Raw genomic sequence first — 53,396 nt, forward strand, 5'->3', positions numbered from 1 at the left:
TAACAACAAGGGCAAATCCAAAACAAAGAACTGGAAGAAGCCAGCGCTGCTGATCTCGTTGACCGTGCTTATTCTTATCGCCATGGTTGGAGTTGTGTGGTACGTGAAAGGTATGCTTGTTGTGCCTGACGTGACTGTACCCAATGTGATTGGCCAAACCGAGGAAAAGGCTCGTCAAATGTTGCAGGATAACGGGCTTGTTGTCAGTGATAATGTCATACGGGAGTACAAGGAAGGCGTTGATCCGGGTATTGTATTTGAACAGACCCGAAATGAAGGCGATGTGGTCAAGGAAGGCTCCGAGGTCCAGTTGAGTGTTGGGGCGGAAAAAGAACTGACCAAAATGATCAGCGTCGAAGGCAATACCTATGATGAGGCTGTCAAGAAGTTGATCGCTCTTGGCATCAACGGGGATCAGATCAAACGCAAGGATGATTTCTCGAATGACATTGCATCCGGGAATGTGATCTCCCAGACCCCTGGAGTCAATGAAGAATTTGATCCTGAAGCGACAGAAATTGTTCTAACCGTTAGCAAAGGCTCCGAAACGATAAAAATGCCGGATTTGAAAAACCATACTCGAAGTGAGGCGGAGAGTATGCTCAAATCCGCTGGGTTAATCCTTGCTCAAGTTCAGGAAGAGTCGAGCTACACTATAGATAAAGGCAAAGTGACACAGCAATGGCCTGTGGAAGCCGGTGCAGACGTGAACCCTGGTGACAAAATTACCATTTTCATTAGTACTGGATATCCGCCAGAGGCATTGAACTACGCCTATAACATTAACGTTTCGCCAAAAGAAATAGGAAAGAGCAGCAAAATTCGAATTACTTTCGAAGATGCTCGTGGCAAAAGTCAAGAATGGGGGACCCGGACAATCAAGTCTGCTCAAACGCTGACAATTCCGCTTATTCTGGCTCCTAACGTCGACGGTGTTGTCTCTGTCTACCGGGATGGCCAATTCTTGGATACGTATCTGGTGTCCTATAGTGATGCCAAAAACGGAACGGTAGTTATGCCTACCATTGAGCCTGAGAAGGGTGCAGACCCCCCTCCAACAACGGAGGAGCCTGAACAAGGCGGTGGTGGTGATGATGAAGGCACCGTGGATACGAATCAGGAAGGTGAACCGGATACACCTGTTGAGGGTGAAGGGGAAAATGGCGAGGCAGATACTTCTGCGATGAAGAACGGAAATGGTCTCGCCAAGGGAAAAGATAAGAAAAAGGAAGTCGTTAACGCATCAAGCCGTCCATAAGGGCGGCTTATTGCCGACGTTCAGGGTAAATGTACTGTAAATTAAAGGAGGGCGACGGAGCTATGCCAGAAGGTATCATCGTTAAAGCGCTAAGCGGTTACTATTATGTCATGCCACTGGAAGACAGCGGGGTGCCTTCGGTTGAAGGCTCCGCCGTTCAATGCCGGGCCAGAGGTATCTTCAGAAAACGGGGTACTTCACCACTTGTGGGTGACCGAGTCAGCTATATGCTGACAGAGAACGGAGAAGGAACAGTAGATGAGATTCGCAAACGTGAAACGGAGTTAATTCGTCCACCTGTTGCCAATGTAAGTCTGGCTGTTCTGTTATTTTCCGTTAAGGAACCGGACATGAATCTCAATCTGTTGGACAAATTCCTGGTACATATCGAACAAGCTGGACTGGATGCACTGATTGTGCTCACGAAGCAGGACCTGGCTGATCCAGAAAACGATGCCCGTGATACAGTAGCAGAAGTAAAAGCTATGTACGAGCAAATTGGATATGAAGTTATCTCTACCAGTTCACGAACCGGTGAAGGCAATGAACTGCTCAAGGAGCGTCTTGCCGGCAAGATTAGCGTATTCTCCGGGCAATCCGGTGTAGGTAAATCTTCGATGCTGAATGCCTTGATGCCAGGTCTAACCCTGGAGACCAGTGCAATCAGCATGCGCCTTGGCCGAGGGAAACACACCACCAGGCACGTGGAGCTCATACCTCTGGATAATGGTGGCTTTGTCGCGGATACGCCGGGATTCAGCCAACTGGACTTCCTGGAGATTGGTGTGGAGGAGTTATCCACTTGCTTCCGGGAGTTTGCTCAATATGCCGATCAGTGTAAGTTCCGAGGCTGCACCCATACGCACGAACCAGGTTGCCGGGTGCTTGCAGCCAAGGCGGAGGGAATGATTTCCGAAAGCCGTTATAAGCATTACGAACAATTCCTTACAGAAATGAAAGACAAAAAGCGGAGGTATTAATATGATTAAAATTGCCCCATCTATTTTATCTGCGGATTTTGCCCGTCTCGGCGCGGAAGTGGCGGAAGCCCAAGCTGCTGGCGGAGACTGGATTCATGTTGATGTCATGGACGGTCATTTCGTCCCTAATATTACGCTTGGACCTGCGATTGTAAAAGCGATCGCTCCACATACAAGCTTGCCGCTTGATGTGCATTTGATGATTGAGAACCCAGAGCGTTATGTTGAGGAATTTGCAAAAGCTGGCGCGGCTGTCATTACGGTTCATGCTGAGGCTTGTGTGCATCTGCACCGGGTTATTCATCTGATTAAGGAACAGGGAGTTAAAGCAGGGGTTGCCCTTAATCCGGGAACTCCGGCGAGTGCTATTCAGGAAGTGCTGGACGATGTGGATATGGTGCTTGTCATGACCGTAAATCCCGGTTTTGGTGGACAGGCTTTCATCTCTGGCACCATGAACAAAATCAAGCAAATTCGTAGCTGGTTGAACGAAAAAGGACGTCATGACGTGCATATTGAAGTGGATGGCGGTATTGCTGCCGACACGGCTCCGCTTGTGGTTGAAGCTGGAGCGGATGTGCTCGTTGCGGGAAGTGCTGTATTTGGACGTGAAGATCGCGCTGCCGCGATTGCCGAAATTCGCAGTAGTTACGGAGGCTGAGCATGAACCTCAAGGAGACGCTGTGGACCATGGCTGCGAGTCTCGTTACGGGACTGGTGCTTGCTATGTTTGCGGTTATTCAATCCCCATACAATGCGATTACGTCATTGATCGGGGTTGGTGTTGTCATTATGTACTTCCGCAAATTTGACCGTACAGGACTTCGGGTTACTTTTGTGATTTTCAGCATACTGTATTACTTATTGAGTGTATTCATGATCGCTGCTTATCAATATATCCCTACTCAAACCTAAATGACCTGATAACCAGGCTCGTCATTGTGGAATAGGGACAAAGGGTTCCGCATAAATATGGTTACATGAGCAGGTTTCTCATGTAGCCTTTTTTGTCGTGTTTAAGGCAAAGAAGGCCTGGAGCATAGGATACGGCGGATGCATGAGCATGATGGGGAGGGTGAAGTATGAAATTTTACACATTCAAACTGCCGAAGTTTTTGGGAGGGTTTGTAAAGGCGATTCTTAATACGTTTCAAAAGAACTGACATGATTAAAAGGTTCCATTGGCGAATACCGCCGCTTTGGCTTCAGGATCATCTGGAATTCGGACCTGCGAAGCGCCATGCGGCGGACATTCACATGCTGATGTGTGTATTCATGATTTTATTTCTGAATACCAAAAAAGCACCTGCAAGGAACAAGGTGCTTTTTGCTTACCCGATTTATAGTAGCTTTGCGTGATTATACGCGAGTCACTTTACCGGCTTTCAGTGCACGGGTGCTTACGTATACACGTTTTGGTTTACCGTTCACGAGAATGCGGACCTTCTGAACGTTTACGCCCCAAGAACGACGGTTACGGTTGTTAGCGTGGGATACGTGGTTACCGGTGCCCGGTTTCTTACCTGTCACATAACATTTGCGAGACATAGATTACACCTCCTATCCTAAAATAACCAGTTGCCCTAAGGAGACACGAATGCCATTCCAGACGGGCTAAATTGTTCTTCCTGACCACAATGGTCAGGTTCCAGTAGCTAATGGCGTTGTTCAAGCCGGCATAGCCGGATCATTTCCATTACTAAACCTGCATAAAACAATACTTGAATATAATATCATATTGAAAAAAGCTTCGTCAACTGATCCAAAAACTTTATTTATTTCTCCTGTCTAATATAGTACAATGTTGAATAGTCCATAATACAGCGTTGAACAGGCTGTTGCCGCGGGGGAGCCGGAGAAAAAACCGGCCTTAAAGGGTCGGTGGTCTGCTTTTTTGGCAACGCTGTGAGCTGCGGCATTCCATCATTGGCACCAGTCTCCATGCGGCATTCATGCCGGCTCTTGATACCGGTGCATATCCGTATGCCCCGAATTAGGGGTAACAGAGCAATTGCAGGATATCGGTTGCCCGGCCGCCCAGACCGTTAATCCGGCTGACATTATGTATTATTATGCCTGTGCCGGACAAGGTATGGACGAAGAATAACGCGATAAGCGTTTGCGCATGAACAGACCAGATAACATCTTGGTGCAAGATGTTCGTGTATCAAGCTAGGAAGGGGAATTCTCACTTGAGTATACGTTCTTTAAATGGAACAGATTTCACCGCAATGGTACTTGCCGGAGCGGAACAACTTGGACAGCATGCAGAGCACGTCAATTCCCTGAATGTTTTCCCTGTGCCGGATGGTGACACGGGAACGAACATGAATTTGACAATGAGTGCAGGAGTCGCAGAGATTAAACGCAAGAGTTCTGCCTCCATCGGAGAAGCTGCCGGTATTTTATCAAAAGGCCTGCTTATGGGCGCACGGGGGAATTCCGGAGTAATATTATCGCAATTGTTCCGCGGATTCAGTCGTTCAGCTGCTCCTTATGAGGAACTGAATACACTCCAGTTCGCCGCAGCCCTGCAGAACGGTGTGGACGCAGCTTATAAAGCCGTAGTGAAACCCGTTGAAGGGACCATTCTTACCGTAGCCAAGGAAGCGGCGAAACATGCCAGCTACTACGCAAGACGGACGAATGATATAACTGAATTAATGAATGAAGTATTGTTAAAAGCAAAAGAAGCACTGGCAATGACTCCGGAATTGCTGCCTGTATTGAAACAGGTTGGTGTTGTGGATTCAGGCGGCCAGGGGCTTGTATATATTTACGAAGGCTTTATGGACGTTCTGTTGCAAACGGACGGGGCAAGTCGTACATCCTTCCAGAGAGACGTACAACCAACCGTAGCGGCATCTGCATTGAAACCGGCTGCACCGTCAGAAGTGGTTTCTGCGAAGCCTGCACAGCAGGTAATCGTGCCAGAGATGCCAATGTCTGCCCAGGCGCGACTGGAAACGGAAGATATTGAGTTCCTGTATGACATGGAGTTCTTTATAAACCGCGAGCTTGGAGAGAACGCAGGTGTTGCATTTGATGACGAAGCATTCCGGAAAGCGTTGTCAGTTAACGGGGATTCCATCATTATTATTGCTGACGATGAAGTGATTAAGGTTCACGTGCATTCCAAGACACCTGGGGATGTATTAAACCTGGCTCTCCGTTATGGCGAAATCACACAAATTCACATTCTCAATATGCGTGAGCAGCATCGTGATCTGCTGACTGCAGGCATGGACATTGCGCCTTCGCCTGAGCTGTTCGCAGAGATTCCGCCTGAAGCGGCGCGTAGCGTGGAAAAAGCCGTGCTCCCAGCAGATGAGATGGCACCATATGGTTTCATCGCAGTATCTTCCGGTGACGGCATTGCGGAGATTTTCCAGAGTCTTGGCGTGGATGTTGTTCTGTCTGGTGGACAGACGATGAATCCGAGCACTGAAGATTTTGTGAAAGCGGTGCGTTCGATCGCGGCAGAACAGGTATTTATTTTGCCGAACAACTCCAATATTGTACTTGCTGCCGAGCAGGCTAGGGAGTTGCTTGAAGATGAGCGTCGAATTATTGTGATTCCGAGCAAGACGATCCCTCAGGGTATGGCAGCGGCTTTTGCTTTCCAGGAGGATGAGTCTGCAGAAACCAACCGTGACCATATGCTTGAGGCGATTAGCCGGGTACAGTCCGGTCAAGTGACTCATGCGGTCAGAGATACACAATATGATGAGCTTGATATCAAAGCGGGACACTACATCGGTATCCATAATTCCAAGATCGTTGCAACGGACGAAAGCATGCTGCACGCATGTGAAGGTCTGCTGCAACAGATGATGGAGAGCGGAGATGAAGTGGTGACCATCCTTGAAGGGGACGAGGCTACCCCTGAGATTACCGCTGCGCTTGTCACATGGCTTGAAGAACAATATCCTGATGCTGAGGTAGAGGTGCATCTTGGAGGACAGCCGGTTTATTATTATTTGTTCTCTGTAGAGTCCTGAAGCACTTAAGCAAAGAGGAGGGGATCTGATGAGCCACAAGGTTGCGATCGTAACCGATAGCACGGCAGATATACCGGAAGAACTGATCCGTAAATACGGGATTCATGTTGTTCCGCTGCGTGTTTTGTTCGGGGAAGAAGCTTATGCAGACGGCGTTGATCTGACTTCGGAACAGTTCTATGCAAAATTGGAGAAGGTATCTGTGCTGCCTACAACCTCACAGCCTTCTCCCACCGATTTTATGAATATCTATAACACGCTGTTGGATGAGAACCCGGAACGGCCCATTGTATCGATTCATTTGTCTTCCGGCATGAGTGGTACCTATCAATCGGCACTGCTCGGCAAATCGTTGCTGGAACGTGAGGGCGATATAACGGTACTGGATTCGAAGTCTGCATCCTATGGATATGGTTTATTGGTCGTACAGGCTGCCGAGCTTGCCGAACAAGGCAAATCCGCTGCGGAGATCACTGCGGCTGTAGCAGCCATGCAGAAGAGCCGCAAGCTGTTCTTTCTCGTAGATACATTGGAGTATTTGCAGAAAGGCGGCCGGATTGGCAAAGCTGCGGCCATCTTGGGAACATTGCTGAATATTAAACCGATCTTGTCCATTGATGAGGAAGGCGTTATTTACGCAGTGGAGAAAGTCAGAGGTCACAAAAAAGCCATGGCACGCATTATTGAGCTGTTTCAGCAGGATCTGGCGGGTCAACGTGTTAATCTGGCGGTAGGTCATACCGCAGACCCCGGATCAGCGATCGCTTGTGCAGAGCAATTACGTGGACATTTTACACTGAATGAAGTGGTGTATACCAATATTGGAGCTGTCGTTGGCAGCCATGTTGGGCCTGGCGTAATTGCCATCTTTATGTGGCCTGTTCCGGAATGAGGGATTAGACATGAAATGGGAAGAAATATCGGTAAAACAAATTAGCGGCGTGAGTGCTCTCAAAGAGGGAGAGCTTCACGCCTTTGGCATCTCTACTGTAAAAGACTTGCTTGAATATTATCCGTTCCGTTATGAGGATTATCGGCTGCGTTCGCTCAGTGAGGTGAAGGACGGGGACAAAATTACGGTACAGGGTAAAGTGATGGGCATCCCGGTGTTGCAGCGTTATGGCAAAAAGTCACGCCTTACCTGTAAGGTGATGACGGAAGAATGGATGATTTCAGCCACCTGGTTCAATCGGCATTTTCTGAAAGAACAGCTTACGCCCAATCGCGAGATTGTTATTACGGGGAAATGGGAACAGAAACGTATGCAGATGACCGTAACGGACTCGGAATTCCCGGATAAAGGGGAAGGACGATCGGGCACGCTGCAGCCTGTGTATTCGGTAACCGGCAAGCTAACGCAGTCATGGATGCGCAAAACGATTAATCAGGGGTTAGTCCAATTCGGGGAAATGATCCCCGAAATTCTGCCTCAATCACTCATGAACAAATATGGATTCATGCCTCGCAAACAGGCGATTGCCGGGATTCACCGTCCGCAGGATAACCGGGAAGGCCAGCAGGCCAGACAGCGGATGGTGTATGAGGAGCTATTTTTGTTTCAACTCAAGATGCAGGCGTATCGTGCATTGAACCGGGATCGTATGGATGGTGTAGTGCACACAACGGATAATACGACGATTCGGGAGTTTGTTCGCAGTTTGCCATTTGAACTGACGGATGCACAGAAGAAAGTAGAGCTTGAAATTCTGCATGATATGCGTTCGCCGTATTCGATGAATCGATTGCTGCAGGGAGATGTAGGCTCAGGTAAAACGGTTATTGCGGCGATTGCGTTGTATACGACCGTTCGTTCCGGTTTTCAGGGGGCTCTGATGGTCCCTACGGAGATTTTGGCAGAACAGCATATGCGCTCACTGCAAAAGCTTTTTGAACCTTTTGGCGTAACTGTGGGGCTGTTAACGGGCAGTGTGAATGGACGGAAGCGCAAAGATCTGATTGCATCCTTGCAGATGGGTATGATCGATATCGTTGTGGGTACACACGCTTTGATTCAGGAGGATGTATTTTTCCGTGACTTGGGTCTTGTTGTTACAGATGAACAGCATCGCTTCGGTGTGAACCAGCGCAGCATTTTGCGGCGTAAAGGCTATAACCCGGATGTGTTAACGATGACGGCGACGCCGATACCGCGAACGCTTGCCATTACAGCTTTTGGTGATATTGAAGTATCGACCATCTCGGAACGTCCAAAGGGGCGGATTCCTATCTCGACGTACTGGGTCAAGCATGACATGATGGACCGGGTTCTTGGTTTTATTTCGCGAGAAGTGGACCAGGGACGTCAGGCCTATCTGATCTGCCCGCTCATTGAAGAGTCGGAGAAGCTAGATGTACAGAATGCCATTGACCTGCATATCCAGATGCAGCAGAACTTTCCGAAGTACCTTGTAGGTCTGCTGCATGGACGGATGACGGCTGGCGAGAAGGAAGAGATGATGCGTGACTTTTACAGCAACGAAATTCAGCTTCTGGTCTCCACAACAGTTGTGGAGGTCGGGGTCGATGTGCCTAACGCAACGCTGATGGTCATTATGGATGCGGACCGCTTCGGTCTATCGCAGCTGCATCAGCTTCGTGGTCGGGTCGGTCGGGGCGCTCATGCATCCTATTGTGTACTCATTGCAGACCCCAAGACAGAGGTGGGGCAGGAGCGCATGAAGGTCATGACGGAAACCGAAGATGGATTCGAGGTATCCCGTCGAGATCTGGATCTGCGGGGACCGGGCGATTTCTTTGGCACCAAGCAAAGTGGATTACCGGAGTTCCGTCTTGCCGACATGGTTGCAGATTTTGAGGTATTGGAGCAGGCGCGAGATGACGTCTCCAGCCTGATTGCGGATGCGAGCTTCTGGACGTCTGTTGACTACGCTCCTTTACGTGACTTTTTACAGCAGCAGCAAGTATTCCAGGGTGATCTGATCGATTGATCGGGCTATGAATGTGTGGTTTTCCACATTTTCCGTGGGAAAATGTCAAGTGTACAGGCCCTCCTGTCATATGAATAAGAAGTGAGTTCATTATTCAGGAGGTGCTGTTCGTTTTGGGTTACCAACAATATGGAATTAGTCCGCAGCTGGTGGAGCGGATCAAAACAAAGATGAAAAATCCCGCTGTCAAAGAGCGTATCAAAAAGTTGATAGATGGGGTCACCAAGTCCGATTTGCAGGATAAGGCCAAGGTAAGAAGGCTGGTCAAGTCGTCAGCGGTCATTTTGAACGAGAATTTTTCTGCGACTCAGGAGGAACAATTTGTTGCTTTTGTTCTTGCGCAGAAGATCGATCCGAACAATACGTTTCATTTGATTAAGTTGTGGGGCATGTTTAGGTAGGGATTCGATGGAATGTTGGGTGGTATAAAATGAACTACAGGGTGTTACACGTGGCCACTCCGAGTGCAGTACCATCTTCCGATCGCTGTTATCCCCGGATTTTTTTGAATTACCCTTTGAAAGGGTAAAATCCGGTGATAAAGGCGCAGCGTATGCTTCCGATGCAGCTTTCTTTCAGAAAGCTTTTAGCTTCGCTTCTCCAGATTGGTTCTGCACTCTCCGTTACAGTGTAACTGGAAGTTCATTTTATAAAAACCAAATTACATCGAATGTGTATGAAGTAATTTTAATGGATGGGGCGGTTTTATAAGTCAGCAAGATGACTTATGAACCGCCCTTTTGATTGTTTTAGTCAAGAACATGTGTTACTTGATACAAAATACTATTGGATTAAATCTCCTTTAAATTTTCAAGTTGGGATTTAATCTATGTTTTCAATACCCCAGTCACCTTTTTCGTTTTTAGTAAAGAAGTAGGTAATGCCTTGATTCTCAATACTACCGTCTGAGGACTTTCTAACAAAGCGCACACCTACTCTAATTTGTTCTGGATGATCGAGTTTTTCTAAAAGATCCAACTCATAGAACATGAATTGATCGGCTGTGTTTTTGTAATAAAAGCCTTCTCTAATGGATTCCAAAGACTTGTTATTCAGATTCTGCTTAAACTTTTTTTCGTTGTTCTCTACAATCGATTCCAGATTGTTCCTTAACTTAGAGATAATCTTTTCGTCAAAGAAGCTGCTTTTATATTTGTCGAAATCAATGTAGACGCCCTTCTTAAATTCGGCCGCTGTGATGTCCTTAATTTCTTCAATCTCCGCTGGCTCAATCAGACTTTCAAAGTTTTTTGGTGTAATGTTGGTTGAAGGGGCTCCGCTTGTTGTGTTGCTAGGTTTTTCGCTATTGGAAAGGGGGTAATTGTCGTCCGCTTTTCCGCATGCAGAAAGAAGTAAGGCTCCAATTATACATAGAGATAAAATACCACAAGAGAGATTTTTCATTAAGGAAACTCCTCCTTGGAATGCGAGATAAACGAAGCATGTTGATTATAATCCAGTTCTAATAGGAGAGAGACAGGAAACTGGTGTCATCCCATCACTCTTTATTCTTAACAAAATAAGGGCTAGTGGCTATTAAAGATGCAATAAATACTAAAATTAAAATGGCATTAGAAGGTACTGTTTCGTATATGTAGTTTTCAACTATTAGTACGAGGATCGATATACTTAAAATCACTCTCAGCACATGAGCAGACGAGCGATTAGGGTTTTGGGTACGTTTCGAGATAAAGTAAATGATGTACCACAAACCACTAAAAAGCAGGAGTGAGCCTATCAGTAGCATTACAAACATTTAAATACACCTTTCTTAAATAAATTACATTGAATCAATTAGCATAATGTTCCAATTAATTATAACACAGTGGATTTCTGGAAGTGGAGTTTTATGTGTAGGTAAGTGAAGCTTTGTTGGTAGGGAAGAGAATGGTTTGGAGCAAAATGAATTCCGTATCGTCTGTTCAATAGGTTAGCGACTTTCGACTACTTCCATTTTCACAGGATCGACTTTGCTTTCCTCCTATTGGAGCGGTAAACTGGTGCATACGAGCATACATGGATTTCAAAGTGAGGAAAACGCTGCTGCGATTAAGGGCGTTTATTTTTGACGGATGTGGAGGAAGTCAGATTGACGGAGATGTTTACGATGCTGCTGGGGCTGTTTGAACGGGCGGCACTGCTGATTATATTTTTATTCTTTCTGTCGAGGATACCGCGATTTAGACAGATTTTGCAAAAGGGAAAATTGAGATGGCAGGAGTACATTGCGGTTACGTTGTTATTCTGTGCATTTGCTATCTTCGGTACCTATACCGGTATTAATGTGGAAGGTTCGCTGGTGAATGTGCGCATTATTGCTGTTATGTCTGGCGGTATTCTGTTCGGGGGGCCTGTGGGCATCATTACCGGGATTGTGTCCGGGGTGCATCGATATTTAATCGATATGGATGGAGTTACGGCGATCCCGTGCCTGATCACGAGTATCCTTGCAGGTCTGGTCTCCGGGTATATACATAAGTATACGCCTAAGTCGAAGCGCTGGATGATCGGTATTGCGGCCGGAATGATCTGTGAGGCGCTTACGATGCTGCTCATCCTGCTGTATTCCTATCCCGATCCACTGGGGGCCGACATTGTCTCGAAGATTGCGCTGCCGATGATATTAGGTGAGGTGAATATTGGGCTAATCGTACTGCTGGTGCAGAGTGTGGAAGGGGAAAAGGAAATGATTGCAGCTCGTCAGGCCAAGCTGGCGCTGGAGATTGCGAACAAAACCTTGCCGTACTTCCGTTCCATTGATGAAGACTCCCTGCGTACGATCTGCCGGATTATTCAGGAGGATATTCAGGCTGATGCGGTTGCGATTACGGATACCCGAAATGTACTGGCTTATGTGGGATTTGGTGAGGAACGATATCACATCGGTAATGAAATTATTAGTGAGATGACGAAGAAGACGATCTCCAGCGGAGAGATTACGATCAGCAATGATGTCATTGACGAAAAAACGCCGGATATCCACTCCCTCCTCATCATTCCACTCAAAGAGCGGGGCGAAGTAACGGGTGCCTTGAAAATCTATTACCGCAAAGCTTACAAGATTACGTATCCGTTGCAAACGATGGCTGTGGGCCTGTCCCAGATTATTTCCACCCAGATGGAAGTATCACGTGTGGAGGAGATCAAGGCTGCGGCCAATAAAGCGGAGCTGCGTGCATTGCAGACCACAATTCATCCTCATTTTCTATTCAATGCGCTGAACGCCATTGCCTCATCCATTCGCACCAAGCCGGATCGGGCACGCGAATTGATTGTGAATCTGTCTGGATATATGCGCTATAACCTGGAGCTATCGGATGAGCTTATCGATATTCACAAGGAGTTGGAGCAGGTCCGCAATTATGTGGAGATCGAGAAGGCGCGCTTCGGCAGCAGGCTTAACGTCATCTATGATATTGATGAGGTGGCTGTGCATATTCCAAGTCTGGTCATCCAGCCACTTGTGGAAAATGCCATTATCCACGGTATTCTCAAGGTAAAAGGACCCGGGACCGTACGGATTCGGGTACAGGATTATCCTGACTTTGTGCGAATTGGGGTCAGTGACACAGGAGCAGGCATTGGAGCCGACATTATTGAGCGTGTTTACCATGACCGGATGCCAGCCAACCAGATCGGGTTGTACAACGTGCATCGTCGGGTGAAGCTCATTTATGGACAAGGGTTAACAATTACACGGCTGGAGCATGGAACCGATATTTTATTTGATGTACCCAAAGGAGATGTAGTAACAAGGTGATGAACTGTCGATGAGAGCCCTTATTGTTGAAGATGAAATTCCGGCAAGTGAGGAACTGAATTACTTGATACAGGAACATAGCCAAATTGAAGTGGTAGATTGTCTGGAAGATGGACTGGATGTGCTGAAGTTTCTGCAGGAGCAGGAAGTCGACGTTATTTTTCTTGATATAAATATCCCTTCGCTGGACGGCATGATGCTGGCACATCATATTGGAAAGTTTGCGAGCAAGCCATATATCGTATTCACAACGGCTTATAAGGAGCATGCGGCTGAAGCGTTTGAGCTGGAGGCGTTTGACTATATTCTGAAGCCCTATGATGAGAAACGAATTGCCGCGATGCTGAATAAACTCGAAACGGCGTTCAAACGGGATCATGAGCAGGAGAAACGTGAACACAGCAGTGACGATGGGCAGGCTCACAATGCGGCTCAAGCCAACGATGAATGGTCTGCATCAAATATGCAGGCACGGGAATCCAATATCCAGACGGAACGACGCATTAACCTGCTGCGCAATGACAATATTATTGTGACAGACACCGCCGATATTTATTATGCAGAAGCACAAGAGAAAGTAACGAAGGTGTATACCAAAAACGGTGAGTTTACGATGCCGGTCAGTATTTCGGATTTTCACGGTCGATTACCGCTGGAAACCTTTTTCCGCTGCCATCGTTCTTACGTCGTGAATTTGTCTCAAATTCGTGAAATTGTGCCTTGGTTTAACAATACGTACCTGCTTCGTTTGCGTGATCTGGAGGCTGAAGTACCGGTTAGCCGGGGCAAAGTCAAAGAATTCAGGCAGCTCATGCGCATCTAGAGGCATTTCATTCCGCATCTGATGCAACTCATGCTCAAATCGGTGTAATGAATCCCCTTTCATGTATGATTAGCTTGTGAACGCATTCATATATATGACATCGGCAAAGGGGAGATCACGATGAAAGCAGCTATTTCATCCGCACCTAATTCAGCATCTACAACTATGAAAATGAACCGCTGGCTTATTGTACTGGGAACCATCATTGTACAAATGGGTCTCGGAACCATCTACACCTGGAGTTTATTTAATCAACCGTTGTCTGATCGTTTCGGATGGGACGTCAGCTCGGTCGCGATAACATTTTCGATTACCAGCTTTGCTTTGGCATTTGCCACACTATTTGCCGGCCGACTGCAAGAACGATGGGGGCTTCGTCGCCTGATTCGGGTAGCCGGAGTTGTGCTTGGTCTGGGACTCGTGCTCAGTTCTCAAGTGAGTTCGTTGACACTGCTCTACATCCTGGCCGGATTTGTGGTTGGATTCGCGGATGGTACGGCGTACATTACTTCCCTGTCCAACCTGATCAAGTGGTTTCCTGAGCGAAAAGGTCTGATCTCAGGTATTTCGGTCGGGGCCTTTGGTACAGGCAGTCTGTTGTTCAAATACGTGAACTCGGCATTAATTGGTGCTGTTGGTCCTGCTCAAGCTTTTATGTACTGGGGCATTATTGTATTGGTATTGATCGTGGGCGGCTCGTTCCTGATCCGTGAAGCGGTTGTTCGTGAACAAGCTCCAGCAAGTAGCACGGACGGTGCGAAGCAACCAGAAACACGTCATGATTATACGGTCAAAGAAATGCTGCGCACGAAAGAAGCGTATATGCTGTTCGTTATTTTCTTCACGGCCTGTATGAGTGGACTGTATCTGATCGGTATTGTGAAAGACATCGGTGTGCAGTTGGCAGGTCTTAATGTGGCTACGGCGGCCAATGCGGTGGCGATGGTTGCGATCTTTAACACTGCTGGACGTATCATTCTGGGGGCGTTGTCGGATAAAGTAGGACGGATGAAAGTTATTGCCGGAGCACTGCTGGTTACGGCTGTTGCCGTAATGACGCTGAGCCTGGTACCGCTGAGCTTTGGCATCTTCTTCGCCTGTGTAGCCGCTATCGCATTCTGTTTCGGTGGCAATATCACGGTCTTCCCGGCGATTGTGGCAGATTACTTTGGACTGAAAAATCAGAGCAAAAACTACGGCGTCATCTATCAGGGATTTGGATTTGGTGCCTTGGCTGGATCGTTTATCAGCGCCATGCTGGGCGGATTCCATCTTACCTTTATTGTGATCGCTGTACTGTGTGCCGTCTCGCTCTTGCTGGCGTTGATGATTACGCCTCCGGGTCAAGGACGTCGTACACGTCAACGTGAACAGCAGATGAATCTTAACCCTTCATCCCGGGCAAGCTGATCGTAGTGGGGACGAAGTTCTATTTTATAAAAAGCAAGCTGGGCGGTCTCCTACGGAGGCCGCTTTTTTGGTACCTGCTGGACCCGATAGGAATGAGAATTCTGTACATGAAGTGGTTGTGTGCAATGCATACTTGGCTTCTGGTATACTCTAGGTGAAATAAAAAGAGCAAGTCCTTGTTAGCCATTTGGAGGAGGTATATTCGTCATGAATTTCTTGAAATATGCACCATCTGATTTTGCTGATTATTATGCTCTTGTGTCCAATATTGAAGTCATGCAACAGATTACCGAACGTGCTCTGCCTGAGCATGAAGCTACTGCGGAATTTGAATCCATGCTGAATTATAATCTCGGCAACAATTGTGGCTATTATCGGATATCTGGTGAAGATGGGGTAGGAATGGCCTACGCCAAACTGATCCCGGATGAATCCGATCCGTCCCGGGCGGAAATGGGTTACATGATTCTGCCGGAGCATTGGGGGAGAGGACACGGGACTTCCATCGCAGCTCGGCTGATTATCCAGGCACAGGCGGCGGGAATTGGTGTACTTTATGCGGTTATCGATCCGTCCAATGCGGCATCACGTCGAATATTGCTCAGACAGAACTTTGTATCCACATGGGTTGGAGATTATCATGGGTTACCCGGCGAGATTCTGGAGCTGAATCTTCAGGTGAAGCGGTAAGGGATCAGGCTTGCGGGTAATACATACTATATCGGGCATTTTGCATCACTTCGATGGGAACTCGTCATCCGGAGGCATGCGAAATGCTCATACAGAGATTTGGAGGAGATGGAGATGAGCAATGCTGCAATGGAACGTCTGAACCAGTTGTTGCCGGAATGGCTGGAGACCAGCCGTCTGCACACCGGACAGGGGAAAGTAGCCTCTTATATTCCCGAGTTATTCAAGGCCTCACAGGACGAACTGGGTATACATATCATGAACGCCGAAGGCAATCATGTGTCAGCCGGCGATTGTGGTGTCCCGTTTACGATGCAAAGTATCTCCAAGGTATTTACACTCATTCTGGCCCTGATGGATCATGGGGAGGAAGCGGTCTTTTTTAATGTAGGAAAAGAACCTACCGGCGATGATTATGATTCCATGATCAAGCTTGAACTGGTCGAACCGGGCATTCCGTTTAATCCATTGATCAATGCGGGCGCGATCACGGTATCGTCCCTCATTGCCGGGGATTGTAAAGAGGAGAAGTCACGGCGCATTTTGGAATTTTTCCGCAAGCTCGCGAATAATGATCGGCTGGACTATAACGAGGCGGTATATCGGTCCGAATCGGAGACAGGCCATCTGAACCGCTCGCTTGGTTATTTTCTGAAGCACAATGGTGTGCTCAAGGATGACGTCGAAGATGTGCTTGCCGTCTATTTCCGCCATTGCTCCATCGAGGTGACTTGTGCAGACCTGGCCCGTATGTCACTGGTGCTTGCTTATGACGGGACAGATCCGATCACCGGGATTGAGCTTATTCCTCGTCGTTATGTGCAGATCGCCAAAACGTTCATGACTACCTGCGGTATGTATAATGCATCAGGCGAATTCGCGATTCAGGTCGGGTTGCCTGCCAAGAGTGGAGTGTCGGGTGGAATTCTGACTCTGGTTCCAGGCCAGTTTGGCATCGGTCTTGTAGGTCCGGCTCTGAATCGGAAAGGAAACAGCATTGCAGGCGTGCATCTGCTTGAGCGTCTTTCCAGAGAATTTGACTGGAGTTTGTTCTAACGAAGTCATCCCCTTACCCTCCTGAGTAGTCGATGAATCACCAATTCGTCCTTTTGCTTCTTTGGAACGAAATATTCCGATAGGAATGTGGCTTGTTGGCTGCTTCAGTCTTGGTTCAGATCCCGTAGGAAAAGGGTCCTGCATAGCAATGGCCGTGCTGCATCTATTCCGGTACACCCGCAACGCTGGGGTGAATTCGGGATGCTCCCTTTATATCAAGTTCATTCGCCTCGGGAGCGAAATATGGTGAACCAAAAAAAAGCTTCACTCCTTAAGATATGGTTCATATTGACGAGTCAAACACCCAGAAAAGTAAGGCTGTCTGACGTCTGGGTCTTTGGCGCGCATCATTCATTCGCGAGTACCACATTCGTAATAAGATTCATCTGAATGTCCCGAGTCCCACTCTCCATCAGCAGCTTAAGGGTACGGGCAGGGGAGTCCAATCGGAGCACCTGTCCGGTAAAGCGGATATCATCATGTTCATGGAACAGGGTGATGGTGACTGTATCCCCGAGCAGCATGGAGTTACTAAGCAAACGTGACATTTCTTCCGCTGCCTGTGCATCCAAAGATGGACGGGTACGGGGAGCAAGTTGTTCCTGATGAATGATGTAGGCTTCCCGGTGTTCGGGAAGCATCATGCGCGACGACTCAAAAATCCCGTTTTGCTGTAATTTTTTACTCATTTATAGTGACCTCCAATTTTATGAGAACGGTCCTGTGCCTGTGCGGAGGAGCAGAGCGAGGAGGCTCGCATTATCGCGGTTTCTCCAAACTTGCGCTTGATGTCATCCGTGGCACGTTCCAGTTCTCTTTTGCGTTCACGGTCATCGAACCAGGACAGCTGTACTTCGGAATCGGGCACGAGTCCGGTCAATGACACGCTGATGCGGCGAATGGGTAATCCGTCCCAATGGCGCAGAAACAAAGCTGCTGCCGCATCGTATACTTCATCGGTGATGTTGGTAGGTTCATTCACCTTCATCTGGCGGGAGAAGCCGGTTGGACGATCGTAATCCTGCCCCCGACATCCTACAGAGACGACATTGCCCATGAGCGATTTGTCCCGGGAACGCCGGCTGACCAGCTCCGCCAGTTCGAGCAGCACCACTTTGATGTCTTCCCACGATTCATAGTCCCGAGGCAATGTCATTTGATGTCCAATGCCCTGCTGCTGGTGAGCATATGTCCCGGGTTTTACCGGAGAATCATCGATCCCGCGGGCAATACGCCACAGTACCTCACCATTTACACCCCAACGCTCTCTCAGCCGGGACAATGGAGTCTGCGCTAGATCCCCAATCGTATGAATCCCCATTTTATAGAGATGCTGTCCCATCCGGGAACCGACCATAAACATGTCTCGAACTGGCTTTTTCCACAATGTTGTCTGCACGTCCTTGCGGGGCAATGTATAGATGCCTCCGGGGACTTTTTTGGCATACAGGTCACAGGCCATCTTGCTGACAACCTTGGTATCGCTGATGCCGACGCGGATATAGACGCCAGTCTCTTCCATAACCCTGTCCTGAATGCTGCGGGCAATCGTTTCGGGACTGCCGAACAGATCTAAACTTCCGGTGACATCGAGAAACTGTTCGTCAATGCTGTACGGTTCAACCAGATCGGTATAGGACTGAAGGATACGGGTAATGTGTAGGGAAACACGAATATATTCGGCCATCCGGGGACGAATGACGACAACATCGGGGCATTTGGCAAGAGCCTCACCCAGCCTTTCTGCTGTAGTAATCCCATAGGACTTAGCGAGTGGACAGGCTGCCAGAATAATGCCTGAACGGCGTGCAGGATCTCCCGCAACAACAAGCGGACGGTCTCTGTATTCAGGATGTGCAGACTTCTCCACACTGGCATAAAATGACTGGCAATCGGCCAGCATAATGACACGTCCGTCTTTGCGGGGCATAGTACTTCTCTCCTTTTATTCATGATTCGGCTGCTTCTGTACAGCGATGGGGTTCATTCAGCCAACGTTATTTTACAGTTTATTTACAGTATGGAACAAGTGTTCTTGTTTTATAAGCATATCCGACAATGCCAGATGCGGCAACCGGAATTATTTTGCAAATTGGACACAATTATTGGATGGACCTATTAGAGTCAAAATTTAGGAAAAAAGATGTATTTTTTTACATTTCGTGTAAGAGATCCGTGACTTCCGGGTGATGACCGGGTGTTCATTGGGCTTTATGTAAAAGTAATATAAATGGGCACAGTCCTATAGGGGGGGACTGATGTCCTTTTTTCATTTTCTGCACTTTTCAGAAAACCTTGATAGGACGCGGGTTTTCAAGGATACGTTATCGGACTATAGTATCAATTTTGTAATCTTTATGGTTAATACTGTAAAAATGTCCGCAACTTTAAAATATCATTAGCGTTTAATGGGGTAAGCGTTCAAGCGGAAACAGATCTCGCAATCCGCGTTGCATATAACAATAACGGGTAGAGATGTGCAAGCCTGGAAGAACCTCAAACGGACGGTTAAAGTGGCATATATTCGTGTCCATGGGACATAAGAGCAAGAAGGGCTCATGGATGCTAGTTGATGGCGCATTTTACGAATTATGGGCAGAATGTTGCAGTTCACGTTTGCTTCCAACAGCCTAGTTACAAATGCAGAGTCTTAGAGCTATAGTGAGAACTACACCGCTGACATCTCTACCCAAAGCGGACATCCGATGCGGGATTTCCCGCAGACCTTCATGTCATTTAAGATCCGCAGATGAAGCAGGATGCATACTAGAGAGGTGAGCAATCAAGAGCCATGAGCAGACGAAGACGAAGACGCTGGTTGCTAACGATGCTGACAGGAGCGGCCGTAGTGACAGGCGGAATATTTGCCGGCTGGCACTATATGCAACCCCAGCTCGTTACGTACACAGCTGATAATGGCACGGAGATGAAATTCAAGACCGATGGAGACCGGTTCATGGAATATGGACCCGATGGCGCATGGCGGGAGATGTTCGTGAAAGGTGTGAACCTGGGTGCTACATCACCAGGACATTACCCGGGCGAATTTCCGTTGACCAAAGAGGATTACTTGAAGTGGTTCCAGCAGATTGAGGATCTGGGGGCCAATGTAATCCGGGTGTACACGGTACATGAGCCGATTTTTTATACCGCATTGGTTGAGTATAACCGTGGCCGGGAGCAACCGTTATATTTTATACAGGGCATATGGTCGCCGGAAGAAGAGTTGATCGAAAAGCAGGATGCCTATGCTGACCATATTGAGCAGACGTTCAAGCAGGAGATTGAAAAGGCGGTATCGGCTGTATATGGGGATGCGGACATTCCCGATAAACCGGGAGAGTCAAGCGGCAAATACAAGACGAATGCCGGGAAATATCTGATGGCTTGGCATGTGGGGACCGAGTGGGACCCTTCGATGGTGAACAACACGAATGAGAGCCATCCTGACGTGCCACAGTACAAAGGCGTTCATTTTTCCGGGACGCAGGATGCATCACCGTTCGAAAATTGGCTGGCTGAGCTGCTGGACTATACCGCCGTATTGGAGAAGAAATACGGGTGGGAGCATCCAATGACCTTCACGAACTGGGTAACAACCGACGTGTTGGATCATCCGGGCGAGCCGCTGTTCGAAGAGGATTTGGTGAGTGTGGATGCGCGACATATTCAACCGGAAGAGTGGCAGGGCGGATATTTTGCAGCATACCATGTGTACCCTTATTACCCGGACTTGTTCCATACGGACCAGACACTCCAGACGATTAAGGATGAGAACGGCGAGTACAACACGTACAAAAGTTATCTGCGCAAGCTCAAAGCCGAGTTTTCCGATATGCCTGTAATGATTACAGAGTACGGTGTACCGTCTTCGCTTGGAATCTCCCATCTCGGTATGGGAGGTCGGGATCAGGGCGGACATAACGAGGTCGAGCAGGGCGAGATCGACGCATCGCTGACTCAGGATATTTATGATGAAGGGTATGCGGGAGCGATTTTGTTCATGTGGCAGGATGAGTGGTTCAAAAAAACCTGGAACACGATGCCGCTTGAAATTCCAGCTGATCGGCGCGCCTACTGGCTGAACGTGCTGACGAATGAGAAGATGTTCGGTCTGCTCGCCATGGACCCCGGTAAGCAGGAACAGCTGACCATCGACGGGAAACTGGATGACTGGAATACGCTGAAGAAGGAAGAGGTCACCGTCTGGCAAGGCAAGGTAGATGGCATCAAGGAAATGAAAATGACCCATGATGAAGCCTACCTGTACATTGGCATGACGCTGGATCAACCTTTTGACCCAGACCAGACCTTGCTGCGCATCGGAACGGATACGCTGGATGGCGGCAATCAGCCGGGTACGAGACTTCCGGATCGAACGCTGAGTGACGGACTCGAAACAGTGATTACATTGGGACAGAATGATGAATCACAAGTGGAGATCGCCAAGGACTATGACTTTAACCAGCGCCTCTATGGCAAGGACGGTTACGGGATGCTGCCCGAGGAGCAAGAGAAAGCGGCAGATCCATTCCATCCATGGAACCTGGCGGTCAGCCTGCGGATGACCCCACCGGATACCCGTTCCGCCCAACCGTTCATGAATGAGAAGGTCGGTACGTTGAAACGGGGAACGACAGCTCCGGATCAGTCCGATACCGATTCGTTAACCGCCTGGCAATATAACGGTAATCAGATCGAGATGCGTATACCATGGATGCTGCTTGGATTCGGTGACCCAAGTTCACTGCAAGCGATCAAGTATGGAGCGCTGAAAGGTGGACGGGAATTCGAAACTGTCGCAGTCAAGGGTGTGACCCTGGTTCCGTGGCTAATGGATCGTTCTACTGGAAGTATCTCTTGGCCTGGTGGTGACCAGAAGACACTGGATGTGAAAACATTGCCTATATACAGCTGGCAGCCCTGGGAGCAGGTACAGTACAGTGAACGACTGAAACTGAGCTACGAGGAAATGAAGAAACGGTATGAACAAATTCCAAGTTTTCAGACCGAATAAATGAGTATAAAGGAGGACCTTTTCACATGTTTCCGAATTTGGCTTTGGCTTATCTATTTCTATACATCTGTACGGCGCTCGTCGCTGTGGGTGTAATCCTGCTGTTTGCCATGAAAATGTCCCACAACGGCAAACGGCGCAAGATTGAGTTTTATAAATTAAAGCAGCGTGACTACTTTACGTATCTGCAGACGGCGCTGACAGAGGACAGTCCCCTGAGATTGCCACCTGGGAAGTTGGCCCCGCTTGAGCGTCGGGTCATCCAGAGCAAACTTATTGAATGGATTGATCAGTTCAAGGGCGAGTATCGCAACAAATTGATTGTACTCTGCCGTGAAGCCGGATTTGTAGAGCATGATCTGAAGGAACTGAGTCGTATTCGTTACGGACGCCAGATTGATGCAGCGTATCGATTGGGCGGCATGCGTTGTCCAGAGGCCGTTCCAGGCTTGATGGAATTGCTTAAGGAAGAAAAACCTGGTCCGATGGCAATTATGATTGGTCGTTCGATCGCAAGATGTACCATCCGTCAGGGTGAACTGAAAGATATGCTCGCGTTGCTGTTAACCAAAGGAAAATCGATTCATCATCTGGCAGCAGATATTTTGCTCGAAACCAGTCTGGATACAAGCAGAATTCTGATTGAGTTGCTGGAAGATCGCAATCCTGACTTTGTCAAAGTGGGATTGGTTGCGATGTGGGGACAAGCTGTACCCGAAGTGATGCCTGCACTCGACAGACTTGTTGGCGCAGAACATCAGGATGTACGGGCAGAAGCGGTGAAGCTATATCTTAGCGCAAGTCCGGCACTTCAGGACGAGACCATTCTGAAGCTCATGCAGGATTCGGACCCGGAGGTGCGTGCCGAAGTGGTGCAGGCGCTCGGTTCGAAACATGCGGCAGGCAGCATTCCACTGCTGCGCAAAGCGCTGCGTGATGAAGATTGGGGAGTACGCTATAACAGTGCGGAGAGCCTTGGCAAGCTGGGTGAACCGGGATTTGAAGCCTTGTGTCAGGCGGCTGTGGAGGGCACAGGTGCTGAACGGGAAATTGCAATGCAGCAGATTGAGAGTACGATGCAGCACTCAGGAACAGACCACAAAGCCGTTGACCAGATGATTGCACATAACAAAAAAAGGCTGCTGTATGATCGGTACTTCGGTCCCGTACGTGGGAACCGGATAACAAGCAAGAAACGTACAGGTGTGGCTGCGGTAGGAGGGGATTACACTGCTTAGAGATCTACTATTAATCTACGGCATGGTTGCAATCTATTATGTCGTTGCCGTAAATACGCTTTACTTTTCCATTCTGGCCTTATCATTCCGTAACATTTGGACGATCTTCAGGCGATCGCATTATTCCAAATACAATACGTTGTCAGGCTCGGAGCTGGTACCATCGGTTTCCTTGCTGGTGCCCGCATATAACGAGGAACTGACGATTATTGAAAATGTGAACTGCCTGATGACGCTGAATTATCCAACGTATGAAGTCATCGTGGTGAATGATGGTTCAAGCGATACCACCCTGAAGGTGTTGCTGGAAGAATATCGTCTGAAGCCGGTACCCAACACGATGATTAGGGGCAAGATTTCCTGTCAGAAAATTCGCGGGATCTACCACAATCCGGAATTCCCCGACCTGTATGTCATTGACAAGGAAAACGGCGGGAAGGCCGATTCCCTCAATGCCGGAATCAACCTGTCTCATTATCCATTGATTTCTTCCATTGATGCTGACTCTTTGCTGGAGAAGGATGCCCTGATTCGTATGGCTCGCATGTATATGGAGAATCCGGAAGAGACGGTGGCTATTGGCGGGGATGTACGGATAGCCAACGGCTGCAAAATCGAGAATGGGGCAGTGCAGGACGTTTCACTGCCTCGCAAGATTTGGCCGATGTTCCAGTCCATCGAGTATCTCAAAGCCTTTCTCGGCGGACGGATCGGTTGGAGTCACATGAATGGTCTGATCATCGTCTCAGGTGCCTTTGGCATGTTCCGCAAGGATGCGGTTATTGCGGTTGGGGGATACCGGGACGGTTATCCGGGTGAAGACATGAACATTATCATCAAACTTCACCGTTATATGTTGGAGAATAAATTGAAATACCGCGTAGCCTTCTGCCCTGAAGCCGTGTGCTGGACACAGGCGCCGGATTCCTACCGGATCTTGTCCAGTCAGCGCAAACGCTGGGGACGTGGAAATCTGAAGAACATGATCGAGAATCGCGGCATGTTGTTCAACCCGAAATATAAAGTCATGGGCATGCTGACCATGCCGTACAACATCCTCTTTGAAGCGTTGAATCCGTATTTCCGAATTACCGGACTTCTCGCTCTCACGGGATATGTACTGATGGATATGACCCAGTGGCCGATACTTGTGCTCTTTGGATCGCTCAACATTGTGAGTGGTTATCTGCTCAGTGTGGGAGCCCTTGTGCTTGAGGAAATTGCATTCAAACGGTATAACAAGCTGTCCGATCTGGTCAAAATGCTGTTCTACTCCGCTCTGAAATTCGTCGGCTATCATCAGCTCGGCGTGCTGTGGAGATTGCAGGGGCATATCCAGTTCATGCAAAACAACAACTCATGGGGTACCATGACACGCCAGAGCTGGTCCGAGGAAGAGAAGACAAGCGAGGCGGCTTAAGCTAAGCACAGGCAATACAGCAGAAACAATATAGATAACCGAGGGAGAAGGGTGGAAAAGAACATGCCAAATACGGCGACATTGCAGCGTGAGGCTGCCGTTAATGTGTACCGCAGTGTAGAACAGGGATTGAAAGAAACGGGTGCCGAAACATGCGGCTTAATGTTCATCCATTGTGCAGGGCAGTCTCAGCCGGAGCAGCAGGTCAGGACACATCTGGAGCAGACCAGTGAGTCTGCCTACCAGGTCTGGCAGGATGGAGCCACACAGGCACTTGCTGTCCTGCTGCCAGGGTTGACACTGGATGAGGTTCATTATGAGGGGCTTCGCATCAAGCATGAATTGCAGGAGACGGTACCTGGTGCCGATCCGCAAATCACGCTGGCAAGTTTCCCGGCAGGTGAGCGTCCTTCAAAGGCAACCATTCAACATATGGCTGAGTCCGCCAAGCTGGTAGATCCGTCGGAGATTCATATCTACACGCTGGACAAGACGGCAGACGAGCCGGAACGAATTTTGATTGTGGATAACGATCCGACGGTACGCGAGTTTCTGCAATTGCGTCTGAAGATGCAGGGGTATGAAACCTATGAAGCGGTGGATGGACTGGCTGCACTGGAACTGATTGAGAAAATCACGCCTGATCTGGTGCTGACCGAATTGAACCTGTATGGCATTGATGGCCTGCCGTTCATTCAACATATCCAGAACCTGGATGTGGCTCAGCCGCCCAAAATCGTCGTATTAACGGAACAGCGTGTGGAACAAACGATCAGTCAATGCTTCCGCAGCGGAGTCGATGATTATATGACCAAACCGTTCTCACCTGTGGAGCTGGATGCCCGAATCAGGCGTTGCCTGCATTAAAAGCACCACAAGTAAAGCCAAGAGAAACAAATAGCCTTCATTAATTTTTATCAGACAAATAAGTACATCTACAGACAAACATCTATCAAATGGATTCGTCAATCAACCAAACAAATACACTGCCCGGAGGGAATATCATGGAGAATCAACAATTCCACACATTACTGAATGCGATCGAAAATAAAGAAGCGGTGCTCGGCGTGGTCGGGCTCGGTTACGTAGGATTACCACTTGCGGTGGAAATGGTCAATCAGGGTTTCACGGTAATCGGGATTGATCTGGATGCATCCAAAGTGGAGAGCATCTATCAGGGAGATTCCTATATTCACGATATTTCGTCCGAGGAATTGAAAAAAGTGATGCAAAGCGGCCGCTTCCAGCCTACAACGGATTACAGCATGCTGCGCGTGATCGATGCGTTGAGCATCTGCGTACCTACACCGCTCAGTGAAAATCAGGACCCGGATACGTCTTATATCGAGACGGTTGTGGATCAGATTAAACTGCATATGAAACCAGGCATGCTGATTACGCTGGAAAGCACGACTTATCCGGGTACTACCGAAGAACTGATCCAGGATGAGCTGGACAAAATCGGACATGAAGCAGGCAAAGACTACTTCCTGTGCTTCTCGCCTGAACGTGTGGACCCGTCCAACGGACGATTCACTACTTTTAATACACCGAAAGTAATCGGGGGCACAACTGAAGCTTGCCTCAAACTGGGAACAGCGTTGTATAGCAAATACGTTGAAACGGTTGTACCTGTATCTTCACCAAAAGTGGCTGAAATGTCCAAACTGTTGGAAAATACATTCCGCAGCGTAAACATTGCCTTTGTTAATGAAATGGCAATGATGTGTGACCGTATGGGCATCGATATCTGGGAAGTTATCGACGCAGCTGCGACGAAGCCGTTTGGATTCATGCCTTTCTATCCGGGCCCTGGCATCGGCGGTCACTGCATCCCGCTTGATCCGATGTACCTGTCCTGGAAGGCTAAAGGATTCCGTTTCTACAGCAAGTTCATTGAGCTGGCGCAATCCACCAATGACAATATGCCATATTATGTACTGAACAAAACATCAACCATTCTGAATGAGTACGCGAAATCGGTACGTAAATCCAACATTCTGTTGCTTGGTATGTCGTACAAACCGAATATTGCCGATTTGCGTGAATCTCCAGGACTGGAAATCTATGAACAGTTCAAGGAAGGTGGAGCCAATGTCAGCTATTATGATCCACATGCTGAATCGTTCCTGGACAAGCATGGCGAGACGGTATATAGCGAAGTGTTCAACTTGGAACAGTTCAAGAAGTACGACTGCATCGTGCTGATCACCAACCACAGCGATTTGCCTTACTTTGATATTGCCGAGATGGGCGTGCCGATTCTGGATACACGTAATGCGTTCAAAACGTATCCACATCCGCACATTTACAAGATTGGTCATTCGGTACAGCACCCTGTGCTTGAGCCAAGTGAAGCGTTGCTCGTCTGAGGAATATAACGAACAAGTGGGGCAAACTGTCGGTGAAGGCAAAATGGGCCATCTTGGCCCTGCTGTTCTGCCTGCTTCTTCTGCCCTGGCTACTCAAATGGTTTTCACATGAGGAACACAAAGCGACCTGGCTGTGGGACGCTTCCATTATTGCAGAGCAGACGCCTGAAATTATCTCCTTCTCCAAGGCGCAGGGCGTGAATACCATTTTCCTGCAAATTCAGGATGAGGTACCCGATGCGACATACCGCAAATTCATCGCGGCTGCGAGGCAGGCTGAGATCGAAGTACATGCCCTTAACGGTCATGCAGACTGGGCCTATACGGAGAAGCGGGAAGAGGGACTTGCGTTTATTGAAAAAGTACGGGCATATAATGCAGCTTCGGCCAAAAATGAACGCTTTGAGGGAATTCAGCTGGATGTTGAGCCTTATCAGCTAAAACGCTGGGAGAACGAGCAGAATAGCGTTATTGCGGAGTGGAGCGACAACATGAAGGCCTGGACCAAAGCTGGTAATGATGCCGGACTCTACATGAGTGCCGCAATCCCTTTCTGGCTGGATGCTCGCGAGTCGGCAGAAGGCGGAGGTACATTCAGCCGCTGGGTGATTGATCACTTTGATGCGGTAGCCATCATGGCCTATCGGGATCGTGGTCAGCAGATGTATGATCTGTCCAAGGAAGAGCTGGATGAAGCGGATGAGCTTGGCAAGAAGGTATGGGTTGGAGCCGAACTGGCTGATACGCATGAGGGCGATCATCTAACCTTTTTCAGCAAATCTATCACCAATATGGATGAAGAAATGAAGAAAGTGTTTGATCTCGGCGCTTCTCATTCATCTTTTGCAGGTGTTGCGGTGCATCATTATGAAGCATGGTATGCAAAGGAAAACGGAATTCCGCTGGCTCGAAAGAGCGAGGAGAAGAAGTAGCGGGTGTATATAATAGGTATATGCAGTTTAAGAAAGAGCACTGTAATATGTAATGAGGAAAAGGCAAGTCTCCGATCAAGGAGGCTTGCCTTTTTTTGCTATTCGTTAGCATGCGGATGGCGACAAATCAGCTTTTATTGTTCTCGGCCGTTCGATATCGGTTGGGTGGCAGACCCACCTGCTTTTTGAACGCTTTGGAGAAAGAAAACAGATCAGGGTAACCCACCGAATGCGCTACTTCAGTTAACGTTAACGGGGTCTGAACAAGCAACCGTTTGGCCTGATTCATTTTGAGACGTTGAATATACTGGACAGGAGACAGGCCGTAGGCTTTACGGAATTGTTTGGCAAAATGGGTCCGATCCACGCCAGCGTGAGAAGATACACCTTCCACGGTAATGCCGCCGGCAAAGTGAATATCCATGTACTCCTTGCCCTTTTGCAGCCAGGGTGTGGCAGAGTCTGGTTGAAGCACTCGGGTAGCAGGGGATTTGGCAATCCGGTCAAACAATCCGAGAAAACGGGTAAGTCGTCCCAGGTCGCTTGCGCCTCCCTGAGGTTTGCGAACCTCTTCCATAAAAGCACGCATGCCACTTGCCGTCTCCGGCGTGAGTACGCCTGAACGATGCGGCGCGTCTGGAGTAAGCCCGATTCGTGCCAAAAGTTCAGCTGCATGTTTTCCATCAAAGGCAATGAAAATTTTGTGCAAAGATTCCTTTGGGTCGGACCAGTACTCATGGGTAACCTGTGGATACAGGCAGAATGCGTCGCGGGCACGCAGGGAATAACGATGTCCGTTCTGTATGAAAGTTCCCTCGCCTTCCAGAACAAAAATTAAATAATGAAAAGGCGTCGTTCGAGGGCCGATATGATAGTTGCTCTTGGCTATATTACGACCGATTCGAATCGGCCATGCTCCACCGGCTTTCTCGAATTCAGACGGAGTAAAAAAAATAATATCCAAAAACTCGTGGTGGTCCTCCTTCATGCTCTCGATCATCAGGAACACCTCTTTAATATAAGTATAGTTTGTAATCTCTGAAAGTTTCTCTTATAACCTATTATACAGGTGGGTTTTGTAAATATTCAAGATCGAGAAGACCTATTCCTGTGAATTCACCACAAAATGACAAAATAAAATGGCCGCGAAATGACATTGATCACAGACAAATCAATTGTTATGATGTCCATACCTATTAAACCAAGTTAATTAATCGGCATTTGGAAGTGTACGTACTTATAAATTCAACTTTAAGAATTACACGGCAACGTAGGGGACAGAAAAGACCTGAAGAAGCGAAGCGTGCGCCTTTGTCACCGGATTTTCCCTTGAAAAGGGAATTAAAAGAAATCTGGGGACAAGAGTGATCGAAAGGTTTTCTGTAACCGAAGTGCTGAGTGAAACTATTCATTAGATCAATTTATGACCAGAAGGGATTGACTTGCGTGAGCGAACAGGAAGAGATGAAGTTTGGTTGGTTTTTGCCTACAGCAGGAGACGGAAAATATGTAGGAGTTGCCCCGGAGCGGGAACCGAGCCTGGATTATTTGGTTCAAGTAGCGCAGACAGCGGAGACGGCAGGTTTTGAATTTGTATTGATTCCGACAGGGGGAGCCTGTCTGGATGCGTGGGTTGTGGGTTCGGCTGTCATGAGTCACACGAAAACACTGCGTCCGCTTGTGGCCATTCGACCGGGTCTGGTCACCCCTGTATTGGCGGCGCGAATGGGAGCGGCACTGGATCAACTGTCTGACGGTCGTGCCATGATCAATGTGGTGACAGGCAGTTCGGTTCGGGATTTGGAGGAACTGGGAGATCCACTGGCTCATGCCCATGATGAACGTTATGAACGGGCGAGCGAGTACATGGAAGTGATGAAGCGTTCATGGACACAATCGGCCGGGCTCAATCTGACCGAGTTTACTGGAAGTGGTACTCAGTCGAATCAGGAAGCATCCGAAGACAATTCGGAGTTTAACGGTAAGTATTATAATTTCAAAGGTCCGGTAGGCATGCCTGAAACGGTGCAAAATCCGTATCCGCCGTTCTACTTGGGTGGAAGTTCACCGATTGCAAAGCGGGTCGCTGTTGAACACGCAGATACATTCCTCATGTGGGGCGAGCCGCATGACTGGATTCAGGAGCAGATCGAAGAAATTGAAGTCATTCGCGAACAGATCAAAGAGGAAACCGGACAAGATCGTCAGCTCCGTTACGGTATGCGGGCACAGGTACTCATTCGGGATACGGAAGAAGAAGCATGGGCGGCGGCTTGGGAGATTATTAGCAAAGTACCACCAGAGGCCATCGAAAAAGCCAAAGCAGCCTTCGCAGAGACGGATGCAACCAACCAACGCAGACAGAATGAGCTGCGGGAACTGTCCGAGAAGCAGCAGTTTGTCGTAGGTCCCAACCTGTGGACAGGTTTGTCAGTTGTACGTTCCGGCGGAGCAATCCTCATTGTGGGTACAGCAGAACAGGTCGCAGAACGATTGATGGAATATGGAGATCTGGGCGTGACAACATTTATATTATCCGGGTACCCACATTTGGAAGAAGCCGAAATTTTCGGCCGGACTGTGATGCCCATTATTCGTGAGAAGTGGAAAATAAGACAGAAGAAGCATTCAGTTACTACCAACTAAATAAGTGAAACCTTTTTTACACGGTGACGAAGAGGACAGAAAAAATCTGGAGAAGCGTAGCGTTCGCCTTTATCCCCGGATTTCCACCTTTAATTAAGTGATTTTAAAAAAATCTGGGGATAACAGCGATTGGAAGATGGTTCTGACCGCGTAGTGGTTCAGTGTAAAATCATTGTTTAACTTATATAACATCCTTCAGGAGGTCTTCTTTCATGAGAAAAAAACAAAAATATATCCTGCCCCTTGTCAGTATGCTGGTAATGTCCATCCTGCTGTCTGCCTGCGGCGGCGGGGATAACGCGGTATCAGGAGGGAACGATTCCTCCGGTTCGGGCAAAGTAACAATCAGCTTCATGCACTGGCGTGGAGAGGATGTGGAAGCATTGAACAAGACGATTGATGCGTTTGAAAAGGAAAATCCGAACATCCATGTGGAAATGCAGACTCTTCCTTCAGATCAATATCAATCTACTGTACAATCCAAAATCAGTGATGGTTCAGTTGGGGATGTATTTGCTTCCTTCCCTGGTGCACAGTTCGAGGCCTTCACCAAAGCCGGATTGTTCACTGATCTGACTGGATCGTCGTTTCTGTCTGCATACAATCCTAAGCTAATTGAAGCAGGCCAGCACGATGGCAAGCAATATGCAATTCCTTATCAACTCGTATATAACGATCCAATCTACAATGTGAAGTTGTTCGAAAAATATGGATTGACCCCGCCAACGGATTGGGAAGGCTTCCTGGCACTATGCCAGACGCTGAAAGACAACGGCATCATTCCGATTGCATTTGCTGGAGCGGATATTGGTCCAGGCCAATTCATGAATACGATGGTGATGAACAATGCACCGAGTGACGACATTTTTACCAAAGTGGAAGCCGGAGAGGCCAAACTGACGGATGAGTTTTGGGTGAAAACCTTAACTCAGATCAAAGAACTGAACGACAAAGGATACTTCCAGCAGGACGCACTGGGAACGAAAGACCCGGCAGCGGGAGCACTCTTTATCCAGGAGAAAGCAGCCATGCTGGCGAGCGGATCGTATCAGTTGGCACAGAACAAGCTTCAAAATCCGAATCTGGAGCAGAAGCTGCTTGCACCGATTACGGTGAGTGCCGATCAGGCGAAGTATGAAGGCGTTCATACGACGACATTTATGCTTGCGGTGAACAGCAAGTCCAAACACCCCGAAGAAGCGAAGAAGTTCATCGAATTCCTGAGCAATCCGGAAGTGGCTGGCGAATATGCCAACCAGACGGGACAGAATGTAACGGTGAATGATGTGAAGTACGATACACCTGAGCTCCAGGTTGCCGGAGATTGGGCGAGCAAAAAAACCGTGTTCCAGCCACGGTTCACTATCCTGAACGGAGATAATCAGAAAGCAGTAACCAACTCCATTCAGGCTGTACTGAGCGGAACTTCTCCTGAAGAAGCAGCGCAGCAGGCACAGGCGATCATTGATCAGCATATCGGGAAATAAACGATGAAGAACCGTATTCAGCTATCCCTGTTTTTGTTACCCGGGTTGCTGCTGTACGTTGCACTGTTCGTATTTCCTACATTGACGGGGCTGTTCTACTCCTTTACGGATTGGGACGGGGTATCCCCGTCGTATGCATTTGTAGGGCTGGATAATTACAAGGACAGTCTCAGCAGCATCGTATTTCGCAAAGCCTTTGGCAACAACGTCGAGTTCATGTTAACGGTTGTCATTGCGCAAACCTTTATTTCACTTGTTCTGGCGCTGCTTTTGGTACGTAACACCAAGACACGCATCGCGCTCCGGGCGCTCTATTTTCTGCCTGCGATTCTGTCCTCTGTATCGGTGGGTCTGATCTGGGCTTTTATGTACGATCCTTCGATCGGGCTGATTAACTATGGATTGAACGAGGCAGGTATGGGGAGCATGGCCCACAACTGGATTGGTGATCCGAAGATCGCCATCTACTCGATTGCAGCTGTACAAGTCTGGGCGCATGCCGGGCAGATGATGATCGTGTTTATCGCAGGTCTGCAAGGTATTCCGGCGGAGCTGTATGAAGCAGCACGTATGGATGGCGGCAGCAAATGGCAGGTGTTCCGTACCGTGACCTGGCCGCTGCTGGCACCTTCGGCAACGATTGTTGTGGCCTATACGACGATTCAATCGTTCAAGGCGTTTGACCTCATTTTCACCATGACGGACGGAGGCCCGAACTATGCTACTGAAATTTTGACAACTTATATCTATCACACCGCCTTTGGCAGCTACTCATTTGGCCTCGCTTCTGCGGGTTCGATGATCTTCCTGGTTCTGCTCGCTTTGCTGACGTTATTGCAGTTCAAGGCGCTGCGTGCCGACCGGGTAAGCTATTAACGATTGGACGGATTGATATGTTCGTGAATAGGTGAGTCGTGAGTATTCTAATTGTTAAACGAATTATTGAACGAGTTCTGGATTTCATTACGTTGAAATGACTTTAGGGCAGAAAACTTGAATGAGAACGATGGCTGAGCAGACCTAAAAGACTTAAAGAAGAAGGGAGGGGGTTCCTATGGTTTTAAAATGGTTCAATCGACTGATCCTATTGGTGTACGCCCTGTTAATTCTTGTGCCGCTGTACTTTGTATTTGTGTCATCGTTCAAAACGAGCAGCAACTTCTTCATCAGTCCATTTAGCTGGCCGGACCCGTTTACATGGGACAATCTCACTGGCATGTTCCGCAACCAGCCGATGTGGCAGTATTTCGGGAACAGTCTGGTCGTAACGCTGGGTACCGTTGCGATTGAGTTGTTGCTCAGCAGCATGATTGCTTATGCCATTGTTCGCTGGGGTGGCAGTGTGGGCAAAATTGTGTTTGCTTTGTTCGTTGCAGGTCTGATCGTTCCTTCCCAAGTGAGCATGCTGCCGATCTATTCCCTGACACGTACGCTCGGATGGTCGGACAGTCTGACAGGACTCATTGTAGTTTCAGCCGCGATGCTGATGCCGGTCTCCGTATTTATGCTGACGGGCTTCATGCGTATGCTGAATGCGGAAATACTGGAAGCGGGCAGTATGGATGGAGCAAGCGAGTGGAGGCTCTATACACGGATTGCCCTACCACTCGCCGCACCTTCTCTGGCAGCTACAGCCACGTTCCTGCTCGTTATGGTGTGGAATGATCTGCTCATTCCGATGCTGATGCTCAGCAGTAAGTCCAAGCTGACGTTACCACTCGCACTCATGCAGTTCCGCGGGGAATACGTGACCAACTATCCGATGATGCTCACCGGTGTACTGGTAACAGCCATTCCGATGATCGTGCTGTTCATTCTGCTCCAGCGTTATTTTGTAGCAGGTCTGACAGCGGGTTCACTCAAGGGGTAAGGTATAGGAAGAAGATCAACGGATATGCGTATTTTACATTGATTTCTGGATCATTCTGCATAATAATGGTTTAGTGTCAGAATGACTACATAGAGATCAAGGGAGCTATAAGACATGAGCAAACTGGAAGTATTGCGGAATCCCAAGCAGCGCAAGCTGCTGTTCAGTGCCGGCATGAGCTGGCTGTTTGATGCAATGGAAGTCGGCATGATTTCCTTCATCGTGGCTGCACTCGCCAAGGAATGGAGTCTCAGCCCTGGACAAGTCGGGGTGCTTACGAGTATCAACTCCATCGGTATGGCGCTCGGTGCATTGCTTGCGGGGGCACTTGCGGACCGTTTCGGCCGAAAGGCCATTTTGATGTGGACCCTACTGATCTTTACGATCGCGAGCGGCCTGTCAGCATTGGCGACCGGATTCGCCGTATTGTGTGTACTGCGTCTGATTGCAGGTATCGGCCTCGGCGGGGAACTGCCCGTTGCATCTACGTTGGTATCGGAGTCGATGCCTACGGCAGAACGTGGACGTGCAGTTGTATTGCTGGAGAGTTTCTGGGCAGGTGGCTGGATTGTATCGGCACTCATTGCCAACTTTGTTATCCCGGAATATGGCTGGAGAATTGCTTTTGCCATTGGCGCCGTTCCGGCGTTCTACGCGCTGTATCTGCGCCGTGCCATTCAGGACCCGCCTCGTTACAAGAACAATACCAAGATTAAGAAAATCACGTTCCGCGAGAAGGTTGCGACGGTATGGTCAGCACCTCATCGCCGTACAACGTTGATGCTCTGGATCTTGTGGTTTACCGTCATTTTCTCCTATTATGGAATGTTCCTGTGGCTGCCGTCGGTTGTTATGGCAAAAGGTTTTACGCTGGTCAAAAGCTTCCAGTACGTGCTGATTATGACGATCGCGCAGCTGCCAGGTTACTTTACGGCGGCGTATTTCATTGAGCGGTTTGGACGCAAATTTGTACTTGTCGTTTATCTTACATTGACAGCAGTAAGTGCGATTGCTTTTGGACTGGCAACAACGGAAGCGACGATTCTGACCGCAGGGATCTGTCTATCCTTCTTCAATCTGGGGGCTTGGGGCGGTCTGTATGCGTATAGTCCGGAATTGTACCCCACTTCCGTTCGTTCAACAGGTGTGGGTCTTGCTACATCGGTAGGCCGGATTGGGGGCGTGCTTGCTCCATTGATGGTTGGTATGCTGGTTCAGCGTGAGGTCGCAATCAGCCTAATTTTCACGATTTTCTTCGTGACCATCCTCATTGGCGCTGCGGCTGTGCTGTTCCTGGGCCGGGAAACCAAGGGTCTGGAACTGGCCGAATAAATGTCAATAAATACAACGCAACTTTTGTGCGGGTCTGCCTGCCTACGACTATAACGGGGTGGATAAGCGGCAGAAGGTTGATACAAGAAGAGGCATGACTATGGCGTGACCATGGGCTCATGCCTCTTTTTGATGTGTTTGGAGTGGATATTCGCCTGCGCCATCGGTCCGATAGACGTCACTTTTTCTATATCCTATAATGACACTCGGGATGTAGGGCCGTGAGGATTCAGGGGGAAGAAGTGGGATCTGGATTCAGAAAAGTGGAGGTTAATGGAATGATGAAGAACAATATTGAAATGGATCAAACGTGTGAAATGATTGAAAAGAATATGATGAATGAGAAGAATAAAATGAATGAAAAGCAAATGATGAGTGGACAGAATAGCGTGTGTGAACTGATACGTGTGATTGAGAATGTCGGTATGAATGTGATATACAGCTATAATGGAAACGATAGGATGAGTGAGATAAAAGGGAGATATGATGTGATTGATCTTACTCCTGTTAAAGAGATGAAAGAAATGAAACAGATGAAAATGACGAGCTATATCTACAGCCTAGATGAAGAGTCTAGATTAGATAACGGGGATGAGAGGCTTGATCTGCATGATTTGCACACAAGCACTGAACACATGGAACCTATTACCATTAGCCGGAAAATCACCCATCGCAGGGGGAGAAAGGCTGGCAAAAGAGCAGGACGAGTCAGTGTGCTTCTCGGTGCCTTCGCAATGGCTCTCGGTCTCACGATGGCAGCTCCGCCTGCCGGAGCACAGAAACTGGAGCAGGGCGTTCGCGGTGAACATGTACTGCAATTGCAGGAGCAACTAAGCGAACTGGGGTATTTTAAAGCTGGATTGACCGGATATTACGGTTCTATTACCAAAGGGGCTGTCCGTAAGTTTCAGCAGGCTCAAGGGTTGAGTGCGGATGGAATTGCAGGCCCGGCAACACTGAACAGACTGAACAAGAAGGCAGCAGCCCAAGGTAATACGCTGCGCCAGCTCGCGAAGCTGATCCATGGGGAAGCACGCGGAGAATCCTTTGAAGGACAGGTTGCTGTTGGCGCGGTCGTATTGAATCGAGTGCATTCGAATGTATTCCCGTCATCAATTCCGAAAGTAATTTTCCAAAAAGGGCAGTTCACGGCCATAGACGATGGACAGTTTAATACAAAACCAACCCAGACTTCCTATCAGGCAGCTCGTAAAGCCTTGAATGGCACCGACCCGACACACGGAGCGCTCTATTATTATAATCCGAAAATTGCCACTTCGTTGTGGAGTAAGAGCAGACCAACGTTGCTGACGATTGGGCAGCATGATTTTACAAGGTGAGTTAGGTTAAGAGATATTAGTAATAATTAAAATAATGGTGAACCCCGGTTGTGCGCTGCTGAATGCAGACGTGCTGCCGGGGTTCTGTTGGTTCTTAGGGGAGTAACAGGGATTACCTCCTTACCTTTAAGTCGCTCTCTAATTGACAATGATTATCGTTATCGAATATAGTCAAAGTTAATTATAAAGGGATTTCTTACTGAATATTAGGTTCAGTATGTGGTCAAACGGGGGAGAAAAATAGTGAACTGGGAAGAGTATATTCAAATGTGGGACAATTCATCGATTCAGCTGGTGGATATTCGCCAAATTGTAATAAGTAGCGGGGGGAAGCAGCAGTACCGTCTCCCAGTCAGTGGTTTTATATATATCGTGCAAGGACAAGGCTCCATTTCATTAGATGAAGATATACATATATTTAAACGGTTTTATCTACTACATGCAGGAAAAGGAAGCAGAATCAGGATCGAGGCCGGGCAAGATGAGGTCACGTACTATTACATTTTATATAGAGGTAGTATGTCACCCAAAGCTAGCAAAGAAATTCAGAACAACTATGACATGAACAACCCTTTTCAGCTACCGTATGCCTACCAGCCTCTTGCTCCGATTAATCTATATCGCCATGTGGTATCAATGTATGAGGAATGGAGCCGAAGACAGGTATTTGAACGTTTTCATGTGAAAATCTTTTTTTACCAGTTCGTATATACACTAGTCCAGCAACTGAAGCTTCAAGGAGTTACTTCAAAGGAAAAGGATATGGTAGAAGAGATCATCCAGTACATTCACGAACATTTTAATGAATCTATTTCTCTTGAGTCCTTGGCTGAACAATGGAATTATAGCATTCAATATTTATCGAAACAGTTTAAACTTCGTACGGGCAGAAGTCCTATCGAATACGTGATTCAGGCGCGGATGGCTAAAGCAAAAGAATTAATGATTCGGACAGATGCCACTGCACAGGAGATTGCTTCAAGTGTAGGTTATAGTGATGTTTTTTATTTCACACGTCTGTTCAAGAAGCAGGTCGGGATGACGCCAGGGCAATATAAAAAGAAAATGAAGGAGAGCTTAGGTGATTCAGATAGTCCATGGGAAGGGTTCGTATCCTCTATGGGCAAACATTCTTCTACTTGTTATGTTATTGATGATAATCATTATCAATACAAAACAGAAGGGGATAGACAGATGTATAGAGGTACAAGATCGAAGATGGTATTAACACTCATGTTATGTTTTACATTGATGCTTGCAGCATGCACGAATGGGAACTCCAGTCAAAATAATAGCCAGGGGTCAGCAGGCGGAAATTCAAATCAGAGTGCAGAGTCTAGTCAAAATATGCCTACCAATGAGGCCAAAGAAGATACGAGCATGCGGAAAGTATCAACGGTCATGGGAGAAGTTAGTGTTCCGGCACATCCCAAACGTGTTGTTGTGGACTGGGATTTAGGGCCCGTCTTGGCTGTAGGGGTAACGCCTGTTGGAGCGTCCAGTACACAAATGAACTTTGCCAAGTTTCTAAAACCTTATTTACCTGACACGGTTCAAGATATTGGTTTGGAGGGAAGTATCTCTTTAGAGAAGGTATTGGATTTGACTCCAGATATCATCATTACTTGGAATACCGCGGCCTATGAAAGTTACTCCAAAATTGCACCGACCATTGTATTTGAGACAAGCAAGTACTCAACGATTCAGGAAGAAATCACAGCCATGGGCGATATCCTGGGTCGACAAGAAGAAGCTAAAAAGTGGAATGAAGATTTTGAAAAACGTACGGAAGCTGCCCGCAATAAAATCAGAAATGTAATTCCTGAAGATGCAACGATCTCCATTGTGGATTATATAACTGTAGACAAATTTTTGATGGTGATTGGCAATGCAGGCGAGCGTGGAGGAAGAGCTACATACGATATTTTGGGACTAAACCCGACGCCTAAAGTAAAAAGTGAAATCATCGACAAAAAAGAAGACCGTATTGAAGTGTCATGGGAGACTGTAAACGATTATGTAGGCGACTATGTCATTGTGCTTAGTGTTGAAGGCAAAGAGCCACCCAAGCTCCCGGGGACGTGGACATCCTTAGATGCGGTCAAAAATCATCATGTGATTGAGATTGAAATGGAAAAATATTTTGCGGCGGATTCATTCTCATCCCTTTTACAAGCAGAAGATATTGCCGACAAGATCACGAAAATGGCTGCCAGTTCTAAATGATTAAAGGCTCCAATTGGATTTAGGCTTTCAATGGCAAACTTGAAACAACGCACACCGATTGAACATCAATGCCTATCATAGCTTAACTATTTTAGTTAGAGGGTACCATCAAAGTCGCCTACATGGCGGCTTTTTTGGCAACCTATTCAAATGTACAATAGTAGAGATTTAGAGATTCTATCCAAATGGATATGGGGGGAAGAAAAAAAGGAATAGAGGATACTATTTAATATGGACTATTAACATAATGATGCTCAAATAAGAATCCAAAGCGTAGGAATAAAGGAGGAGTAGCAAGCGCGCTGCTCTTTTTTATTCGCGTTTAGGAATTTATGGAATATGAGTAAAGTCTTATTTTATATCCTTTTTATTGAATTTAAGGATAATGTATAAACAAACATATGTTAAAAGTCGATAAATAGTAAATTAAGGAATCAGAATAAAAAAAAGTAAGTAGGTGAGAGGTCATGACACTCGCGACAATTAGTTACGAGCAACTCCAGATACAGCCTTTTGAGATTCGAATACATCAAGTTGCGATACATATAAAAGTTCATGAGCACGGGAAGTTAAGATTCACTGGGGTCATTCCAGAGGAAAAAGAAGAGCAATACGTACGTATGGCCGATGAGAGCACTCCCGTTGAATTGTTTTATACCGATGAACATGGACAAAAACAGCGGTTATTTCACGGTGTCATTCTGAAGATCCAGGTCAGAGTGGAAAATCAGGTGTACTGGCTAGAGGCGGAAGCCGTCTCGCATACGCATGCCATGGATATTAAGCGCGAGACACGTTCCTTTCAGAATGCTGCCAGTTTGATTCCAGATGTCATGCAGAAGATTAGCGGGCTCTATCCAGACGGTCAGACATTCAATACGTTTATGGAAAAGAAAAAACTTGGAGCTTATACACTCCAATACCAGGAGACCGACTGGGAGTTTCTGCAGCGATTAGCGTCTCATTATCATACGGTATTGATTCCTGTATCAACGGAAAAACGCATTCGTATCTATCTAGGTATACCCGAGCAACGGGATGCAGGCAAGCTGGAAGCAACGCATTACCGCATGTATAAGGACATGCTGGCCTATCAACAAGAAGCGCAAGGTGCTAGTGGCCTTAGTGAACAGGCTTATATCCGATATGAAGTTAAGGTACATGACCGAGTTTTGCAACTTGGGGATGAGGTACAGTTTAAAGGGCAAAGACTCAAAGTCTTTGAAATTCGGACCGAAATGCAGCAAGGGCTACTTATCCACCATTATGTGCTCGGGCACATGAAATCTGCTTATCAACGTAAGCGATACAACTCACGCCTTGTCGGTGCATCCATTTCAGGACAGATTATGGGCGTCGTGAGAGATGAGGTTAAAGTCCAGTTGGACTGTGATCAGGAATGGAGTCTGGCCACGGCCAATCTGTTCCCTTACTCCACCATGTATGCTTCGGATGATCAGACTGGGTGGTACTGTATGCCTGAGCAAGGGGATAGTATCCGTCTTTACTTTCCTAATGCAAGGGAGGCGGAAGGCATTGCACTGAGCTCTGTTCGCAAGAAAATACCGGAAGAGGCCATCTCATCACCTTCTTCGTCGCCTGCATCGGCCCAAACTACCCAAACTGGAGGTGGTGGAGGAGGGATCACCACTACGGTTGTTCAGCAGGAGCAATTGCAGCCCATTGTGCAATATGACAAGTATTTAAAAGAAGATCTGATGGCCAATCCCAACACCAAATTCCTCCTTACACCGACTGGACAGAAGATTACCTTTGAAGAAGACAAAATCACTATTACTGGAGCCACAGGAGGAGCGACTCTGACGCTGACCAGTGCGGGAACCATTATCCTGAACTGTGAGAACAAGATTACCCTTCAGGCAAGTAAGCAGATTGAAATGGTATCCGAGTCCGTCGTCATGCTAGCTAACCAAATAGATCTGTCAACCAAGGATGGAAACGGCGGCCTAACCATCGACCAAGGCCAGGTTGTCATTAAAGGAATTGAGATCTTAATGAACCAATAAAGACAGTGAGGGGCTAGATCATGCATCAGATGGAGCTGTGGCAGCAGTTCTTGGAACAGGAAGTGCTGCCACTTCGGAATAGCAAGATACAGGAGTTGCACACCTATTATGTTAGGCATCGGCAAGAGATAGTACAGGGAATTGTTCCTCTATTTGACGCCTTCTGTGAACGGGTAAGATTGCAACAAGAACAGGGTGAGCTACAGGCGTGCAGTACGCTGCACGTATCGTTAATGCGGACCAGGCTGAATCAGGGAGATCCGGCTTATATGCTATACGCGAGTGATCGGTACCGTGAGGGGGAGATGCCCGCGAGCGGGTTTCTATACGATGCAAGCTGGATTTATCGTTATATGGAACAGTGGTTCGAGGAATGTGAGAGCAGTCGCAAGAGATATATGAACAGGATTGATCAGGTTGCCCTTCATGCATGGCAAACAGGACAGTTGTATCCTTTTCATGTCTATATGGTACATGCTGTCCGTTATGCAATGGATGACATTCGTAAACTAGATTCATTTCAGAACTTAAACAAGGACATAGAATTTGAAGTTCGTGTTGGTGAATTTCAGGATCATGAGGTGACTGAATCGGTATACCGAATGAATGGGATGCAGCGCAGCTCGATAACTTGTAAGGGCTGGCTGGAGAGCAAGCTGACCAGTGAATACATCTATGAACATATTGCGAGTGTAGATCTTACGCAAGGGGATTATGGGGAAATAGATTTCAATTACGCTCGGTTCGAAGAAGTGAAACTCAGCGGTAGCCACATGGAGGAGACGAGCCTACTGGGAACTCGGTTTATGCGGTGCCAGTGTGATCATGTCAACTTTGGAGAGACGCTTTTGTATGATGCGGACTTTCGAGGGTGTGATCTGAGCAAGGCAAGATTCGATGGTGCTTTGGGTGGCCGCGATACCTTCGTCGATACACATGGTCTGTTCTACGGTATGAACGGTGTTCGGTTTCAAGGAGCGAATCTGAATCATGCAAGCTTTCGATATTGCAAGATCGCGGGTGACTTTACAGGTGCACAGCTGGAGCAGGTAGATTTCACCGGGGCTGATCTGGCAGGAAGCCAGATGCTTGTACAAGATCGATTTCGGGTGCAGTTAACTGCTGAACAGCGCGCTGCTATTGAATGGGTGGAGAAAAATTCATGAGTGAAACAAATTACTACGTGATCGAACATGACAGACAGCTTTCTTCCAACGGAGCCAGCCTTCAATGGCCAGAGCGAATGCTTCAAGGTTATGACTATGCTGCTGAAGAGGAAATCGTTTATGTGAAGAGTGGTCAACCCTTTTCTTCTTCCAGTATCCTTGCGCAATATCCTTTGCTGCTGCTCAGTGATGAGTTATCCAAGTTCATCATGAAACTTGCACCTGAGACTACTTCTAAAAGAGTTGTGGTGATGAACCTGGAACAGTATAACCAGTCATTCTATCACTGGATGGATCTGCCGAAGGCGACGTGTATCGCTCCTGATCAAGCCTTGATCCAGAGCGGGCAGGTTATGAGCATAATGGCTGATCTCAGTGGCCTTGAACAAGAACCTGCATTCCTCGTTCCGTATTATCGGACTCAGCTGGTGATTGTTCGTCTTGAACTGGCAGAACGTCTACTGCGGGCAGGTATATATGGTTTGAAAGTCAGACCGATTCAGATCACAGAAGGAGACATGTAGATGGGAGTTACAGATACAATCTTAACGAAGGATACGCTAAACAAGCTGCTTTCCTCCCCCTGGAGGAGTGAAGATACATATGTAACGGCAGGAGCCTATATGCATTGTACGTTTGGAACCCATGAGGAGGTACTGAACAAGCTGGAGCCCAATGGGGTGTACATAAACGGTAGCCCGATGCTAACGGTCGAGGATTGTGCCACGTCCACTTCTGAGCCAGGGACGATTCACGGTATACCTTATACAAAAATGGGACAGGAAATCGACGGGAACTTCTACTCCTTCGGGTATTGCCGGAGTGAGCTGCATCCGATGAAGTTAGCTGAACGTGTCGCAGGCCCCAAATCGGATCCTTCGTACATTATTGACCCCGATCCAACAGAACCAACATGTGGACAGGCTATCTACCCTTGTGCTCCTGGAATTATGCCCACTGCCTCGGCTTCTGCTCAAAGCACATTGATGTCAAAGCCTTCGTTAAGTGCACTGATCGAGGCATTGGCAGGGGCAAAGCCCCAGTGGACCAATGGAAGCCCCAATGTGTCCATTCAGGGAGTACCGGCCCTGACCAGTAAGTCCTGCCTGTTCTGTACATGTGGAGGACAGATACGCTTGTTAACCAATGGCATGGATCCGGCTCCTCCGGAGTTTGCTGTAAGGTAAGGCTGGCATAACGGAGGAGGGTATCGAAATGGATGTTAACTATCAGGGAGATGGATTTGAACTGCAGTGGCCCTACAAAATCAAGGACCTCCGCAGTTTCCGAATTGAGCGAGCTTTCAATGCACATACACGTTGTGTTTTTACAGCCCGCATGAGCGAAGAGGAGGCAGAGCAATGCCTCCTCCAGAGCTCCTTTAACGACAGCCTCGTTCTGCAGAAGCCAACGGATGTCAGACCGGAGGGGTGGTTTGCCGGAGGAATTACCAAAGTCGATATCCAGATGGAAGATGGGATCCCCCTTTTAGAAGTGGAGGCTCTATCACGTACATATATCATGGATATGAAGCCGCGGAGTCGCTCGTATCAGAACAAGCATCTGACCTATACCGATGCGATTCGGCAGCTGGTTCGGAATTATGCCTCAGGGGATGCCCAGAATATGGCGACAAGTGACCAGGCTTCCATAGGTGCTTTGTTGGTTCAGTATGAAGAAACAGATTGGAAATTTCTGAAGCGACTGGCTTCTAGAGTGGGAACCGTCATTTTACCGGACGTCTCCATGGATGCACCTCGTGTCTACTTTGGTGTCCCGGACTTATCCTGGGGTAAAGAGCTACATGTCCGGCGTTACAAGGCCATGAAAGATCGAGCTGTCTATGAAGAGCTTCGAGCTAATGCTGAAGGCAAGGATGCAGAACAGCTAGTGGAAGCCGATTTTGTTAACTACCGAGTAACCAGTGATCAGTATTGCCAAGTTGGCGATGATGTGTCATTTAAGAAACAAATGTGGGTGGTCTCCGAGTCCGTGATCAGCTACTCAGCAGGTTTATTACAGTATGAATACTTGCTGGTAAAACGCCAGAGTTTGCGCCGAAAATCCCGCCGTAATGATAAACTCCAAGGGATGTCCTTGGAAGGACGCGTGATCAAACGCGCAAACAACATGGTGAAGGTGCATTTAGATATCGATGATGCACATGATCAGCAGGGAAATTGGTGGTTTCCTTATTCGGGAGAGGGCAACAATATCTTTCACTGTCTGCCGGATGAGGGGGCTCGTATTAAGGTCTATTTCCCCAGTGGCACAGAGAAAAAGGCGATGGCTATTAATTCGGTTCGTGGCGGCGGCGAGGAAATGAAGAGCCGGACGGTGTTCCAGAAACCTTCCACAAAAGTATTCGAGATGCCTGGTGAGGCCAAAATGCAGCTGGGAGATGACGGTGTTTTATTTGAGAAAGGCACCGTTAGCCTGCATCTGGATGGAGGAAATATCACGCTGAATGCCAGCGAGGATCTTCTCGTTGTAGCAGGAAATCAGATTGAAGCCGGCAGTGGGGGCGAAGAGGGAGTTCTCGAATCTCTTCGAATCCGTGCTGAGCAGGAAATTGTACTCCAGACAAATACAGACCAGTATGTTATCCTGAACGGTAACCGTATGGGGATCCAAAGTGCCAAGGTTGACTTCCAGAAGATCGAAGTGGACTTTGTGGATCTTCTAACCGAAGAAGAGCTGGAAGAGCTGTATGTAGATAAGCTCGCTCAAGGAGAAATTGCGAAACAAGAGATCGATCTATCGCTCCAACTCAAGGCTGCAGTTCAGCTAACGGATGGACAGCGAGCGGATATTCGTAATCAAGTAACCGAGACGGCTAAGAGTGATCCGGGAATGAAGGATCAAGCCAAGAACTGGCTGAGCACCATGTCTTCCGGTGAACAAAAAACAATCTATCAACAAAAGTATATCAATCAGCCCGCTGCTGAGCCGGAAAAGAAAAGCAAAGCAGAAAAACAGGCCGAACTGGCGAACCAACAGAAGGTTTACGACCAGATGGACCAGGATCGAACGGCGATGTACGATTGGAAGCAGCAAGCCAAACAGGTGATGGAACAAGGGCAGCAAGCAGGCAAGTCATCTGAGGAAATCCATGCAATGATGCCAGCTCCTCCAGTGCTGAGCGGTCAAGGATCCTCCCAACCGGCTGGATCGAGCGGAAAGCCAGGGATGATCCAGCAGTTCGTGGAAGCTACCGGAATCGGGGGCGTATTGGAAAAGATCAGTCCTTGGCTGGAACAGATGGAACTTGCCTATGGCATACCGCAAAAGCCCGACTACTTGAGCAAGCAAACCCAAAAAACGGTATACTTATCCCGATATACGTTCGAAGAGCTTATTATTGGTCCCCAAGTATTGATTGCAGAATTCAACATCATATTCGGGGTAGTTGCAATTATAGCGGCGATACCAACAGGTGGAGGATCTCTGTACATGCTGGCTGTAGCGGATGCTGCGCTGGGCGTCTCCATGATCGTGGTTAACGCGGAGAAGTTGAATGATCTGAAGAACGGCAACGCCAATACGAATCCAACGTTTCTTGGAATGGATCAGGAATTGCTGGATAAGTTGGGCATTACGTTGATGGTTGTAAACCTGGCTATGCTTGCCAAGCATGGGTTAAATAAGGCAGCGGACAAGCTGGTTAACAGTAAGAACAGTTCGGCGCTGGGTGATACGTGGGCAGCCTGGAAGCAGCAGGTTCAACATGATCCGGCGGCAGCTAGCGGTAAGACTGGATCGAAGACTGCTAAATCCAAGCCTTCAAGAGGGGCGTTGGGCGGTCCTGGTAAGAACCGGCCTTTCGATGAGTTTGATGACTCGCATCTATATGATGAGGCTAGTAAGGGACGGACAAGCACAATTACTGAGAGGACGGGTAAACATGATTTTATAACAGATCCAGTTGAAATGAAAAAGCACATCATCGTACCAGAAGATGGATTTCAAGCATTCCTCGAGAGGAAATATATCGATATAAGAAAATCAGGTATTGGAGATATTTCCACAGTAGCCAAAAATACAGGATTGACAGAAGAACAGGTCTTGAAGACAAAGAAGCATTTGTTCTTAGACACAAAACAAATATCTGTTGGTGGTAAACCGTACGAAGAGTTATATTTTCAAGCGGATGCAGATATTGCATATGCATGGCAGAAGGCTCAAAAGGGCGAATTGACAGAAGAGGAAAAAGAATGGTTTAGGGAGCTAGCAAATCATGAGATTAAAGAAAAGGAATTTATGGATGGTGGGATGCCTTTAAGAGATCCGTCTACTTGGAACCACGAGGACGAGATATATGATATCGACATTAAAAAAAATGCACATGACAGAGCTAACATAACAGATCCCAATCCACCTTCATTTCCAGGATACGATCAATCAAAAGAATTTAACAAACATTTTGATAAACACGTAGATTATTAACTAAGAGGTGAAAAAATGTATCTAGATGAGGCTATAGTAAAAATCAATAATGTGAAATGGGATGTAGTAGGTACAAGCGTATCAAAAGAGGATGTTAAGTTAGCTCGAGAATTTTTAAGGAGATTGGCTCAATTTTTCAAGGAGCAAGCGATTAAACCGAGGCCACCTTTGTTTTCAAATATAGCTCAATTGCTTGGTGACAATGAGGAAGAAATAGTGATCTCAGACTATTGTAACGAAGAAGCTTCAAAGTTTTTAGGTAGAAGCATATATACAGGAAAAATATTTGAATATTATATCCAATTGGCTAATTATGCTGATAAGGATCCAAAATATGCTAAATATATAAATGTATATGAACCCCTAATTAAAATTATTGAAAGAGGAGGTTTATTTGATCTCCGACATCAGTCACTGGATATACAAAATGTTGGACATATGCCATTAAGCGGATGGTTTGAAAAATTTGTAACAAAGGAACCGTTAGACATAGATAATCTGGTTTAAATATTTAAAGAGTCGAGTCTATCAATAACTCTTGCAAACATACGCCGCACTGCGAGCTAACCGCCTGATATTGATCGGCGGTTGTTTAAAAAACTTTACCCATTGCCGAACGAACCCACCAAGCAACTAATAATCACTTAACCCGTGACATATCCGTAGATAGATTTCTTCATTTTGTTTTTGTTTGTACGCTCATTAACACTTGAATTTTTACCCTAAATAACGTTACAGCGTTGTATTAAACATGTTGATTATGGTCAGATACCACCATGATCGATGTGTTTTTTACGTCTAACGCCACCATCCATGCACACCATCCATCATCCACTAAGTTGGACGGAGATAACAGAGCCAAGCAAATTCAAAAATTTTGTGATACTAATTAAATTGAACTTGGTCGATTAGTGTTACGGGATACAGTAGCGTACTGTAAATTCAGTGGGGTTTATCGTTACTGGTAAACATGTTACTTAATTAGGATGTGACAAATTCAAGATTCAAAAAACGCCCTATGCTTCTGTATGTCTGGTGTGACTCCTGCCTATAGAATGTCTAACCTATAAAGAAAGAAAACTTGAAGGGAGAAATCAGCCATGAACCATCCAGGTAAGGAGTGCGTTCAGAAGCTAGGGATAACACATCGAGCGTTTGTTGTTCTGTAAGACATCTCAATGGGAATTGCTTGTATGGCTTCACCCATTCCATCCCCCGCGCCATCCTGAACGTCAGGACGTAATATGGCTGCGATGAATAGACGTTTTGGTTCAGATCCTCCTGGTGCACATGATGTAGCTTCTGATCAACCTTCATTTGAACTCCCTGGAGCATATGACTACTATTCGAAAAAAGTTCTTGGGTAATAAAAATAGAGAAGGTGGAGCGAAATAATTGATGGATAATTTTTATCAGGCAATTAAGCGTATTTCTGCAATAGATTGGAGTTGTATTGGAAACAAGCAAGCAAGATCATATGTTCATATGAGTAAAGAATACTTAAGAAGAGCATCAATATTCTTCCAGTATTATCCTGGGCCTTGTAGGTATCCTTTTGTTATCATTTCAATTTCGATAACTAAGTCACAAGTGAGTGTTGATGAATTACAAATACTAAAAGAGATTGACAATAGTTATGTTAGAGAAATTGCTACCAGTTATTTAGAGTTAAACGTACTCATTGATGAAGGAAATCAAATTGCTATTGAAAATAAAGATTTGTTTGTGGCAGCAATAAAGCTATATGAAAGAGGTTGCCATTTCTTTATAAGGGCAGGTCTGATATGCGTGATCCAAAATGAAAACAGATTTCAAACACACCATAAAGAAAGAAGTGAGAACTTTGGAAAGGTTTGAAAAAGCAGTACAAAGAATTATAAATATTGATTGGAACGTCAGGAGGCAAGACCTTCCTTCACATGCATTACTTGTAACTGAATTTATTAATAGGGGTAACATCTTTAGGGATGTTTATTGCCCTGATAATAAAATACGTAAACCCATATATAGTGCAGCTCAGATTATTGGTGTTAAAGAAGAAATACTGCTTCATATTCAAGAAAATTGAGGAATTGGAATTATTGAAACAAGGTTGGACAGTAGAGTTCTTGTGCAAATATTTTTTAGAGTGGGAGTGGATAATTAGCGTTGGAGAAAAGATTGATGCACGTTTCGAAGCTCTATATGAACCTATAATATTGTTGTTGGAGAGGGGGGAGAGTTAGTTATCACCATAATGAGCTTGTTTGTGGAAAATATGGATGGCCTCAAAATGTTTATTCTTTTCCAAGAACAGAATTTAGTGAATTTAACATGGAGAGACTAGATGAAATAGATAGAGTAGTATGATTTATATATTTTTGTTTCTATAGCTGAATTATATTTTTTATTTCAGAAAAACTATAAACCATTTTGTGTTAGCAGTATACATGTTAAATAAAGTATTAACGCCACGATGCGAGCTATCCGCCCATATTGTGGTTTTCTTTTGCCCTTGTCTCAACTCCCACCCAGTGCCGAATGAGTCGGCGGCTAATTTCAAGTAGACTTAACCCTGTAATACCCATATCCGTTATTTCGTTTGTACGCAAATCAAATGCTTCAACGAATGGTATGCTCAGTTTTAATGATATTGAAACTGCCGTAGCATATAATGCAGCTGAAATTCGTGCAACACTTCCTAATGGCCTTACATTCAGTATGAAAAGGGGAGTAACTGGCTGGAATGTACCGTATTATGATGTAGAAAAAATATTTAAAGAAACTATGAATTTATTTAGAAACGATCCTAAGATAATGCAACTTTGGAAAGAAGGCCATAGTGCCAAAGTAAATGATATGTTAATGGAAACAATAGCTGATAAAATTGGAGGTATTTATAATGTCTACAAGTAATGGCGAATTTTTCGGCTTAAAGACAGATCTATATAGGCAATCCATACCTGGCGTTATCGATAATTCGGCGATTAGTCCAGATTGGTTTACTTTTATAGATCATGAATGGAATGCCTTACAAAAAGAATTCTATGAAAAATCTTTTAATAACTTGGTAGTTGATTTAGTTTCAATATTTAGAAAAGGGAATCCAAATTATATCAATCTGGGCAGCTTATTCGGTTCTAAAAATATGAAAGAAGATAACAACAAAAAACATAACCTACAGTATAAATCAGGTGGAGCGAAAAGATAATGATATCACTAAGGTCACAATGTTTCTTGATACCGAAAGTTACAGGATTACAGAGCTTTATTTAATTATTAATTTTTCGGTCTCTTTTACTGAACTTAAGTACAAGTTAGAAGAGAACTATTCTGATTTATTAGTTAGAATTAGTGATGAATTTGTCATAATGGATAAGGATTTTAAAATAATGATAAAGAAGTCTGTATAAGTTAAAACCGAAGTAAAAATCCCCTTTAATGTAACGTATTATAAAACCACCCTTCCCTAAATGGCATCTAAGTGATTACGCCTGATAAATAGTTAAGTTATGGTCGCCCTAAATAACGTTATAGCATTAAATTAACAGGTCGAGTATGGTCAGAGACCACTACGATTAACCTGTTTTTTTGTTATACCCAAACCCGGTGAGAAGGTGAAACTAGTTGTATCCTGACTTTACTACCATCCTACTGTTAAACCAGTAAAAATGGGAGTTACCCGCAAGAAAAATTAAAAAAAGAAAATCTAGAGGCCGTTAGGTTTCTGTTCCGCCTGTGCCAACAAGCGATATACATCCTAATCGTTAAAAGTGGGTAGCGGTAAAAAGTTCGGCCATGCAGATGGGTCAGATAGAGCCACGGGCAGTGCCATGAAGGATGGCAAGCTCAAGACAATTCGGCAATAATGCCTTCATCTCTAGTGGAATTGGGAGAACGAATCAACCAGGTCTTGGGCAACACGAGCGCAGGCGCAATATCCAGTGTTCCATGGCGAGTGCAGCGGATGAAGTTAGTAGACGGATGTACCGTACCGATAATTGTGAAGACTGACAGTCATATGTTCTCCGATACAGGTGGAAATCATGGAAAATACAGTGGCACTGGGAGTTCAAAGGGATCGCCGCACACTTCTCATGTGGATTCGAAAGAGATCAGTATTTCGTCGAAAGGAACAGCTTCTAAAGATTCTTCTATGTCTTCAAGTGTTAAACCGACTAAGCCGAAAAATCCACCTAAACCTAAAGATGCTCCGTCTTCGAAAGATGGAATTAAGGCCAGGGATGAAAAAACTTAGAGGACGGGTAATATTATAATTAAACTTGAGTAAAGAGGTAACCCGATCGATCATCCAATAGAAGTACGACAAGACCGAAAAAATGTCTGCACTGTAATAATATTCTTTCTGACTTATAGTATTTTATTCAGTAGAGGGGAGAGCACAACAATGGAGGAAATAAATATACTCTCGAAGGAAGAAGTTCTTTTAAACGGTTTAGAATTTACAGGAGATGTTTGTTTTGATGGAGAGTACGGGGACCAAGTTTTTGATAGGTCTATTGAAGATGGAGGAAATCCAGTAACAGGACTTGTTTACGAAAAGTATAGCAATGGGAATTTGGCTCACTATTGTTACTATGTGGATGGAGTTCCTGATGGTGATTATGTCACGTATTACGAAGATGGTAAAATAGAAGGATTTAAACGCATGCGTAAGGGAGCAATTGCTGGAAAGTCTATTTCTTGGTTCAAGAATGGTGAGATTAGATCAACATCAGTTTCTTGATGGTTTTAAAGTTACTTTCAAAAATGGAAAATAGGAACTGTGAGTAAATTCTCGCCAACTTCACTACATACTACATACTTGTGGTTACTCATCTAAGGGAATCAATGATTACTTGAACAAATAAATCAATTACAGGATATCAAATTGAAAGGTGATTATAATGGAGCAAATATTAAATCATCCATGGGAAATAAGCGAGAAAGAGGCCATTGTCCTTCAATATAGTTTAGCTGAAAAAGTCATTAAACAAGATGAATTTACAGAGGTGAATTATGTTGCTGGAGTTGATGTAGCATATAGTAAACGAAGTGATAGTTTAATTGCAGCAGTAGTTATTTTGGATGTTAATTCGCTAAAACCAGTAGAATCAGTAGTAATTGAAGATAAAGTTAGATTTCCATATGCCCCTGGATTATTCTCATTCAGAGAGTTACCTCCAATTGTTAAGGCGTTTAAGCGAATAAAAATTAAGCCAGATCTAATTGTTTGTGATGGACAGGGCATCGCTCATCCAAGAAGGTTTGGCTTGGCTTGCCACTTAGGAGTACTTTTAGATACACCAACGATCGGGTGTGGGAAAACTAGATTGATAGGAACATTTGTGGAGCCCGAATCCCAACGCGGTAGTTATTCACCTTTAATCGATAACAGTGAAGTAATTGGCAAGGTACTGAGAACTCAAAACAATGTTAATCCTATTTTCGTGTCAATTGGTCACCGTATCTCTTTAGAAACTTCATGTAATTGGATACTGGCACTTTCACCTAAGTATCGGTTGCCTGAAACCACTAGACAAGCTGACCATCTTGTTAAAACTACTCTAACTTAGGATTATTACTGTACACAGAATGCTAACTGGGTGAATATTCAAAACGGAAAGGTCATCACCAAGTCAGAAGGGGTCAAGAGGCAAATTTAGTCCGCTGGATGTCACAAGGGATATACTTCCAGTGGTTTCTGATAAATCAATATGAACAAGTTAGGAGGATCGTATATGGAGAAAACGAATATAATGGCTGAATTTATCATTACCGGAGATTATTTCGAACCGAAGTTAGTCACAGAACAGATTGGAATAGAGCCATCAGGAACCTATATAAAAGGAGAAAAGATTGATGATAGAGATTTGTACAGAAAAGAAACCTGTTGGTTTTTGGAAACGGACTATCTGGAATCTTTTGATGTCAATCAGCAATTGAACTACTTACTGAATCTTTTGGAGCCGCATATTGAAAAGTTGAAAACCTTGAGAATGAAGCATAGTTTGAATTTTCTGTTTAGCTTCTCGATCAGGGTCATGAATAATGAAAGCCCTGCGATTTCTATCGAGCAAAAGGCAATCAGTATAGCCTATGACTTGAGTGCAGAGTTTGATTTTGATTTGTATATCCTATAGCAATAGAAATAAGTTTTTTATGAAAATAAAAACGTATAAAGATTGTCATATTATATCATTTGCATACACCCACAGAGAAGAGCAATAGGTACAACTTATTTCTGAACCATAATATCCAGATGAAATGATGATCACTTTCTTGATAGGGATAACCGGGTACTGGACGTCACTCACTCACCATTTTCTTCTCTACTTTACCTAATGGTAGTTCAAGCACTGAATATCATTGAAACCGAATACGAATTTACAAAGTATATATAAAGGAGGATATAATTAGTTGCTATTTATAAATTTGTACTCGGTTACATCCATAGAGGGGAGGACGAATATGCCATTTATTGGGGGGATAATTTTAATCTTTATCCTAGCATTTATTCTATGGTCATTAATGTTCCCGCTATTCAATAAAATAGGTAGTAGAGTGTTGAAGAAATACAATAAATTCAAACAAGAGGAGAATGGTGATGGAAAATTCAAAGACGTTTAAAGTAGGGGCGATTGCGGTTGCAGTAGTTATTATTGTGGGAGTGTTACTGGTGACCTTTTTTTTAACACGAATTCCTAATGGATATGTTGGGGTCGTTTATTCACCAAATGGAGGCGTAAAAGACAGTACATTGAGTCAAGGGTGGAAACTAGTTGGAGCGTTTGATAAAGTAACGAAATATCCGATCCGAATTCAAACGGTTGAATACAGAGATATTCAGATTGCTACTTCTGACGGGAAAAACATCACAATTGATTTTGCATACAACTACCAAGTAGAACCAAGTAAAGTATCTTCTATATTCAATACATTTGGGCCAATTAGCATTCAAGAAATTGAGGA

45 protein-coding genes and 1 pseudogene (1 of these 46 cut by a window edge) are annotated in these 53,396 nt (G+C 46.2%); 41 read left to right on the top strand and 5 right to left on the bottom strand.

Going from position 1 to position 53,396, the window contains the following annotated elements; all coding sequences use genetic code 11:
* The 5 genes from pknB to spoVM form a co-directional block, all read left to right on the top strand.
* A protein-coding gene (gene pknB, locus A6049_RS15895) for a Stk1 family PASTA domain-containing Ser/Thr kinase (RefSeq protein WP_063565605.1) crosses the window boundary here: on the top strand, window positions 1-1,258 show its 3' portion. 953 nt of this gene lie to the left of the window's left edge; the window shows 1,258 of its 2,211 coding nt (coding positions 954-2,211); the start codon falls outside the window, past its left edge; it ends in the stop codon at window positions 1,256-1,258.
* A gap of 62 nt (window positions 1,259-1,320) precedes the next feature.
* Window positions 1,321-2,238, top strand: coding sequence for a ribosome small subunit-dependent GTPase A (gene rsgA, locus A6049_RS15900; protein ID WP_063565606.1), 918 nt, complete (start codon window positions 1,321-1,323; stop codon window positions 2,236-2,238).
* Between the two features lies 1 nt (window position 2,239).
* Entirely contained in the window at window positions 2,240-2,899 is a 660-nt protein-coding gene (gene rpe / locus A6049_RS15905) for a ribulose-phosphate 3-epimerase (protein WP_053784310.1), read from the top strand.
* Window positions 2,900-2,901: 2 nt separating this feature from the next.
* On the top strand, window positions 2,902-3,153 hold the full coding sequence (locus A6049_RS15910) for a hypothetical protein (RefSeq protein WP_063565607.1): 252 nt from the start codon (window positions 2,902-2,904) through the stop codon (window positions 3,151-3,153).
* Between the two features lie 167 nt (window positions 3,154-3,320).
* Complete coding sequence (gene spoVM / locus A6049_RS15915; RefSeq protein WP_019424875.1) at window positions 3,321-3,401, top strand: stage V sporulation protein SpoVM; 81 nt, start codon at window positions 3,321-3,323, stop codon at window positions 3,399-3,401.
* A 196-nt stretch (window positions 3,402-3,597) separates the two neighbouring features.
* Here spoVM and rpmB read toward each other — a convergent pair whose 3' ends face one another.
* Complete coding sequence (gene rpmB, locus A6049_RS15925) at window positions 3,598-3,786, bottom strand: 50S ribosomal protein L28 (RefSeq protein ID WP_024631107.1); 189 nt, start codon at window positions 3,784-3,786, stop codon at window positions 3,598-3,600.
* A 644-nt stretch (window positions 3,787-4,430) separates the two neighbouring features.
* Between rpmB and A6049_RS15930 the strand changes: the two genes are divergently transcribed.
* From A6049_RS15930 to A6049_RS15945, 4 genes are all read left to right on the top strand, one after another.
* Complete coding sequence (locus A6049_RS15930; protein WP_063565609.1) at window positions 4,431-6,239, top strand: DAK2 domain-containing protein; 1,809 nt, start codon at window positions 4,431-4,433, stop codon at window positions 6,237-6,239.
* Window positions 6,240-6,267: 28 nt separating this feature from the next.
* A complete protein-coding gene (locus tag A6049_RS15935; RefSeq protein WP_063565610.1) occupies window positions 6,268-7,131 on the top strand; it encodes a DegV family protein in 864 nt (287 codons plus the stop codon).
* A 10-nt stretch (window positions 7,132-7,141) separates the two neighbouring features.
* Window positions 7,142-9,187 carry an ATP-dependent DNA helicase RecG gene (gene recG, locus A6049_RS15940; RefSeq protein ID WP_063565611.1) on the top strand — a complete coding sequence of 682 codons (2,046 nt, stop codon included), beginning with the start codon at window positions 7,142-7,144 and terminating at the stop codon, window positions 9,185-9,187.
* A gap of 113 nt (window positions 9,188-9,300) precedes the next feature.
* Window positions 9,301-9,588: a stage VI sporulation protein F gene (locus A6049_RS15945; RefSeq protein WP_063565612.1), complete on the top strand. Its 288-nt coding sequence runs from the start codon at window positions 9,301-9,303 to the stop codon at window positions 9,586-9,588.
* Between the two features lie 421 nt (window positions 9,589-10,009).
* On the opposite strand, the gene A6049_RS15950 is transcribed toward A6049_RS15945, so the two are convergent.
* A complete protein-coding gene (locus A6049_RS15950) occupies window positions 10,010-10,591 on the bottom strand; it encodes a hypothetical protein (RefSeq protein WP_063565613.1) in 582 nt (193 codons plus the stop codon).
* A 703-nt stretch (window positions 10,592-11,294) separates the two neighbouring features.
* Between A6049_RS15950 and A6049_RS15955 the strand changes: the two genes are divergently transcribed.
* From A6049_RS15955 to glsA, 5 genes are all read left to right on the top strand, one after another.
* Window positions 11,295-12,947 carry a sensor histidine kinase gene (locus A6049_RS15955; protein WP_063565755.1) on the top strand — a complete coding sequence of 551 codons (1,653 nt, stop codon included), beginning with the start codon at window positions 11,295-11,297 and terminating at the stop codon, window positions 12,945-12,947.
* Between the two features lie 10 nt (window positions 12,948-12,957).
* Window positions 12,958-13,770 (top strand): LytR/AlgR family response regulator transcription factor, encoded by an 813-nt coding sequence (locus A6049_RS15960; protein WP_063565614.1) that lies wholly within the window; start codon window positions 12,958-12,960, stop codon window positions 13,768-13,770.
* 120 nt (window positions 13,771-13,890) lie between these two features.
* Window positions 13,891-15,180: an L-lactate MFS transporter gene (locus A6049_RS15965; protein WP_179132088.1), complete on the top strand. Its 1,290-nt coding sequence runs from the start codon at window positions 13,891-13,893 to the stop codon at window positions 15,178-15,180.
* 207 nt (window positions 15,181-15,387) lie between these two features.
* The gene (locus A6049_RS15970; RefSeq protein WP_063565615.1) at window positions 15,388-15,870 is read left to right on the top strand and encodes a GNAT family N-acetyltransferase; all 483 of its coding nucleotides are present in this window, start codon (window positions 15,388-15,390) and stop codon (window positions 15,868-15,870) included.
* A 114-nt stretch (window positions 15,871-15,984) separates the two neighbouring features.
* A complete protein-coding gene (gene glsA / locus A6049_RS15975; protein ID WP_063565616.1) occupies window positions 15,985-16,926 on the top strand; it encodes a glutaminase A in 942 nt (313 codons plus the stop codon).
* 347 nt (window positions 16,927-17,273) lie between these two features.
* Here the strand turns inward: glsA and A6049_RS15980 are convergent, their stop codons facing one another.
* Complete coding sequence (locus tag A6049_RS15980; RefSeq protein ID WP_063565617.1) at window positions 17,274-17,615, bottom strand: YolD-like family protein; 342 nt, start codon at window positions 17,613-17,615, stop codon at window positions 17,274-17,276.
* A complete protein-coding gene (locus A6049_RS15985) occupies window positions 17,612-18,856 on the bottom strand; it encodes a DNA polymerase IV (RefSeq protein ID WP_063565618.1) in 1,245 nt (414 codons plus the stop codon). The genes A6049_RS15980 and A6049_RS15985 overlap by 4 nt, the downstream gene beginning before the upstream one ends.
* An 861-nt stretch (window positions 18,857-19,717) precedes the next feature.
* Between A6049_RS15985 and A6049_RS15990 the strand changes: the two genes are divergently transcribed.
* The 6 genes from A6049_RS15990 to A6049_RS16015 all read left to right on the top strand — a co-directional run bounded on the left by A6049_RS15990 (window position 19,718) and on the right by A6049_RS16015 (window position 27,905).
* On the top strand, window positions 19,718-21,943 hold the full coding sequence (locus A6049_RS15990) for a hypothetical protein (protein WP_063565619.1): 2,226 nt from the start codon (window positions 19,718-19,720) through the stop codon (window positions 21,941-21,943).
* Between the two features lie 26 nt (window positions 21,944-21,969).
* Window positions 21,970-23,181, top strand: coding sequence for a HEAT repeat domain-containing protein (locus A6049_RS15995; RefSeq protein ID WP_063565620.1), 1,212 nt, complete (start codon window positions 21,970-21,972; stop codon window positions 23,179-23,181).
* A 22-nt stretch (window positions 23,182-23,203) separates the two neighbouring features.
* A complete protein-coding gene (locus A6049_RS16000; protein WP_170867934.1) occupies window positions 23,204-24,601 on the top strand; it encodes a glycosyltransferase family 2 protein in 1,398 nt (465 codons plus the stop codon).
* A 63-nt stretch (window positions 24,602-24,664) separates the two neighbouring features.
* Window positions 24,665-25,468, top strand: coding sequence for a response regulator (locus A6049_RS16005; RefSeq protein ID WP_063565621.1), 804 nt, complete (start codon window positions 24,665-24,667; stop codon window positions 25,466-25,468).
* Window positions 25,469-25,605: 137 nt separating this feature from the next.
* Entirely contained in the window at window positions 25,606-26,973 is a 1,368-nt protein-coding gene (locus tag A6049_RS16010) for a nucleotide sugar dehydrogenase (protein WP_063565622.1), read from the top strand.
* A gap of 32 nt (window positions 26,974-27,005) precedes the next feature.
* Entirely contained in the window at window positions 27,006-27,905 is a 900-nt protein-coding gene (locus tag A6049_RS16015; protein WP_240321456.1) for a hypothetical protein, read from the top strand.
* A 127-nt stretch (window positions 27,906-28,032) separates the two neighbouring features.
* Here the strand turns inward: A6049_RS16015 and A6049_RS16020 are convergent, their stop codons facing one another.
* The gene (locus A6049_RS16020) at window positions 28,033-28,905 is read right to left on the bottom strand and encodes a helix-turn-helix transcriptional regulator (protein ID WP_063565624.1); all 873 of its coding nucleotides are present in this window, start codon (window positions 28,903-28,905) and stop codon (window positions 28,033-28,035) included.
* A gap of 464 nt (window positions 28,906-29,369) precedes the next feature.
* On the opposite strand from A6049_RS16020, the gene A6049_RS16025 reads away from it, so the two are divergent.
* The 21 genes and pseudogenes from A6049_RS16025 to A6049_RS34115 all read left to right on the top strand — a co-directional run.
* On the top strand, window positions 29,370-30,551 hold the full coding sequence (locus tag A6049_RS16025; protein ID WP_063565758.1) for an LLM class flavin-dependent oxidoreductase: 1,182 nt from the start codon (window positions 29,370-29,372) through the stop codon (window positions 30,549-30,551).
* Window positions 30,552-30,763: 212 nt separating this feature from the next.
* Window positions 30,764-32,038: an ABC transporter substrate-binding protein gene (locus tag A6049_RS16030; protein ID WP_063565625.1), complete on the top strand. Its 1,275-nt coding sequence runs from the start codon at window positions 30,764-30,766 to the stop codon at window positions 32,036-32,038.
* A gap of 3 nt (window positions 32,039-32,041) precedes the next feature.
* Window positions 32,042-32,914, top strand: a complete 873-nt coding sequence (locus A6049_RS16035; RefSeq protein WP_175383100.1) for a carbohydrate ABC transporter permease — start codon at window positions 32,042-32,044, stop codon at window positions 32,912-32,914.
* Between the two features lie 178 nt (window positions 32,915-33,092).
* Window positions 33,093-33,908 (top strand): carbohydrate ABC transporter permease, encoded by an 816-nt coding sequence (locus A6049_RS16040; protein WP_063565626.1) that lies wholly within the window; start codon window positions 33,093-33,095, stop codon window positions 33,906-33,908.
* A gap of 114 nt (window positions 33,909-34,022) precedes the next feature.
* Window positions 34,023-35,240 carry an MFS transporter gene (locus A6049_RS16045; protein WP_063565627.1) on the top strand — a complete coding sequence of 406 codons (1,218 nt, stop codon included), beginning with the start codon at window positions 34,023-34,025 and terminating at the stop codon, window positions 35,238-35,240.
* Between the two features lie 278 nt (window positions 35,241-35,518).
* Complete coding sequence (locus A6049_RS16050; RefSeq protein WP_240321458.1) at window positions 35,519-36,580, top strand: cell wall hydrolase; 1,062 nt, start codon at window positions 35,519-35,521, stop codon at window positions 36,578-36,580.
* Window positions 36,581-36,823: 243 nt separating this feature from the next.
* Window positions 36,824-38,806, top strand: a complete 1,983-nt coding sequence (locus A6049_RS16055; protein ID WP_063565628.1) for an AraC family transcriptional regulator — start codon at window positions 36,824-36,826, stop codon at window positions 38,804-38,806.
* Window positions 38,807-39,273: 467 nt separating this feature from the next.
* Window positions 39,274-40,833, top strand: a complete 1,560-nt coding sequence (locus A6049_RS16060; RefSeq protein ID WP_063565629.1) for a contractile injection system protein, VgrG/Pvc8 family — start codon at window positions 39,274-39,276, stop codon at window positions 40,831-40,833.
* A gap of 20 nt (window positions 40,834-40,853) precedes the next feature.
* Window positions 40,854-41,999, top strand: coding sequence for a pentapeptide repeat-containing protein (locus A6049_RS16065; protein ID WP_063565630.1), 1,146 nt, complete (start codon window positions 40,854-40,856; stop codon window positions 41,997-41,999).
* Complete coding sequence (locus A6049_RS16070; RefSeq protein ID WP_063565631.1) at window positions 41,996-42,523, top strand: hypothetical protein; 528 nt, start codon at window positions 41,996-41,998, stop codon at window positions 42,521-42,523. Before A6049_RS16065 ends, A6049_RS16070 begins: the two co-directional genes overlap by 4 nt.
* The gene (locus tag A6049_RS16075; RefSeq protein ID WP_063565632.1) at window positions 42,524-43,186 is read left to right on the top strand and encodes a PAAR-like protein; all 663 of its coding nucleotides are present in this window, start codon (window positions 42,524-42,526) and stop codon (window positions 43,184-43,186) included. It abuts the gene before it with no gap.
* 28 nt (window positions 43,187-43,214) lie between these two features.
* Window positions 43,215-46,445, top strand: coding sequence for a hypothetical protein (locus tag A6049_RS16080; RefSeq protein WP_063565633.1), 3,231 nt, complete (start codon window positions 43,215-43,217; stop codon window positions 46,443-46,445).
* A 15-nt stretch (window positions 46,446-46,460) separates the two neighbouring features.
* A complete protein-coding gene (locus A6049_RS16085) occupies window positions 46,461-46,952 on the top strand; it encodes a hypothetical protein (RefSeq protein WP_063565634.1) in 492 nt (163 codons plus the stop codon).
* An 891-nt stretch (window positions 46,953-47,843) separates the two neighbouring features.
* Entirely contained in the window at window positions 47,844-48,302 is a 459-nt protein-coding gene (locus tag A6049_RS16095) for a hypothetical protein (RefSeq protein WP_063565761.1), read from the top strand.
* Complete coding sequence (locus A6049_RS32955; RefSeq protein WP_145921932.1) at window positions 48,289-48,513, top strand: hypothetical protein; 225 nt, start codon at window positions 48,289-48,291, stop codon at window positions 48,511-48,513. The genes A6049_RS16095 and A6049_RS32955 overlap by 14 nt, the downstream gene beginning before the upstream one ends.
* 545 nt (window positions 48,514-49,058) lie before the next feature.
* Entirely contained in the window at window positions 49,059-49,340 is a 282-nt protein-coding gene (locus tag A6049_RS16105; RefSeq protein WP_063565637.1) for a hypothetical protein, read from the top strand.
* Complete coding sequence (locus A6049_RS16110; RefSeq protein ID WP_063565638.1) at window positions 49,327-49,635, top strand: hypothetical protein; 309 nt, start codon at window positions 49,327-49,329, stop codon at window positions 49,633-49,635. Before A6049_RS16105 ends, A6049_RS16110 begins: the two co-directional genes overlap by 14 nt.
* A gap of 1,197 nt (window positions 49,636-50,832) precedes the next feature.
* The gene (locus A6049_RS16125) at window positions 50,833-51,171 is read left to right on the top strand and encodes a toxin-antitoxin system YwqK family antitoxin (RefSeq protein WP_063565641.1); all 339 of its coding nucleotides are present in this window, start codon (window positions 50,833-50,835) and stop codon (window positions 51,169-51,171) included.
* 160 nt (window positions 51,172-51,331) lie between these two features.
* Entirely contained in the window at window positions 51,332-52,000 is a 669-nt protein-coding gene (gene nfi / locus A6049_RS16130) for a deoxyribonuclease V (RefSeq protein ID WP_063565642.1), read from the top strand.
* 165 nt (window positions 52,001-52,165) lie between these two features.
* Window positions 52,166-52,567 carry a DUF4279 domain-containing protein gene (locus A6049_RS16135; protein ID WP_161490606.1) on the top strand — a complete coding sequence of 134 codons (402 nt, stop codon included), beginning with the start codon at window positions 52,166-52,168 and terminating at the stop codon, window positions 52,565-52,567.
* 437 nt (window positions 52,568-53,004) lie between these two features.
* A pseudogene (locus tag A6049_RS34115) lies at window positions 53,005-53,396 on the top strand (SPFH domain-containing protein); the annotation flags it as partial.

It is taken from the genome of Paenibacillus sp. O199 (assembly GCF_001636635.1).
GTDB lineage: Bacteria > Bacillota > Bacilli > Paenibacillales > Paenibacillaceae > Paenibacillus > Paenibacillus marchantiae.

Bases quoted from the DNA above. Each gene is read 5' to 3' on its own strand.
- rsgA (WP_063565606.1), top strand. From the start codon at position 1,321: ATGCCAGAAGGTATCATCGTTAAAGCGCTAAGCGGTTACTATTATGTC.
- rpe (WP_053784310.1), top strand. From the start codon at position 2,240: ATGATTAAAATTGCCCCATCTATTTTATCTGCGGATTTTGCCCGTCTC.
- A6049_RS15910 (WP_063565607.1), top strand. From the start codon at position 2,902: ATGAACCTCAAGGAGACGCTGTGGACCATGGCTGCGAGTCTCGTTACG.
- spoVM (WP_019424875.1), top strand. From the start codon at position 3,321: ATGAAATTTTACACATTCAAACTGCCGAAGTTTTTGGGAGGGTTTGTA.
- rpmB (WP_024631107.1), bottom strand. From the start codon at position 3,786: ATGTCTCGCAAATGTTATGTGACAGGTAAGAAACCGGGCACCGGTAAC.
- A6049_RS15935 (WP_063565610.1), top strand. From the start codon at position 6,268: ATGAGCCACAAGGTTGCGATCGTAACCGATAGCACGGCAGATATACCG.
- recG (WP_063565611.1), top strand. From the start codon at position 7,142: ATGAAATGGGAAGAAATATCGGTAAAACAAATTAGCGGCGTGAGTGCT.
- A6049_RS15950 (WP_063565613.1), bottom strand. From the start codon at position 10,591: ATGAAAAATCTCTCTTGTGGTATTTTATCTCTATGTATAATTGGAGCC.
- A6049_RS15955 (WP_063565755.1), top strand. From the start codon at position 11,295: ATGCTGCTGGGGCTGTTTGAACGGGCGGCACTGCTGATTATATTTTTA.
- A6049_RS15960 (WP_063565614.1), top strand. From the start codon at position 12,958: ATGAGAGCCCTTATTGTTGAAGATGAAATTCCGGCAAGTGAGGAACTG.
- A6049_RS15965 (WP_179132088.1), top strand. From the start codon at position 13,891: ATGAAAGCAGCTATTTCATCCGCACCTAATTCAGCATCTACAACTATG.
- A6049_RS15970 (WP_063565615.1), top strand. From the start codon at position 15,388: ATGAATTTCTTGAAATATGCACCATCTGATTTTGCTGATTATTATGCT.
- glsA (WP_063565616.1), top strand. From the start codon at position 15,985: ATGAGCAATGCTGCAATGGAACGTCTGAACCAGTTGTTGCCGGAATGG.
- A6049_RS15980 (WP_063565617.1), bottom strand. From the start codon at position 17,615: ATGAGTAAAAAATTACAGCAAAACGGGATTTTTGAGTCGTCGCGCATG.
- A6049_RS15985 (WP_063565618.1), bottom strand. From the start codon at position 18,856: ATGCCCCGCAAAGACGGACGTGTCATTATGCTGGCCGATTGCCAGTCA.
- A6049_RS15990 (WP_063565619.1), top strand. From the start codon at position 19,718: ATGAGCAGACGAAGACGAAGACGCTGGTTGCTAACGATGCTGACAGGA.
- A6049_RS15995 (WP_063565620.1), top strand. From the start codon at position 21,970: ATGTTTCCGAATTTGGCTTTGGCTTATCTATTTCTATACATCTGTACG.
- A6049_RS16000 (WP_170867934.1), top strand. From the start codon at position 23,204: ATGGTTGCAATCTATTATGTCGTTGCCGTAAATACGCTTTACTTTTCC.
- A6049_RS16005 (WP_063565621.1), top strand. From the start codon at position 24,665: ATGCCAAATACGGCGACATTGCAGCGTGAGGCTGCCGTTAATGTGTAC.
- A6049_RS16010 (WP_063565622.1), top strand. From the start codon at position 25,606: ATGGAGAATCAACAATTCCACACATTACTGAATGCGATCGAAAATAAA.
- A6049_RS16020 (WP_063565624.1), bottom strand. From the start codon at position 28,905: ATGATCGAGAGCATGAAGGAGGACCACCACGAGTTTTTGGATATTATT.
- A6049_RS16025 (WP_063565758.1), top strand. From the start codon at position 29,370: ATGAAGTTTGGTTGGTTTTTGCCTACAGCAGGAGACGGAAAATATGTA.
- A6049_RS16030 (WP_063565625.1), top strand. From the start codon at position 30,764: ATGAGAAAAAAACAAAAATATATCCTGCCCCTTGTCAGTATGCTGGTA.
- A6049_RS16035 (WP_175383100.1), top strand. From the start codon at position 32,042: ATGAAGAACCGTATTCAGCTATCCCTGTTTTTGTTACCCGGGTTGCTG.
- A6049_RS16040 (WP_063565626.1), top strand. From the start codon at position 33,093: ATGGTTTTAAAATGGTTCAATCGACTGATCCTATTGGTGTACGCCCTG.
- A6049_RS16045 (WP_063565627.1), top strand. From the start codon at position 34,023: ATGAGCAAACTGGAAGTATTGCGGAATCCCAAGCAGCGCAAGCTGCTG.
- A6049_RS16050 (WP_240321458.1), top strand. From the start codon at position 35,519: ATGATGAAGAACAATATTGAAATGGATCAAACGTGTGAAATGATTGAA.
- A6049_RS16060 (WP_063565629.1), top strand. From the start codon at position 39,274: ATGACACTCGCGACAATTAGTTACGAGCAACTCCAGATACAGCCTTTT.
- A6049_RS16065 (WP_063565630.1), top strand. From the start codon at position 40,854: ATGCATCAGATGGAGCTGTGGCAGCAGTTCTTGGAACAGGAAGTGCTG.
- A6049_RS16070 (WP_063565631.1), top strand. From the start codon at position 41,996: ATGAGTGAAACAAATTACTACGTGATCGAACATGACAGACAGCTTTCT.
- A6049_RS16075 (WP_063565632.1), top strand. From the start codon at position 42,524: ATGGGAGTTACAGATACAATCTTAACGAAGGATACGCTAAACAAGCTG.
- A6049_RS16080 (WP_063565633.1), top strand. From the start codon at position 43,215: ATGGATGTTAACTATCAGGGAGATGGATTTGAACTGCAGTGGCCCTAC.
- A6049_RS16085 (WP_063565634.1), top strand. From the start codon at position 46,461: ATGTATCTAGATGAGGCTATAGTAAAAATCAATAATGTGAAATGGGAT.
- A6049_RS16095 (WP_063565761.1), top strand. From the start codon at position 47,844: ATGGATAATTTTTATCAGGCAATTAAGCGTATTTCTGCAATAGATTGG.
- A6049_RS16105 (WP_063565637.1), top strand. From the start codon at position 49,059: ATGCTCAGTTTTAATGATATTGAAACTGCCGTAGCATATAATGCAGCT.
- A6049_RS16110 (WP_063565638.1), top strand. From the start codon at position 49,327: ATGTCTACAAGTAATGGCGAATTTTTCGGCTTAAAGACAGATCTATAT.
- A6049_RS16125 (WP_063565641.1), top strand. From the start codon at position 50,833: ATGGAGGAAATAAATATACTCTCGAAGGAAGAAGTTCTTTTAAACGGT.
- nfi (WP_063565642.1), top strand. From the start codon at position 51,332: ATGGAGCAAATATTAAATCATCCATGGGAAATAAGCGAGAAAGAGGCC.
- A6049_RS16135 (WP_161490606.1), top strand. From the start codon at position 52,166: ATGGAGAAAACGAATATAATGGCTGAATTTATCATTACCGGAGATTAT.